Source organism: Amycolatopsis orientalis DSM 43388, from assembly GCF_000411975.1.
GTDB lineage: Bacteria > Actinomycetota > Actinomycetes > Mycobacteriales > Pseudonocardiaceae > Amycolatopsis > Amycolatopsis orientalis_D.
Window position 1 is genome coordinate 1 of sequence record NZ_ASXG01000094.1, and the last position, 56999, is coordinate 56999.

The 56999-nt window shown below is 70.4% G+C and carries 50 protein-coding genes; 22 read left to right on the plus strand and 28 right to left on the minus strand.

All coding sequences use genetic code 11. From position 1 onward, the window contains the following. Nucleotides 1-1468: 1468 nt before the first annotated feature. From L942_RS18440 to L942_RS18450, 3 genes are all read left to right on the plus strand, one after another. Nucleotides 1469-2584, plus strand: coding sequence for an FAD-dependent oxidoreductase (locus L942_RS18440; protein WP_037361973.1), 1116 nt, complete (start codon nucleotides 1469-1471; stop codon nucleotides 2582-2584). 106 nt (nucleotides 2585-2690) lie between these two features. Beyond that, on the plus strand, nucleotides 2691-2933 hold the full coding sequence (locus tag L942_RS18445; protein WP_037361975.1) for a PLD nuclease N-terminal domain-containing protein: 243 nt from the start codon (nucleotides 2691-2693) through the stop codon (nucleotides 2931-2933). Between the two features lie 37 nt (nucleotides 2934-2970). Beyond that, entirely contained in the window at nucleotides 2971-3768 is a 798-nt protein-coding gene (locus L942_RS18450; protein ID WP_235079238.1) for a nuclear transport factor 2 family protein, read from the plus strand. A 55-nt stretch (nucleotides 3769-3823) separates the two neighbouring features. Here the strand turns inward: L942_RS18450 and L942_RS18455 are convergent, their stop codons facing one another. Continuing rightward, complete coding sequence (locus L942_RS18455) at nucleotides 3824-4339, minus strand: lytic polysaccharide monooxygenase auxiliary activity family 9 protein (RefSeq protein WP_037361976.1); 516 nt, start codon at nucleotides 4337-4339, stop codon at nucleotides 3824-3826. A gap of 236 nt (nucleotides 4340-4575) precedes the next feature. Between L942_RS18455 and L942_RS18460 the strand changes: the two genes are divergently transcribed. Beyond that, nucleotides 4576-5931 (plus strand): NAD-dependent succinate-semialdehyde dehydrogenase, encoded by a 1356-nt coding sequence (locus tag L942_RS18460; protein ID WP_037361978.1) that lies wholly within the window; start codon nucleotides 4576-4578, stop codon nucleotides 5929-5931. Here L942_RS18460 and L942_RS18465 read toward each other — a convergent pair. From L942_RS18465 to L942_RS18475, 3 genes are all read right to left on the minus strand, one after another. After that, nucleotides 5928-6521, minus strand: a complete 594-nt coding sequence (locus tag L942_RS18465; RefSeq protein ID WP_037361979.1) for a TetR/AcrR family transcriptional regulator — start codon at nucleotides 6519-6521, stop codon at nucleotides 5928-5930. The two genes, L942_RS18460 and L942_RS18465, sit on opposite strands and share 4 nt — an antisense overlap. Nucleotides 6522-6525: 4 nt before the next feature. Then, nucleotides 6526-7386: an alpha/beta fold hydrolase gene (locus L942_RS18470; protein ID WP_037361981.1), complete on the minus strand. Its 861-nt coding sequence runs from the start codon at nucleotides 7384-7386 to the stop codon at nucleotides 6526-6528. 115 nt (nucleotides 7387-7501) lie between these two features. Beyond that, nucleotides 7502-7891 carry a Fur family transcriptional regulator gene (locus L942_RS18475; protein WP_037361982.1) on the minus strand — a complete coding sequence of 130 codons (390 nt, stop codon included), beginning with the start codon at nucleotides 7889-7891 and terminating at the stop codon, nucleotides 7502-7504. Nucleotides 7892-8009: 118 nt separating this feature from the next. On the opposite strand from L942_RS18475, the gene L942_RS18480 reads away from it, so the two are divergent. Further along, complete coding sequence (locus L942_RS18480) at nucleotides 8010-8432, plus strand: Fur family transcriptional regulator (protein WP_037361984.1); 423 nt, start codon at nucleotides 8010-8012, stop codon at nucleotides 8430-8432. Here L942_RS18480 and L942_RS18485 read toward each other — a convergent pair. From L942_RS18485 to L942_RS18495, 3 genes are all read right to left on the minus strand, one after another. Next, nucleotides 8429-10030, minus strand: a complete 1602-nt coding sequence (locus L942_RS18485) for a DUF885 domain-containing protein (protein ID WP_037361986.1) — start codon at nucleotides 10028-10030, stop codon at nucleotides 8429-8431. The two genes, L942_RS18480 and L942_RS18485, sit on opposite strands and share 4 nt — an antisense overlap. Nucleotides 10031-10149: 119 nt before the next feature. Next, on the minus strand, nucleotides 10150-11598 hold the full coding sequence (argG, locus tag L942_RS18490; protein ID WP_037361988.1) for an argininosuccinate synthase: 1449 nt from the start codon (nucleotides 11596-11598) through the stop codon (nucleotides 10150-10152). A gap of 65 nt (nucleotides 11599-11663) precedes the next feature. After that, nucleotides 11664-12752, minus strand: a complete 1089-nt coding sequence (locus tag L942_RS18495; protein WP_037361989.1) for a glycosyltransferase — start codon at nucleotides 12750-12752, stop codon at nucleotides 11664-11666. Nucleotides 12753-12856: 104 nt separating this feature from the next. Here L942_RS18495 and L942_RS18500 point away from each other — a divergent pair, with 104 nt between their 5' ends. Genes L942_RS18500 through L942_RS18520 form a run of 5 tightly spaced genes read left to right on the plus strand, consistent with a single transcriptional unit; the run spans nucleotide 12857 to nucleotide 15940 of the window. Further along, the gene (locus L942_RS18500; protein ID WP_037361991.1) at nucleotides 12857-13144 is read left to right on the plus strand and encodes a hypothetical protein; all 288 of its coding nucleotides are present in this window, start codon (nucleotides 12857-12859) and stop codon (nucleotides 13142-13144) included. After that, complete coding sequence (locus L942_RS18505) at nucleotides 13141-14067, plus strand: FAD:protein FMN transferase (protein WP_037361993.1); 927 nt, start codon at nucleotides 13141-13143, stop codon at nucleotides 14065-14067. The genes L942_RS18500 and L942_RS18505 overlap by 4 nt, the downstream gene beginning before the upstream one ends. Beyond that, nucleotides 14064-14627: a ferric reductase-like transmembrane domain-containing protein gene (locus L942_RS18510; RefSeq protein WP_037361994.1), complete on the plus strand. Its 564-nt coding sequence runs from the start codon at nucleotides 14064-14066 to the stop codon at nucleotides 14625-14627. The genes L942_RS18505 and L942_RS18510 overlap by 4 nt, the downstream gene beginning before the upstream one ends. 3 nt (nucleotides 14628-14630) lie before the next feature. Next, entirely contained in the window at nucleotides 14631-15743 is a 1113-nt protein-coding gene (locus tag L942_RS18515) for an NADH-ubiquinone oxidoreductase-F iron-sulfur binding region domain-containing protein (protein ID WP_037361996.1), read from the plus strand. Then, nucleotides 15740-15940: a ferredoxin gene (locus L942_RS18520; RefSeq protein ID WP_037361998.1), complete on the plus strand. Its 201-nt coding sequence runs from the start codon at nucleotides 15740-15742 to the stop codon at nucleotides 15938-15940. The genes L942_RS18515 and L942_RS18520 overlap by 4 nt, the downstream gene beginning before the upstream one ends. A gap of 450 nt (nucleotides 15941-16390) precedes the next feature. On the opposite strand, the gene L942_RS18525 is transcribed toward L942_RS18520, so the two are convergent. From L942_RS18525 to L942_RS18570, 10 genes are all read right to left on the minus strand, one after another. Then, nucleotides 16391-16762, minus strand: a complete 372-nt coding sequence (locus L942_RS18525) for a helix-turn-helix domain-containing protein (protein ID WP_037362000.1) — start codon at nucleotides 16760-16762, stop codon at nucleotides 16391-16393. Nucleotides 16763-16984: 222 nt separating this feature from the next. Beyond that, a complete protein-coding gene (locus L942_RS18530; protein ID WP_037362001.1) occupies nucleotides 16985-18253 on the minus strand; it encodes a sensor histidine kinase in 1269 nt (422 codons plus the stop codon). 64 nt (nucleotides 18254-18317) lie between these two features. Beyond that, nucleotides 18318-19418, minus strand: a complete 1101-nt coding sequence (locus L942_RS18535; protein ID WP_037362003.1) for a methyltransferase — start codon at nucleotides 19416-19418, stop codon at nucleotides 18318-18320. Nucleotides 19419-19593: 175 nt separating this feature from the next. Then, nucleotides 19594-20727: a hypothetical protein gene (locus tag L942_RS18540; RefSeq protein WP_037362005.1), complete on the minus strand. Its 1134-nt coding sequence runs from the start codon at nucleotides 20725-20727 to the stop codon at nucleotides 19594-19596. A gap of 25 nt (nucleotides 20728-20752) precedes the next feature. Continuing rightward, nucleotides 20753-21931: an SPFH domain-containing protein gene (locus tag L942_RS18545; protein WP_037362007.1), complete on the minus strand. Its 1179-nt coding sequence runs from the start codon at nucleotides 21929-21931 to the stop codon at nucleotides 20753-20755. A gap of 65 nt (nucleotides 21932-21996) precedes the next feature. Next, nucleotides 21997-23124, minus strand: a complete 1128-nt coding sequence (locus tag L942_RS18550; RefSeq protein ID WP_037362009.1) for a serine hydrolase domain-containing protein — start codon at nucleotides 23122-23124, stop codon at nucleotides 21997-21999. Nucleotides 23125-23203: 79 nt separating this feature from the next. Further along, nucleotides 23204-24820, minus strand: coding sequence for an ABC-F family ATP-binding cassette domain-containing protein (locus L942_RS18555; RefSeq protein ID WP_037362011.1), 1617 nt, complete (start codon nucleotides 24818-24820; stop codon nucleotides 23204-23206). After that, nucleotides 24817-26439, minus strand: coding sequence for an ABC-F family ATP-binding cassette domain-containing protein (locus L942_RS18560; protein ID WP_037362013.1), 1623 nt, complete (start codon nucleotides 26437-26439; stop codon nucleotides 24817-24819). The genes L942_RS18555 and L942_RS18560 overlap by 4 nt, the downstream gene beginning before the upstream one ends. Nucleotides 26440-26802: 363 nt before the next feature. Next, nucleotides 26803-27231: a MarR family winged helix-turn-helix transcriptional regulator gene (locus tag L942_RS18565; protein ID WP_037362015.1), complete on the minus strand. Its 429-nt coding sequence runs from the start codon at nucleotides 27229-27231 to the stop codon at nucleotides 26803-26805. Between the two features lie 9 nt (nucleotides 27232-27240). Further along, a complete protein-coding gene (locus L942_RS18570) occupies nucleotides 27241-28707 on the minus strand; it encodes an FAD-dependent oxidoreductase (protein WP_037362017.1) in 1467 nt (488 codons plus the stop codon). 86 nt (nucleotides 28708-28793) lie between these two features. On the opposite strand from L942_RS18570, the gene L942_RS44935 reads away from it, so the two are divergent. Beyond that, on the plus strand, nucleotides 28794-29825 hold the full coding sequence (locus L942_RS44935; protein ID WP_063695789.1) for a TetR/AcrR family transcriptional regulator C-terminal ligand-binding domain-containing protein: 1032 nt from the start codon (nucleotides 28794-28796) through the stop codon (nucleotides 29823-29825). Between the two features lie 488 nt (nucleotides 29826-30313). Here L942_RS44935 and L942_RS18580 read toward each other — a convergent pair whose 3' ends face one another. Then, nucleotides 30314-30883, minus strand: coding sequence for a YdcF family protein (locus L942_RS18580; RefSeq protein WP_200862860.1), 570 nt, complete (start codon nucleotides 30881-30883; stop codon nucleotides 30314-30316). Between the two features lie 129 nt (nucleotides 30884-31012). Between L942_RS18580 and L942_RS18585 the strand changes: the two genes are divergently transcribed. The 5 genes from L942_RS18585 (at nucleotide 31013) to L942_RS18605 (ending at nucleotide 37245) form a co-directional block, all read left to right on the plus strand. After that, nucleotides 31013-32659, plus strand: a complete 1647-nt coding sequence (locus tag L942_RS18585; protein ID WP_051166076.1) for a sigma-54-dependent Fis family transcriptional regulator — start codon at nucleotides 31013-31015, stop codon at nucleotides 32657-32659. Nucleotides 32660-32722: 63 nt separating this feature from the next. Further along, a complete protein-coding gene (locus tag L942_RS18590) occupies nucleotides 32723-34222 on the plus strand; it encodes an aldehyde dehydrogenase family protein (protein ID WP_037362019.1) in 1500 nt (499 codons plus the stop codon). 28 nt (nucleotides 34223-34250) lie between these two features. Further along, nucleotides 34251-35372 carry an NDMA-dependent alcohol dehydrogenase gene (locus L942_RS18595; protein ID WP_037362021.1) on the plus strand — a complete coding sequence of 374 codons (1122 nt, stop codon included), beginning with the start codon at nucleotides 34251-34253 and terminating at the stop codon, nucleotides 35370-35372. Next, nucleotides 35369-36307, plus strand: a complete 939-nt coding sequence (locus L942_RS18600; RefSeq protein ID WP_037362023.1) for an AAA family ATPase — start codon at nucleotides 35369-35371, stop codon at nucleotides 36305-36307. Before L942_RS18595 ends, L942_RS18600 begins: the two co-directional genes overlap by 4 nt. A 128-nt stretch (nucleotides 36308-36435) precedes the next feature. Next, nucleotides 36436-37245 carry a vWA domain-containing protein gene (locus L942_RS18605; RefSeq protein WP_235079240.1) on the plus strand — a complete coding sequence of 270 codons (810 nt, stop codon included), beginning with the start codon at nucleotides 36436-36438 and terminating at the stop codon, nucleotides 37243-37245. 374 nt (nucleotides 37246-37619) lie between these two features. Here L942_RS18605 and mftR read toward each other — a convergent pair whose 3' ends face one another. Then, nucleotides 37620-38294 carry a mycofactocin system transcriptional regulator gene (mftR, locus tag L942_RS18610; protein WP_235079243.1) on the minus strand — a complete coding sequence of 225 codons (675 nt, stop codon included), beginning with the start codon at nucleotides 38292-38294 and terminating at the stop codon, nucleotides 37620-37622. A gap of 241 nt (nucleotides 38295-38535) precedes the next feature. Next, nucleotides 38536-38994, minus strand: coding sequence for an Lrp/AsnC family transcriptional regulator (locus tag L942_RS18615; RefSeq protein ID WP_037362027.1), 459 nt, complete (start codon nucleotides 38992-38994; stop codon nucleotides 38536-38538). 173 nt (nucleotides 38995-39167) lie between these two features. Between L942_RS18615 and L942_RS18620 the strand changes: the two genes are divergently transcribed. Together L942_RS18620 and L942_RS18625 are read left to right on the plus strand one after the other, a co-directional pair. Continuing rightward, a complete protein-coding gene (locus tag L942_RS18620) occupies nucleotides 39168-42611 on the plus strand; it encodes an indolepyruvate ferredoxin oxidoreductase family protein (RefSeq protein WP_037362029.1) in 3444 nt (1147 codons plus the stop codon). 790 nt (nucleotides 42612-43401) lie between these two features. Then, nucleotides 43402-44694 carry an IniB N-terminal domain-containing protein gene (locus L942_RS18625; RefSeq protein ID WP_200862861.1) on the plus strand — a complete coding sequence of 431 codons (1293 nt, stop codon included), beginning with the start codon at nucleotides 43402-43404 and terminating at the stop codon, nucleotides 44692-44694. Nucleotides 44695-44938: 244 nt separating this feature from the next. On the opposite strand, the gene L942_RS18630 is transcribed toward L942_RS18625, so the two are convergent. The 5 genes from L942_RS18630 to L942_RS18650 all read right to left on the minus strand — a co-directional run bounded on the left by L942_RS18630 (nucleotide 44939) and on the right by L942_RS18650 (nucleotide 48097). After that, complete coding sequence (locus tag L942_RS18630) at nucleotides 44939-45736, minus strand: sigma-70 family RNA polymerase sigma factor (protein WP_106964938.1); 798 nt, start codon at nucleotides 45734-45736, stop codon at nucleotides 44939-44941. Between the two features lie 212 nt (nucleotides 45737-45948). Further along, complete coding sequence (locus L942_RS18635) at nucleotides 45949-46452, minus strand: SRPBCC family protein (RefSeq protein WP_037362032.1); 504 nt, start codon at nucleotides 46450-46452, stop codon at nucleotides 45949-45951. Next, nucleotides 46449-46805, minus strand: a complete 357-nt coding sequence (locus L942_RS18640) for a metalloregulator ArsR/SmtB family transcription factor (RefSeq protein ID WP_037362034.1) — start codon at nucleotides 46803-46805, stop codon at nucleotides 46449-46451. Before L942_RS18640 ends, L942_RS18635 begins: the two co-directional genes overlap by 4 nt. A 42-nt stretch (nucleotides 46806-46847) precedes the next feature. Next, nucleotides 46848-47210 (minus strand): DUF5313 family protein, encoded by a 363-nt coding sequence (locus tag L942_RS18645; RefSeq protein WP_037362036.1) that lies wholly within the window; start codon nucleotides 47208-47210, stop codon nucleotides 46848-46850. Between the two features lie 20 nt (nucleotides 47211-47230). Continuing rightward, nucleotides 47231-48097: an RNA polymerase sigma-70 factor gene (locus L942_RS18650; RefSeq protein ID WP_037362038.1), complete on the minus strand. Its 867-nt coding sequence runs from the start codon at nucleotides 48095-48097 to the stop codon at nucleotides 47231-47233. Between the two features lie 134 nt (nucleotides 48098-48231). On the opposite strand from L942_RS18650, the gene L942_RS18655 reads away from it, so the two are divergent. Next, on the plus strand, nucleotides 48232-48966 hold the full coding sequence (locus tag L942_RS18655) for an SDR family oxidoreductase (RefSeq protein WP_037362040.1): 735 nt from the start codon (nucleotides 48232-48234) through the stop codon (nucleotides 48964-48966). Nucleotides 48967-49005: 39 nt separating this feature from the next. Here L942_RS18655 and L942_RS18660 read toward each other — a convergent pair whose 3' ends face one another. Then, the gene (locus L942_RS18660; RefSeq protein WP_063695790.1) at nucleotides 49006-49557 is read right to left on the minus strand and encodes an HAD family acid phosphatase; all 552 of its coding nucleotides are present in this window, start codon (nucleotides 49555-49557) and stop codon (nucleotides 49006-49008) included. Between the two features lie 201 nt (nucleotides 49558-49758). Beyond that, on the minus strand, nucleotides 49759-50628 hold the full coding sequence (locus tag L942_RS18665; protein ID WP_037362043.1) for an oxidoreductase: 870 nt from the start codon (nucleotides 50626-50628) through the stop codon (nucleotides 49759-49761). 153 nt (nucleotides 50629-50781) lie between these two features. Between L942_RS18665 and L942_RS18670 the strand changes: the two genes are divergently transcribed. After that, the gene (locus L942_RS18670) at nucleotides 50782-51969 is read left to right on the plus strand and encodes an amidohydrolase (protein WP_037362045.1); all 1188 of its coding nucleotides are present in this window, start codon (nucleotides 50782-50784) and stop codon (nucleotides 51967-51969) included. 87 nt (nucleotides 51970-52056) lie between these two features. Then, entirely contained in the window at nucleotides 52057-53412 is a 1356-nt protein-coding gene (locus tag L942_RS18675; RefSeq protein ID WP_037362201.1) for a serine hydrolase domain-containing protein, read from the plus strand. Between the two features lie 140 nt (nucleotides 53413-53552). Here the strand turns inward: L942_RS18675 and L942_RS18680 are convergent, their stop codons facing one another. Further along, a complete protein-coding gene (locus tag L942_RS18680; protein ID WP_037362047.1) occupies nucleotides 53553-54989 on the minus strand; it encodes an aldehyde dehydrogenase family protein in 1437 nt (478 codons plus the stop codon). Nucleotides 54990-55130: 141 nt separating this feature from the next. On the opposite strand from L942_RS18680, the gene L942_RS18685 reads away from it, so the two are divergent. Next, nucleotides 55131-56570: a GMC family oxidoreductase gene (locus tag L942_RS18685; protein ID WP_037362049.1), complete on the plus strand. Its 1440-nt coding sequence runs from the start codon at nucleotides 55131-55133 to the stop codon at nucleotides 56568-56570. Nucleotides 56571-56999 lie beyond the last annotated feature (429 nt).

The following is a 56999-nucleotide window of genomic DNA, read 5'->3' on the forward strand; positions in this document are numbered from 1 at the left end:
ACCACCGCAGCAGCGGCCTGAGAAACAGTCAGCTCCGGTGTCAACCGAAGCCTGGGCAGACCCGGGCTGACTGCGTCGGTGGTTAGTCCCCGGCAAGGGCACCTGTGCGGTGGAGCGGTCGTTTGCGATTGCGTGGATGGTGGGGTGCGGGTCGGCTGAGCCGCGGGCGGAAGTCAATGCCTGCTTGTGGTCCTCGCTCAGCGGGTGGATCGGTTGTGCCGTGGGCCTAGCGATGAACGTGTGCGCCTGTGGCTGCCCGGGACGGAGCCGGGTGTACTGGCAGCGCGATTAACCACCCCGCGCATTGCCGTTGCGTGTGCACAGCTGCGCGGTGGTTGGCCGCAGTGCGGGCGGACGGGCAGAGCGTCGGGTGGCGGCCGCGTATGTCTGCGTGGCTGTGCGGTCGGCTGCGAGTGCACAGCGCGGCTCAGCGGCGCGTTGCCGATCGGTGCGTACGGCTACGCGGTGTTTCGGAGCTGTGCGAGTTGACCGGCTGAGCCGTGCGTTGGGAGACGGTAGTGCGGGAATGCGCAAGGAGCCCGGCAACGGACGGCGAATCCGCGCGTTCCTGAACAGGTGCGCATGCAGCGCTGCGGAAGTGGACCGGCTCGGCCGCGCATTCGACGACGGCCACACACGCCCGCGCCGCATCAGCTTGGCGCGATGAGGGATGCCCACCCGGCCGATCCGGTCGGGATCCGGTGGCCGGGCGGGCACATGTCCCCGCTCGCGCGACCGTGGGGGAGGGGTGGCGCGGCGAGCGAGGTGGTTTGGGCGCCCCGCGCGTCCGGCTTGCGGGAACCGGAGCGGGGGCGCGGGATCCCCGTCCGCGCGGAGCACTCGGGGAGACGCCGCAGCGGACGGGGTGGCTGAGAAAAGACTTGTCGGAGCAGAACCGCTAACAGGGGCAGAACGCATCCGGCAGAAACATGCCGTTGTTCGGGAGAAACTCTGTTCAGTACAACTCGTTGCGGGCCAAGAACATTCCCGCGGCCGGGGGTGTGCTCCCGCTCCGTCCGGACCGGCTGGGGGTTACCGGCCGGCGGGAGCAGGAGCACCGGATCCCGTTCCGCGTCTGGGGGGAGCAGTCGCGCGGAGCGGGTGGTCTGCGCCGGTACGGGGGCCGCCTCGCGGCGAGTGGCACGACCAGGCTCCGGCCGAACCGGTATTCCTGGAAGGCAGAAGGTGAGGCCCGGGGGCACCTCCGTACCGACACCCAGTACAACGCGTGAACCGCACGAATGTTCCGGCCCCATAAGGTGATCTGGATCGCCGCCAATCGAGTGACGTCGGCTCGGGTAGCTGACGACGCCCGATCACGCCAAGCGAAAGCAGCCGCGGGGCTGAAGTGATCGGCTCCCGGTCGAAGCAAGGGCCAGCGAGCGGCGGGCAAGCAACCCAAGAACGAACTTGTTCGTAACGAACACGTTCGTTACCCTGAAACCGACACCAAGAGAAGGAGCAACCCATGACCATCACCATCGTCGGCGCCGGCCTCGGCGGTCTCACCCTCGCCCGCGTCCTGCACGTCCACGGCATCGAAGCCACGGTCCTCGACCTCGACGCCTCCCCGTCCGCTCGCGCGCAGGGCGGCATGCTCGACATCCACGACGACTCCGGCCAGGTCGCCCTCCGCGCCGCTGGCCTGCACACCGAATTCCAGGCCCTGATCCACCCCGGCGGCCAGGAAACCCGCGTCTACGACCGCACCGCCGCCCTCCTCTTCTCCGAGGCGGACGACGGCGAAGGCGGGCGTCCGGAGGTCGACCGCGGAGCTCTGCGCGACCTCCTCCTCAACTCCCTGCCGGAGGGCGCCGTCCGCTGGGGCGCGAAGGTCACCGCCGCGGAACCGCTGTCCGGCGGGCGACATCGCCTCACCCTCGCCGACGGCACGTCCCTCACCACGGACGTACTCGTCGGAGCCGACGGTGCCTGGTCGCGAATCCGTCCCCTGGTCTCGCCGGAAAAACCGGCCTACACCGGGATCTCCTTCGTCGAGATCGACCTCCTCGACGCGGACACCCGGCACCCGGACGCGGCAGCTCTCCTCGGCGGCGGCATGAGTTTCGCGCTCGGCGAGGACAAAGGGTTTCTCGCGCACCGCGAACCGGACGGCAGCCTGCACGTCTACGTCGCCGCGCGCGTCCCGGAGACCTGGACCGCGTCCGTCGACTTCGCCGACCACGCGGCCGCCAAGGCCGCCGTGCTGAGCCACTTCGACGGCTGGTCCGACCGGCTCCGCGCCCTCGTCGCGGACGCGGACGGCGAGCTGGTCCCGCGGCTGATCCACGCGCTCCCGGTCGAGCATTCGTGGCCGCGGGTGCCCGGCGTCACGCTGCTCGGGGACGCGGCGCACCTGATGTCGCCGTTCGCCGGAGAGGGCGCGAACCTCGCCATGCTCGATGGCGCTGAACTGGGGCTCGCGTTGGCGCGGCACCCAGCAGACGTCGAACGCGCGCTCGCCGAGTACGAGGCCGCGTTGTTCCCGCGCAGCGCGAAATCGGCGGCGGAGTCGGCGCAAAGTCTCGAGAGCTGTTTCCGCGCGGACGCGCCGGCGGCTTTGCTCGAGCTGTTCGGAGCCTGACGCGTACGACTTAAGCGTTACCCGGATCGAGCCGCCAAGCCGATCCGGGCCAAGCCATTCCGCTCGCACAATGGGCGCCAACCCGCTGTGAGAGAGGAATTTTCCGATGACCGCCGTCCTGGCCGACACCGTCCATCAAGGCCTGCAGTTCGCCGCCGTCGCCGGCATTGCGGTGCTGGTGGCGTTCCCGGTCTTGCTGTTCCTCGGGGCACTGGTGAGCGTGCTCGGCAGTCCGCTCGGGTCTGGGATGAAATTCGTGTGGGTGGTCTTCGCGTTCTGCGCGCCGTTCCTCGGGCCGATCCTGTGGTTCCTGGTCGGCAAGCGGAGCGCGGAAACCTCTCTTCGCTGACACAAGATGTCAGGGGAGCCTGGCTAGCGTCCCGGGCATGGATCAGGAGATGGAGGCCGGCGAGTTCGCCGACCGTTATGTCGCAGTGTGGAACGAACCCGACCCGGCCGCCCGGCGCGCGGCGATCGCCTCGTTGTGGGCCGAGGACGGAGTGCAGTTCATCGAGTCCGCGGAATATCGGGGACATCAGGAGCTGGAGAGCCGGGTCGGCGACGCGTTCGAGGAATTCGTCGCGCGCGGAGGATACGTATTCCGGTCCGCCGGTGACGCGGTGGGCCACCACGGCATGGTCCGGTTCAGCACCCTGATGGTTCCCGCGGCGGGCGGGGACGTCGCCTGGACCGGCTTCATCGTGGCCGAACTCGGCGAGGACGGCCGCATTCGCCGCGACCACCAGTTCGCCGAACCGCCGCGTCCGGCCTTCGCGGACACCCGGGCGGTGGCGGACGAATTCCTGCGCCGGCTCGAACTGGGCGACCCGGACCGGATCGCGGAGCTTTTCGCCGAACCGGTGGACTGGCGGGTGAGCTGGCCGGAACCGGAACATCCCGTCGTGCCGTGGATCCGTCCCCGTTCCTCCCGGACGGACGTCGCGGACCACTTCCGGACGCTTCGCAACGCTTGTCTTCCCGAGGAAAGCGAGGTCCGGGTCGACCGGATCCTGGTCGACGGCGCGGACGCGGTGCTCGTCGGGACGAGCGCTCAAACGGTCCGGCTGACCGGCAAACGGTTCGCGACGACGTTCGCGGTGCGGTTGACCGTCGGCGGCGGATCGATCACCCGGTACCACGTTCACGAAGACAGCCTCGCCGTCGCCGAGGCGTTCGCCGGATGAGCCGCGGGGCAGCCGGAGCGGAAATTCCGCCTGGCTGCCCGGCGTTTTCGCGCGGTCAGGAAACGTTCAGGTCGATGCAGGCGTAGAACGCGTTGCCGGTGTCGGCGATGTTCCACACCGCGAGGACCTTTTGCTGTCCTGGGTAACCGCTCAGGTCGACCTGGTGCGACACGGTTTCCGGCGGGGCCTGGTCGTTGCCGCTGAAGCTCGCGACCTGGGTGCCGCCGATGAAGTACTCGTAGTCGAGGGTGCGGTGGCGCGCGGTGAACACCCAGGTGAAGGTGACCTGGGAGCCGACCGGGGTGACCTTCCAGCCCTTGCTGTCGTCGTCGAGGTCGGCGAACCGCTCGTTGCCGCCGCTGCAGCTCTGCAGGCCCTTGGGTCCCTCGACGCTCTGCGGTTCCCATTTGATGTCGCCGCACGACACCGTTCCGTCCGCGCACTGGGCCTGCCTGCTCGGCGGCGAGTTGACGTAGCCGTGCGCGCTGGCGATGCCGGGGCCGATCAGCATCAGCACCGGGGCGAGGATCGCGCCGCCGAGCGCGGCGAGCATCGTGCGTTTGCGGGGCATGGTGGCTCCTTCGAAGCCGGGCCCGCTCCCGCGCCGGAGGGCGGCCGGCCGAGCCACGGCACGACCGACGAGCCCGCGGCGGGGTGGTGCGCGGGCGGAGGGGTGGGGAGATTTGTGGTCTAGACCATACTCGGCTGCCCGCTCTCGGTCAAGAACTCGCTACCCTGTGTTACCTATACACGGGATACTGTATGCAATAGGATGTCCGCGAGGATGCCGACCGCAGGGAGACCGCGATGTACACGGTGACCGACCCAGTCACGGGCCAGCTGATCGAGGAAATCGAGAACGCGACCGACGAGGAGGTGCGCGCGGCGATCGAGCGCGTCGGAAGCGGATATCGCAGCTGGCGCGACCGCCCGGTGGCGGAACGAGCGGCGATCGTCGCCCGGGCCGCGGACCTTTTCGCGGACCGCGCCGACGAACTGGCCGCCGTCATGACCTTGGAAATGGGCAAGCGGATCAACGAGGGCCGCGGCGAGGTCGGGATCGTCGTGGACATCTTCCGCTACTACGCGGAGCGCGGCCCGGACCTGATCGCCGATCAGCCGCTCCCGATCCGCGGCGGGTCCGCGGTGATCCGCAAGGAACCGATCGGCGCGCTGCTCGGCGTGATGCCGTGGAACTTCCCGTGCTACCAGGTGGCCCGGTTCGTCGCGCCGAATCTGGTGCTGGGCAACACCATCCTGCTCAAGCACGCCTCGATCTGCCCGCGTTCAGCGCTGGCGATCGAGAAGATCCTGTACGAAGCGGGCGTACCGGACGACGCGTACGTGAACATCTTCGCGTCCAGCCGGCAGGTGCCGATGATTCTCGCTGATCCGCGCATTCAAGGCGTTTCCCTGACCGGCAGCGAACAAGCCGGAATCTCCGTGGCCGCAGAGGCGGGCCGGAACCTGAAGCGATGCGTTCTGGAGTTAGGCGGCTCGGATCCGTTGCTGGTCTTCGACGCCGCGGATCTGGACGAAACGGTGAATGCTGTCGCGACCGCGCGGATGCGCAACTGCGGGCAATCCTGTAACGCGCCGAAGCGGATTATCGTCCAGTCCGACCTTTACGCGGAATTCGTGGACCGGTTCACGAAGCGGGTCGCGGACTATTACGTTCCCGGCGACCCCTCGGATCCGTCGGTGAAGCTGCCTCCGCTGGCTTCCGTCGCGGCCGCGGACGAGGTCGCCGCCCAGGTGGCCCGCGCGGTCGAGCAGGGCGCTACCTTGCGAACCGGCGGCCGTCGCGGCGAAGGTGCGTATCTGGAGGCGACTGTCCTGACTGACGTCACGCCGGAGATGGACGCTTACCGCGAGGAGATTTTCGGACCGGTCGCGATCTTGTTCCGGGCGGAATCGGACGACCACGCGATCGAGATCGCGAACGACTCGCCGTTCGGTTTGGGCGCGGCGGTGTTCGGCACCGACCCGGCCCGATTGCGCCGCGCGGCGGATCGGCTGGAGGCGGGAATGGTGTATTTCAACAAATCCGGCGGGTCGCAGGCGGATTTGCCGTTCGGCGGGATCAAGCGCTCGGGAATGGGGCGGGAGCTGGGGCCGTCCGGGATCGAGGCATTCATGAACCAGAAATCGATCCGGCTCTAAGCGGTCCGCAGCAACCCGCTCAACCACCCCGCGAACACCTGCTGCACATCCTCTCGCACCCGGTCCGGGTCGTCGGCGTTGGCGATCATCCGTGCCGCCTCCATCACCGCCGCCAAGACCAGCTGCGCCAACGCGTCCACCGGCGTGTCCACGAGCAATCCGGCTTCCCGCGCGGCCGCCAGGTTCTCCGCGACCAGCCCCAAGCCGTACTCGGCTTCCAGGTCGCGCCAGGCGTCCCAGCCCAGCACGGCCGGGGCGTCGGTCAAAGAGATCCGCCGGACGTCCGGGCGCAGGCATGCGTCGAGGAAGACCTGCAGCGCGGACGAAAGGCCCGAGAGCGGATCCGGTGCGCCGTCGAGAACCTCCGAGACCTCGGCGGTCAGCTCGCGTTCCAGCACTTCGACGACGGCTCGGAACAGGCCCTGTTTGTCGCCGAAGTGGTGGTACAGCGCGCCTCGCGTGACGCCCGCGGTGCGAGTGATTTCTTCGGCGGGCACGTCGTGGTAGCCGCGCGCGCCGAAGAGGTCGCGGGCGGCCTTGATCAGTGCGGCTCGCGTCGCGTCGGAGCGTTCTTGCTGGGTACGTCGCACGCACCTAATCTGCCATGGCGGCCGCGAAGCGAGTGATGTGCCCGGCCAGTGCGTCCGGCTGGTCCTCCGAGACGAAGGTGTACGAGTCCGGGACCTCGACCAGTTCCGCGTCCGGCACAACCTCGGCCAGCCGGTGCGCGAGGCGGATCGGGAACAGTTTGTCTTCCGGCGGCCACACGAGCAGCACCGGGCGCTTGAACTGGCGCAGCTTTTCCGCGGCGGCCAAGGTATGGCTCGAGTCGACGGTGCGCAGGAACTTGCGCAAATCCCGTCGCAGGCCAGGGGATTTCCGCAGCTTGCCCAGGTACTCCTCGGCGATGTCCGGCGGCAGCGGGCGCTTCGTGACCCAGCCGAACAGCAGCGGCAGCCGGTAGAGCGGCTTGATCCGCAGCAGCTGGCCGAGCAGCGCCATCGAACCGGGGACGCGGGCGATCGCCGGCAGCGGCCGGAAAATCGGCGGGAAGAAGTACTCGAAGCTGTCCGACGGCGTCAGCACGACCCGCCCGACCCGCTCCGGATACCGCGCGAGCAGCAGTTGCGTGATGGCGCCGCCGGTGTCGTTGGCGACCAGGATGACGTCTTCCAGGTCCAGTGCGGCGAGGAAATCGCCCAGCAGGGTGGCGAGGCCGGGCGCGCTGAGGTCGGCGTCCGAGCGCATCGGGACCGGATGCGCGCCCAGCGGAAGATCCGGGGCCAGGCAACGGAATCCGGCGTCCGCGACGGTCGGGACGACCTTGCGCCACAGCAGGGCGTTGGTGAGCACGCCGTGCACGAAAACGACCGGGCGGCCGCGTCCGCGCTCGAAGTACCGGAGTTCGCCTTGGGGGAGGTTGACGTGCCGGGCAGTGCCGAGTTCTTCGTTCATGCTGGCGAAGATACATACATGCAGTCTGTATGTAAATTACCTCTGCGGTAATGACTGCTCTGACCAGGGTGAATGGACGCGCGAGCGGTGCGTTAGCCCGAGGCGATCGCTGCGCTTACTCGGCCGGTTCGCAGCGCGAGCACAGGCCGGACACCACGTCCTCCGTCGGAGCGGTGGGGAGTGCCTCCAGTCGACCGCACTGGCGGCACAGCAGGTGTCCGTGGTCGAAACCGGACAGCTCGTAGCGCTGCGCGACGCCGACGTGGTCGAAGCGGTGGACGAGGCCGGCGGTGACGCCGGTGGTCAGCACGTCGTGCACGCCCCTCGTGGACGCCATCGACAGCCGGGTGCGGACCAGCGGCAGCAGTTCCGCGACGGTCACGTGCGGATTTTCGGCCAGCACTTCCAGCACGACCTGCCGGGCGGTCGTCACGCGCAGGCCGGCGCGCCGGAGCCGGGTTCCGGCGTCGGCGCTGGACGGGAGGGGTGCGGAGGTCGTGAGCACGCCTCCTTTGTAGTCCGCACACTTGATCCAGTCAAATGTAAGAACGGGTCAACTCTGGGACTGTGAGCCACTGCACGCCAGAATTGATTCGGTCAAGTCTGCGGGTACGATCCGGGCCATGGACGAGTTCGGGGCGCGCTTGCGCGACAAAGGTCTGCGCAACACGCCGCAGCGGCGTGCGGTGCTGGCCGCGGTCGCGCGGACCCCGCACGTCACGGCCGCGGAAATCGCGACGGTGCTCGACGCGGACGGCGCGGTCGGCGCGCTGTCCCGGCAGGGTCTCTACAACGTGCTCGACGACCTCGTCGGCGCCCGCCTGCTGCGCCCGCTCGAACCGGCCGGCTCGCCCGCGCGGTTCGAACTCGAAACGCACGACAACCACCACCACCTGGTCTGCCGCGGCTGCGGCCGGATCCAGGACGTGCCGTGCGCGGTCGGCGCCGCGCCGTGCCTCGAACCCGGTCCGGTGCCCGGTTTCCGGGTGGACCAGGCCGAGGTCACGTGGTGGGGCATGTGCGCGGAATGCGAGGCCAAGGCCTAACTCAGCGCATCCCGCAGCGCCGCGAGTCCGACCGGGCCGACGCCCAGCACGTCGCGGTGCCACTGGCGCAGCGTGAACCCCGGCTTGGCGGCCGCTTCGGCGCGCGCCCGCAGCCACGCGCGCTCGCCGATCTTGTACGAGATCGCCTGCCCCGGCCAGCCGAGATAGCGCACGATTTCGGCGTGCACCCGGTGCTTCCCGGCCAGTCCGCGTTCGTGCAGGAAGCGGCACGCGGCGTCGAAGTCCCAGCGGGAACCGTCCGGCAGCGGCAGGTCGAGGTGCGCCCCGAGATCGATCACGACGCGCGCGGCCCGCAGCGCGGAGCCGGCGAGCATGCCGAGCCGGGTACCGCGTTCGGAGAACCAGCCGAGTTCGTCGGCGAGACGTTCGGCGTACAGCGCCCAGCCTTCCGCGTGCCCGCTCACCGAATGGACGCGTGCGTAGCGGCTGACCGAGTCCCCGGCCAGACCGGCGACGCCGATCTGCAGATGGTGCCCGGGAACGCCTTCGTGGAACACCGTCGTCAGCTCGGACCAGGTCGCGAAGCGCTCCCGCCCGCCCAGCGGCCACCACGTGCGGCCGGGACGGGTGCCGTCTTCCGCGGGTCCGGTGTAGTACGGCGAGCCCGACGCGGAGCCGTGGGCGAGGACAACATCCAAGGCGCGCAACGGTTCCGGGATGTCGAAGTGCTCGCTCGCCGCCTCCAGCGCGTGGTCGTGCGCGGTCCGCAGCCAGTCCAAATAGGACTCTTCGCCGGTGACAAAGCACTCGTCGTCAAGCAGCGCGAGGACTTCCGCGACGCTCGCGCCCGGCTGGATTTTCTCGACCTCGGCGGCGATTTCCGTTTCGATGCGCTGAAGTTCCGCCCAGCCCCAATCGTAGGCTTCGGCGAGATCGAGGTCCGCGCCAAGGGAAAGCCGGGCGGCGACGGCGTAGCGTTCCGCGCCGACGCCGTCGGTTTCCGTGGCGTGCGGGGCGTAATCCTCCCGCAGGAACCGGGCGAGGGCGGCGTAACCGCGATGGGCGGCGTCGGCGCCAGCGCGCAACTCGGCGGCCCGAGGTCCGTCGCCGTACTCCTCGACGAGTGCATTGTGGACACCGGCGTACCGCTCGGCCTGGGCGGCCGTTTCGAGCGCCTGCCGGCGGGCGGCGCGCAGACCGCGGTCGAGACCGGCCCGCAGCGTCTTCTGCCAGCCCTCCAGCATCGTTTCGACGCCGGCCAGCCGGACCGCGAGGACGTGCCAGTCGTCCGCGTCGCGGCGCGGCAGCAGCCGGACCGAATCGGCGATGGTGTTCAGCGTGCCGAAATGGGCCTGGACCTGGCGGAACGGCTCGTCCAGCTCGTGCCAGGCCAGCTCGGCTTCGAGGCTGTTCCGCAGATGCGTGGCCGCGATCCGGTCCGCGCGGGACTCGGGGGACAGCTTCGCGAGAGCGGCGAGCGTGCGCCGCGCCAGGTCGGCGCGGGCCGCGAAACCGTCCGGGGTGAGGTCGGTGAGCGCGGTCGCGTCGGTGGTCACGCCGTCCAGGGTCGCGGCGATCGGGTCGAGCGCCGCCTCGGCCGTGACGTGGTCGGCGGACAGCTGGAAAATCGGGGTCACGCCGCCACGTTAGCCGGGCGCCGCCGCCGGAATATAGAGACGTTAGCGGGGTGCGGTCGCTGGTATAGAGGGAATGCCCGCGCCGGTACGCCGACGCGGGCATTCGCGGGAGAAAAGCCTCAGTCCGTGCCGGATTCCATCGCGGCGCGGTCGAGCAGCTCGACGTCGTCGGCCCGGCCGCGGGACGCGATCGTCTCGGCCCCGCCCTCGGGCATCGCGCCGATCAGGCCGGTCGCGGCCGCCTGCGCGGCGCCGATCAGCTTCGGGTGCGAGGTGCCGCCGACCATGCCGAGGCTGGCGTACTGCTCCAGCTTGGCGCGCGAGTCGGCGATGTCGAGGTTCCGCATGGTCAGCTGGCCGATCCGGTCGACCGGGCCGAACGCGGAGTCCTCGGTGCGCTCCATCGACAGCTTGTCCGGGTGGTAGCTGAACGCCGGGCCGGACGTGTCGAGGATCGAGTAGTCCTCGCCGCGCCGCAGCCGCAGCGTGACCTCGCCGGTGATCGCGGTGCCGACCCAGCGCTGCAGCGATTCGCGCAGCATCATCGCCTGCGGGTCGAGCCAGCGGCCCTCGTACATCAGCCTGCCGAGCCGGCGGCCCTCGTTGTGGTAGCTGGCGATGGTGTCCTCGTTGTGCACCGCGTTGACCAGCCGCTCGTACGCCGCGTGCAGCAGCGCCATGCCCGGGGCCTCGTAGATGCCGCGGCTCTTGGCCTCGATGATCCGGTTCTCGATCTGGTCGGACATGCCGAGGCCGTGCCGCCCGCCGATCGCGTTGGCCTCCAGGACCAGCTCGACCGAGGTGCCGAACTCCTTGCCGTTGATCGTCACCGGACGGCCCTGCTCGAAGCCGATCGTGACGTCCTCGGGCGCGATCTCGACCTCGGGGTCCCAGAACCGCACGCCCATGATCGGCTCGACGATCTCGATGCCGGTGTCCAGGTGCTCGAGGGATTTCGCCTCGTGCGTGGCGCCCCAGATGTTGGCGTCGGTGGAGTAGGCCTTCTCGGTGCTGTCGCGGTAGGGCAGGTCGTGCGCCTGCAGCCACTCCGACATCTCCTTGCGGCCGCCCAGCTCGCCGACGAACGCCGCGTCGAGCCACGGCTTGTAGATCCGCAGGCCCGGGTTGGCGAGCAGGCCGTAGCGGTAGAACCGCTCGATGTCGTTGCCCTTGTAGGTGGAGCCGTCGCCCCAGATCTGGACGTCGTCCTCCAGCATCGCGCGGACCAGCAGGGTGCCGGTGACCGCGCGGCCGAGCGGGGTGGTGTTGAAGTAGGCCCGTCCGCCGGTGCGGATGTGGAACGCCCCGCAGGTCAGCGCGGCGAGCCCCTCCTCGACGAGGGCTTCCTTGCAGTCGACCAGCCGCGCGAGCTCCGCCCCGTAGGCGTGCGCACGGCCGGGGACGGACGCGATGTCGGGTTCGTCGTACTGGCCGATGTCGGCGGTGTAGGTGCACGGAACCGCACCCTTGTCGCGCATCCACGCCACCGCCACGGACGTGTCGAGGCCGCCGGAGAACGCGATGCCGACCCGCTCGCCGACGGGAAGGGAAGTGAGCACCTTGGACATAGGAATGATTATGCATGACGATGTATGAACGTGCATCCCCGGGTGGTGTGAACTCGCTCTCCCGGTCAGTACGTGCGGCCCTTCCAGCCGGTCCGGCGGCGAGCGGAGTCGATCGTCATGAGGGTGTAGAGGGCCGCGGTGAACGGCAGCGCCAGGCCCGCGACCAGGGGCTGGCGGTAATACCGGGCGACCGGGACGAAGGTCGCCGCCATCAGCAGCCACGCGACGGCGGCCTGCCACGAGCCGGTCAGGGCGAGGGCCGGCGGGGCGAGGAAAACGGCGATCATGCCGGCGACGGTCCCGGCCAGCAGCAGCGGAGAGTGCCGCAGCTGGGTGTAGGCGCTGCGGGCCACCATCCGCCACAGGTCCGCGAGCCGGGGATACGGCCGGACGCTCCGGACCTTCGACGCGTAGCCCAGCCAGATCCGGCCGCCGGCGGAGGAGACGGCGCGGGCGAGCGCGACGTCGTCGATGACCGCACCGCGGATCGCGGCGATTCCTCCCGCGGCTTCGAGCGCGGTGCGGCGGACGAGGACGCAACCGCCGGCTGCGGCGGCGGTGCGCCAGCGCGCGGAGTTCACGCGGCGGAAGGGGTAGAGCATCGCGAAGAAGTAGACGAAAGCGGGCACGATCAGCCGCTCCCAGAACGTCGCGGTCCGCAGGACGGCCATCTGGGACACCAGGTCCCGGCCGTTGGTGGCCGCCGCGACGAGGGTTTCCAGCGAGTCGGCGGCGTGTGCGATGTCAGCGTCGGTGAGCAGGAGAAACTCGACGTCTCCCGCCTCGCGGACGCCGTGTGCGACGGCCCAGAGCTTCCCGGTCCAGCCGTCCGGCGGTTCTCCGGGGGTCGTCACGGTGAGCGGGAGTCCATTCGGGACAGTCAGGGAGCGGGCGACCTCCGCGGTGCCGTCGCTGCTGCCGTCGTCCACGAGAATGACTCGCGCGTCGCCCGGGTAGGTCTGGCGGAGCAGCGTGGGCAGGGTGTCCGGAAGCAGTTCGGCCTCGTCGCGGGCGGGTACCACGACGGCGACGGACGGCCAGCGCTCCGGCCGGACCAGCTCGGGCAGCCGTTGGTCGGTGCGCCAGAACCAGCTGTGGCACAACGCGAGCCCGGCCCACACCGCCAGCGTCGCCCACGCGAGGACCGTGCTCATGCGCGGAGTGTAGTGACTGGCAGCAAACTGACAGGTCGTTCCCAGCGGACTCATAGATTCGCGGCTGAGACTGGGTGTTCCCACGACCGGAGAGGACACCCGCCATGGACCCGGACATCAGGAGAAAGCAAGAGGAACGGGCTCGCGTCCGGCACCGCACGGCGCTCGTCACGGCGGTCGCGGCGGTGCTCGGAGTGGCGGCGGCCGGCGGCATCGGATACGGGCTGACGGCGGCCGCTACTCCGTCCACCAGCGGGACGGGCTCGTCGTCGACCAGCGGGACGGATTCGTCCACCGGCTCGAGCACCTCCGGCCAGGACCAGTTGCAGCCGCCCGCGCAGGATCCCGGCTCCGGTTCCGGGCAGGCACACACCGGATCGGGTGCGTCGTGACCGGGCCGTACTCGCGCGAGTTCCCCGCGCTCGGCACCACCGCGCGGGTGCTCGTCACCGAGGAGGCCGCGCTCGGCCCGGCGACCGAGTTGCTGCGGACACGGCTCGCCGAACTCGATCGGGCCTGCAGCCGATTCCGGACTGATTCGGAGATTTCGGCACTCCACCGGGCCGCGGGACGCGAGGTGGAAGTGAGCCCGCTGCTGGCCGACGCGCTGTCGGCCGCGTTGCGAGCGTCGTGGCTGAGCGGCGGATTGGTCGATCCGACGGTCGGCGGGTCGATGGCCGCGCTCGGTTACGACCGGGATTTCGCCGAGATCGCCGACGGCCCCGCCTCCGCGCCCGTTCCCGCGCCCGGTTCGCACTGGGTGTTGTTCGAACCCGCCCGGCGGATTGTCGTGCTGCCGCGCGGGGTCCTGCTGGACTTGGGGGCGACCGCGAAAGCGCTTGCCGCGGACCGGACCGCTGCCGAAATCGCCCGCCGCACCGGCTGCGGCGTGCTGGTGAACCTCGGCGGAGACCTCGCGATGGCAGGCCCGGCTCCGGCCGGAGGCTGGCAGATCGCGATCGGCGACGACCACACCGACTCGGCCGACCGCCCGGATACGACGATCACCCTCACCAGCGGCGGCCTGGCGACCTCTGGCGTAGCCCGGCGAACCTGGCGGCGCGGCGGTCGGGTGGTGCACCACATCGTCGACCCGCGCACCGGCGAACCAGCGGACCCGTGCTGGCGGACGGTGTCGGTGGCGGCTCAGTCCTGTGTAGACGCCAACACGGCGAGCACGGCCGCGGTCGTTTTGGGCGTAGCCGCGTTGGATTGGCTGGGGTCGCGGGAATTGCCCGCACGGCTGGTGAGTGCGCGCGGAGCGGTCCGGACGACTGCGGGTTGGCCCGCGGACTGCCGGGAGCGTGCGTCGTGAGTTCCGCGCTCTGGTATTTCAGCCGTGCCACCGGAATCGTCTCGCTCGTGTTCTCGACGGCGGTTGTCGTGCTCGGCTTCCTCAACTCCGGCCGGTTCGCGACCCGGCGGTGGCCGCGCTTCGCTCTCGCGGACCTGCACCGGAATCTCGCTTTGGCCAGCCTCCTCTTTTTGGGGGCACACATTGTGTTCGCCGTCGTCGACGGTTACGTGGACCTCAGCTGGCTCTCCGTTGTCGTTCCATTCGTCTCGGGCTATCAGCCGTTCTGGATCGGTCTCGGCGCGGTGGCGGTGGATTTGCTGCTAGCCATCGTGGTGACGAGCCTGCTGCGCACCCGGATCCCGCCGCGATTGTGGCGTGCGGTGCATTGGCTCGCCTACCTGTGCTGGCCGGTCGCGTTCGCGCACAGCGTCGGTCTTATCGCGTCCGACAGCGCACGCCCGCTGCTGATCGCGCTCGACATCGCCTGCCTGCTCGCGGTTTTGGCCGCCGCGAGCGTTCGGTTCGGCAGCACCAGCCCCGACACCGAGGCGCGCCGCCTCTCTCCACTTCGGAGGTGACCCTTGCTTCCATCGCATCGCAACAATCTCGCTGCCCACCTTGCCGTCCACGGTGGACTCAACCTTGTCCGCCGGGAAACACTGATCTACGAAATCGACACCGCCGGTATCCGCGGCCGCGGAGGCGCTGGCTTCCCCGCTGCGGCGAAACTGCGCTCTGTCGCACCCGGACGGTCCATTGTGGTCGCCAACGGTTGTGAAAGCGATCCCTTTAGCCGCAAGGATCGCGCGCTGTTGGAACTCGCGCCACACTTAGTGCTGGACGGTATCCAGGTCGCCGCTCACGCCGTCGGCGCTACCGAAGCTTATCTCTGCCTGCACGAGGGGTACCGAAGCGTCATGGCCGCTTTGGCCGAACGCCGCGACGCCGTCCCGGTCAAGGTCGTTATGGTCCCGCAACGGTACGTCGCCAGCGAGGAAACCGCGCTAGTGCATTTCCTGGGCACCGGCGACGCCCGCCCGACCGGCAAATTCCCGCGCCCTGCCGAACGCGGCCTGCGCGGACGCCCGACGCTGGTCCAGAATGTCGAAACCCTGGCCCAATTCGCGATCATCGTCCGAACCGGCGCGGATCGTTATCGCTCCGTCCACACTGATCTGGTCACCGTCACCGGAGCCGTCTCGCGGCCTGGGGTGCTGGAAGTCCCGGCGGACACCCCGGTCTCGGCGATCCTCGCTCGCGCGGGCGGATCCGTTACCGCGGAAGCAGTACTGATCGGCGGCTACGGCGGCACCTGGATGCCCCGTTCTCTGGCCGACCCCTTGCCGCTCGGCCGCGAACCGGGCTTGTCCTCGCTCTACCTGCTCCCGGAGCCGCACTGCGGCCTCGAGCTGACCCGGGACATTCTCTTTACCCTGGCGGGGGAATCGGCCCGCCAATGCGGACCGTGCATGTTCGGACTCCCGGCCATCGCCGCGGATTTCGCTGACCTGCTGGCCGGCCGGGACGCCACCGGCCGCCTGGCCCGCCGCCTCCCGCTCCTCAGCGGACGGGGCGCGTGCGCACACCCGGACGGCGCCGTCCGCCTGGCCGCAAGCGCCCTCCGAGTCTTCGCGGCTGACGTCCGAGCCCACCTGACCGCAGGTTCGTGCCGGATCACGGCAGGTGCGGCATGAACCGCCTGACAGTCGACCCGATCGCCTGCCGAGCACACGGTTTGTGCGCGGAGATCCTGCCGGAACTGATTACGGTGGACGAATGGGGTTACCCAGTGATCCGCGGAGGAACGGTCCCCGATCCGCTGCTGGCAGAGGCTCGGCGCGCGGCCGCGGCTTGCCCGGCGCTGGCGTTGCGACTCCGCAAAGCGGATTGACCGCAACGCCAGCCCCGGTATTGCGCGGCTGTTCACCAACATCACTCGTGCTGGACGGCGCGGGCGGGAAGGCCCAGTGCGGCAAGAAAACTTGTGCAGTACCGCGCTCGCGGGCTTCGTGGTTTCGGTTCCCTCGGCGGAAAACCTCGTGCCGAGGATGCGGTGGGTGCGCAGCCAATGCAGGGGCGAGGGCCGTTTTGCCGACTCCGGTGAGCACCGCGACGGCCGGTGCGGGGCGGAGCGGTGCCTGATTTCGTCCAGCCAGGTCAGTTCCTCGGTGCGGCCGAGCAGCACGGACGGCGCGGGCGGGAGCTGGACCGGCACCCGCACTGGTCTGTCGGACGCCGCCGCCCCTCAGCCATTTCCGCACCCCCGATTATTCTTCTCTACCGGCTCCGGCGCGCAAAAGAAACCGGAACGAGTCGGGAACCACCCACCCCGGGGTGATGGTCAGTGACCCGGGGCGCCGGGCTTGCGCCGATCGAGAGCGTTCTGGCCGCCGTGCGGGCGGATGGTCACTTGTTCCCGCAGCAGCAAGCGACGGACAGTGCCATAGGACGCTTGATGCGCGTCCGCGATGCTCTGAATAGTCGAGCCCGACTCGTACTCGCGGACTATTCGCGCGACGTCGAGTCGCCGGCGCACGCCCTGGCGGATTTCCGGCAGCACCGCGCCTTCCTGCCGCAGCAGCCGGCCGGTCCAGCTCAGGGACAGCCCGTGTTCCCGGGCGATTTCCGTGATCGACGCGCCTGCCCGCCAGGATTCGAGCATGCGGCGATTCCGCTCGATCCGATTCGTGCGTGCCTCGTCCGGCGTGTCCATGCGAGCGCTCCCGCTGCGGGGCCTGAAGGTGACGGACCTTCCATTATCGGCGTCGCGGAGCCGGGGTGTGAACCTGCGAACGGGGTGCATGCGCGGGATGTTCGCTGTTCACAATTGGTGACACCAAACCGGCGCGCTGAAGTGAATATTCGGCACCGCGAGCAGACAGCTCCGGAAACGCAGCGATTCCCTCGATCCGGGGAAAAATCCGCGACCGGCCGGTCAGTGCGGCACCCACAGTGTCACCCGGGTCCCGTTCCCCGGCGTCGATTCCACCTGTCCGGTGCCTCCGACCTCCGCCAACCGGGCCTCGATCGACTGCTGGATGCCGAACCCCGGCCCGCGTTCGCGCACGTCGAAACCGCGGCCCTGGTCCCGGGCGACCACCGCCGTCCCGCCGTCGCGTTCCTCCACCCGGAGCACGACGCGGCTCGTCCCGGCGTGTTTCACCGTGTTGCGCAGTGCTTCCCGCACCGCCTCGCACAGCGCGGTGCGCCGCTCGGCGGAAAGGCGGTCGTCGTCGGCGAAGTCGGCGGCCACGAGCTGGGTGCGCAGGCCTTCCCGGGCCATTTCGGCGGCGACGTCGGCCAGTTCGACCACGAAGCTGCGTTTATCGCGCGGTTCGAGCGGTTCGGTGATGCTCCGGCGGAGTTCGGCCGCCTCGGCGTGCGCGACCGAACGGAGCTGGGCGAGTCGTTCGGCGGCGTGGTCGGCGTCGTCGGACGGGGAGATCGCGAGTGCTTCCAGCGTCTGGAGCACGCTGTCGTGCAGCAGCCGCCGGGTGCGCCTGCGTTCGGCCTCCTGGCCGCGGCGCAGGCCGATGTCGAGCGCGAACCGCGTGCCGACGCCCAGCAGTACCAGGATCCCGCACGCCACCACGATCGACACGGCCAGCGCGACCAAGCAGCCGATCGACCGGCTGACCGCGAGCGGGTGGTCCGGCCGCAGCCCGCCGGCCACGGTCAGCAGGACGCGCACCGGGACCGCGGCGGCGAGCAGCAGCAGCGCCGCGGGCAGCCCGGACGTCCCGGCCCACATCGCGACCGAGCCGACGAACCACGTCCAGGTGACGTCGATCGCGAACGGCTGCACCGCGTCCGGGGCGAGCACCGCGGTCAGCAGGTTCAGCACCAGCCCCGCGGCGAGGTCCGCGGTGAGCACCCGCCGCGTGCGCCGCGCGGGCAGGCCGCCGGAGCGCAGCAGCCACCACAGGAATCCGGCGTTCGCCGCGACGCCCAGCGCGGCCGCGGGCAGCACCGGGAACAATCCGGTGCTGCCGTTGGCCGCGGTGAACCCGATGAACACCTTCACGAACGCGGCGATCCGGTAGGCGACCGGCACGACGACCCAGTACCGCGCGGCGCGTGCGAGCGTCGCCTCGCCGACCGCGGCGAGGTCCCCGCCGGAGTCCGGACGCTCCGGCGGGGACCCGCGATGCAGCAGCGTCCGCACGAATTCCCGGCGTGGTACGGCAAAACCCGGTCCGGGCATCGTCCCTCCCCGTGTCCTTCGGCGAGGGTATTCGATTGGTGCAGTCCAGTGTGGAAACGCCGGGTCACGCTCTGGACCTGGTCAGCCGCCACAGGGTCGTGCGTTCCCGGGAACGGGCCGCGTGCAGCGGATCGCCACTGTCCGTGGCGCGTCGGTGCCGAGGCATGGTCTCGCGCCGTCCGGCCACCTGGAGACCGGCCGCGGAGATCCGGTCGAGCAGTTCGGCGCGGGTCCGCAGGCCGAGATGTTCGGCGAGGTCCGACAGGATCAGCCAGCCTTCGCCGTGCGGCGTCAGGTGGCCGGGCAGGCCGTCGAGAAACCGGTTCAGCATCGCGGACGAGGCGTCGTAGATCCCGAGTTCCAGCGCCGAGGCCGGCTTTCCGGGCAGCCAGGGCGGATTGCAGACAACCAGGTCAGCGCGCCGGGCGGAGGGCCACAAGTCGGTTTCGAGGACTTGGACCCGACCGGACAGGCCGAGTTGGCGCAGGTTGTCCCGCGCGCACTGCACCGCGCGCGGGTTGAGGTCGGTGGCCAGCACTTCGGCTGCGCCGCGTCGGGCGAGAATGGCGGCCAGTACTCCGGTTCCGGTGCCGAGATCGAAGGCAGTTGGAGACCCGTTGCCGGGCAACGGTTCCTGCGCGACGAGTTCGAGGTATTCGCTCCGGGTCGGCGCGAACACGCTGTACGACGGATAGATCCGCGCATTCAACGCCTGGAGATAGATGCCTTTCTGGTGCCATTGGTAAGCGCTCAGAGCGCCGAGCAGCTCACGCAACGAGAGCAGCGTGCCGGGCAAACCGCCGAACGCGTGCTCGCAGGCGGCTCGAATGTCAGGTGCTCGGCGGAGCTGAAGCGAATGGTCAGCTTCCACCGAGACCAGGACTTTCCCCAGCAGCGTCGCGCGTTCTGCCCGAGCTGAGCGCACCTCGGCGAAAGAGCCCGGGCGTTGCGGGAGCCGGCGATCCATGGCGCGCACGAGCTGTCGTGCGTTGGGAAAATCGCCGCGCCACAGCATTCCGGTGCCGGCTCGCGCGAAACGCAGTGCGGCGGCTGCGGTCAGCCGGTCATCGGCGACGACAATGCGGCGCGGCGGCGGAGTTCCGTTTTCGGAATGCCAACGGGCGGAGTGGGTGGTTCCGTTTTCGGTCCACTGGACGGTGGACATAAATGCTCCCGAGAAGGGTCGAAGGGCCAGTCAGCCGTCGACGCCTCGCGGTGAGCAGGCAGGGATTCCCGCCGGTCAAGACAGCGGCGAACCCGCGTGCTCCCGCGAAACGCGGGAGCAGCGGTCGCCGAGCACCATGCCCATCAGCACGGCATTTCACATCCTTCGAAAAAACTCAGTGGCGCGTAACGGAATGGTGCGTCGTGCCGGTGCTGTGGCCCTTCGTCGCGATGAAGTAGACGATCGCCGCGAGCACGATCAGCGCGAGCACCACCGCGACCGCGATCTTGGCCTTGCTCCACGGACGCTGGCCGTGGATCTCGCCGGTGACGCCGTTGACCAGGATCTGCCAGGTCTTCCCGGCGTACACGTAGGTCGCGACCCACACAGGCAGCAGCATCAGCTTGAAGGTCACGTTGTTGTGCTGCGTGTCGACCGAGTTCAGCCGCTGGGTGTCGCCGCCGATGTCGTTCTTGCAGTCGTCGGCGATGACCGGGGCCATCCGGTTCTTCGCCTCTTCGAAGCCGGTCTCCGGCTCGATGTCGTACCGCAGCGCGAAGTGCCCGGAGAGGTACTGCGGCTGGTACGGCGCGGAGTCGAGCAGCGGCCACGGCGCGAGTTTGTCCAGCTCCGGCAGCGGCAGCTGGGTGCTCGCCGGGACCAGCACGTCGTCGAAGTTCCGCGCGACCCGCCCGCGCGCCGGGTACCAGCGGGTGTGGCGCACCTGGCGGGTCCGCTGCTCGCCGTTCTCGTAGTAGGTCTCGGTGACGTAGTAGTACTCGCCGCGGGCGCCGGTGTACACCGAAACGGTCTGCGAGTCGTACGTCCAGTGCGGGATGTAGGTGCTCTTCGTGGACTCGGCGGTGGTGACCTTCTTCAGCGCGGTCGGCGCGAACCAGCGCGAGGACGTCCACTTCTTCAGATGCGTGCTCACCGCGGGCCGGTCGAACGCGAACGGCAGCACGCCCTCGGGCACCAGCTGGCCGGACGCGTCCGGGTCGATCACCAGCGGCGCGCCGCAGAACTGGCACATGCTGGCGGTCTCGTTGGTCTCCGTCCGCGCCGCACAGCGCTGGCACACGAAGACGTACTTGCCGATCGACCCCACCGGCTTGCGCGCCAGGTTCGCCAGCTCGGCGAACGGGATCTCGCGGATCTGCTTCTCTCCGGCGGCGATCTCCTGCCGGAACCCGCAGTACGGGCACTGCAGAGCCGTCGTGCCCGGCGCGAACTCCAGCCGCGCGCCGCAGCCGCCGCACGGATAGGTCGTGTTGGCCACGCCGCTCTGCTGGGAACGTGGATCGGTCATGGGTCCCCCAGAAGGTCGACGCGGCTCAGGACGGCGGCAGCGGCGGCGGGGCCGCGCCGAACAGCGCCGACACCTCCGGCACCTGCGCGGCCGGGGTCCACTGCGCCATGCCCGCCTTCCACACCAGGGTGTCCTGGGCGAGCGTGCCGGAGGAGATCTGCTGCTGCAGGCCCGCGCGGTCGAACGGGCCGAGCTGCTGGCCGTTGGCGCCGACGAACCACTGCTCGCTCTGCGGCAGCGGCGGCGGCATCTGCGGCGGGGCCTGCTGCTGGTACTGCGCTTGCGGCGGGGCCTGCTGGTACTGCGGCTGCTGGTACTGCTGGGGAGCCTGCTGGTACTGCTGCGGGGCGGGCTGCTGCTGCGGTCCGGCCGCGCGCTGGCCGAGCGCCATGCCGAGGCCGATGCCGAGCCCCTCGCCCGCGCCGCCCTGGTTGTTCGCCGCCGCCTCGATCGCGTTCGCGGACTGGAACTTCGTGTACTGGTCGAGGTCGCCGACCACGCCCATCTGGGTCCGCTTGTCCATCGCGGCCTCGACCTCGGGCGGCACCGAGATGTTCTCGATCAGGAACTTCGAGATCTCGATGCCGACCTCGCGCAGTTCGAGGTTCAGCGCGTTCGCGATCTTGCCGGAGATCTGCTCCTGCTGGGTGACCAGGTCGAGCATCGGCACCTGGGCGGCCGCGATCGCGGGCCCGAGCTTGCTGATGACCATGCTGCGCAGGTAGTCCGACACCTCTTCGGTGCGGAACTGCGGGTCGGTGCCCGCCAGCTCCTTCAGCAGCGCGACCGGCTCGACCACCCGGACCGCGTAGCCGCCGAACGCGCGCAGCCGGACCATGCCGAACTCGGCGTCGCGCAGGATGACCGGGTTCTGCGTGCCCCATTTGAGGTCGGTGAACTGCCGGGTGTTGACGAAGTACACCTCGGCCTTGAACGGCGAGTTGAAGCCGTACTTCCAGCCCTTGAGGGTGGACATGATCGGCATGTTCTGCGTCTGCAGCGTGTACATGCCGGGCGGGTAGGCGTCGGCGACCTGGCCCTCGTTGACGAACACCGCGGCCTGCGATTCGCGGACGGTGAGCTTGGCGCCCATCTTGATCTCGTTGTCGTAGCGCGGGAAGCGCCACACGATGGTGTCCCGGCTGTCGTCGGTCCACTCGATGATGTCGATGAACTCGCCGCGGATCTTGTCGAAGATGCCCACGTCTGACCCCTCGTCGCGTTGCCTCGTGCCCGCGGGCCACAGTACCTTGCGCGGCCCCGGGCGGATCACTCCGGCGCGGCCGCCGCCCGCCAAAAGTCCTGCATCTGCGGGATGCCGCCCGGTCCGTCCACCCCGCGCTGGGTGAGAAGAATCGCCACCGAACCCGTCGAAGGCGTCAAGTAGGCGCTGGTTCCGGTGCCGCCGACCCAGCCGTAGCGGCCCGGGACCTGCCACGGCCGCGTCGGCGCGACGTCGACCGAACCGCCGAATCCCCAGCCCTGTCCTTCGAGGAAGACCGGGTTGGCCGCGATCTGTTCCGGGGTCAGGTGGTTGGCGGTCATCTGCCGGACGGATTCGCGCGAGAGAAGCGGGTTTCCCCCGGAAAGGAGCATCCGGGCAAAGCGGAACCAATCGTCGGCGGTGCCGGCCAGCCCGCCGGATCCGGCCGGGAACGGCGGCACCTCGCGCCACTGGCCGTCCGGCGCGTCGGCCAGTTCGAGGCCGTTGTCGCCGCCGCGGTAGTAGCTGGCGAACCGGTGCCGCTTGGCGGCGGGGACCTCGAACGCGGTGTCGACCATGCCGAGCGGCTCGAACACCCGCTCGGCGAGGAAGTCCGGCAGCGACTGGCCGGACGCACGGGCGATCAGGATGCCCTGCAGGTCGGAGCAGGTGTCATACAGCCAGGCCTCGCCGGGCTGGTGCAGCAGCGGGATGCGGGCCAGGCGGGCGAGCCACTCGTCGGGCTCCGGGCGCAGCCGGACCTCGCGGCCGTCGGTCTGCACCGTGGACAGCGCCTGGACCTGCGGCAAGGAGAAGTCCGAGGGGAAGCCGTACCCCGCCCCGGAGGTCAGCAGGTCGCGGACGGTGATCTGGCGTTGGGCGGGCACGACGTCGTCGACCGGGCTTTCCGGCGTCCGCACCACCTTCGGGTCGGCCAGTTCGGGAAGCCATTCGGCGACCGGGCTGTCCAGGGCGAACCGGCCGTCCTCGACCAGCATCAGGACGGCCGCCGCGGTGATCGGCTTGGTGATGGAGGCGAGCCGGAAGAGGGAGTCGCGGGCCATCGGCGCGGTGCCCTCGACGTCGAGGTGTCCCACGGCGGTCACCTGGACGTCGTCGCCGTGCGCGACCAGCGCTACCGCGCCCGGGACGAATCCGGAGTCGACGTGGCGGCGCAGGACTTCGTGCATCATCGGTCGTTCCCTTCGCGAGCGGATGTTTCGCGGGGTGGTCGCTGCCCAGGCCTTCCGCCGGACGTCCGCCCGGCGTGGATCACTCTAACGGCGTAACGCGGTGGTCGGGACCGATGCGGAGGACGTGCCCGGTCCAGTTTTCGCGCAGCCGCCGGTCGTGCGTGGCGGCGACGATCGCGCCCGGGCTGGTGCCGAGAGCGTCCTCCAGTTCGTCGCACAGCGTGGGGGAGAGGTGGTTGGTCGGTTCGTCGAGCAGCAGCAGGTGCGGCGGATCGGCGATGAGGAGCGCGAGCGCGAGACGGCGGCGCTGTCCGACGGACAGCTCGCCGACCGGCCGGGACGCTTCCCGATTTGTCAGCAGTCCCAACGAGTTGAGCGGGACGGCAGCGGTGCGTTCCGGGCCCAGGGTCGCGAGATAGGTGGCGCGGGCGGTGCGTTGCGGGCGGGCGAAAGTGGTGTCCTGGCGGAGCATTCCGGTGATGATGCCGGCTTGCCGGGTCACGCCTTCCGCATCGAGTTCTCCGGCGAGGAGAAGCAGCAGCGTCGACTTTCCCGCGCCGTTCGGGCCGGTGACCAGCAGCCGCGAGTCGGCCCGGACCTCCAGGCTGGCTGCCGAAAGCCTGGCCGGAAGATGCACCTTCTCCAGCGTGACAAGGGTTTCCTGCGGATTTTCGACGGCCAGCGCTCGCGGCCGGAACCGGAGCGGCGGCGGAGGCGCGGGAAGCTGGGTGCGTTCGCGCTCGTCCAGCCGGCGCGTAGTGGCCCGGACCCGGCGCGAGATCTGGCTCTGCACCCGGCCGGATCTGCGGCCGAGGCCCATTTTCTCGTTGTCCGGCGCGAGGCGGCCCGGCGCGACCCGGTGCGCGGTGCCGCCGAGCGCGTCGCGCAGTTCCTCCAGCTCCTCCTGCTCCTCGAGGTACTGCCGTTCCCAGCGCTCGCGTTCGGCGCGTTTCCAGCCGAGGTACCCGGTGTAGGAGCCGCCGTACCGGACCGGGCCGTCCGGGGCCGGGTCGAGGTCGAGGATGTCGGTGCACACCGCGTCGAGGAACGCCCGGTCGTGACTGGCGAACACCACGGTGCCCGGCAGTTCGCGCAGCTGGGCTTCGAGGAACGCGGCGGCTTCGGCGTCGAGGTGGTTGGTCGGTTCGTCGAGCAGCATCGCGGACGGACGGCGGACCAGCAGCCCGGCGAGCGCGAGCCGTCCGCGCTGGCCTCCGGAGAGGGAACCGAGCGTGCGCTCGTGCTCGATCTCGGCGAGCCCCAGGCCGGCGAGCACGATCTCCGCCCGCCGGTCCGCGTCCCACGCCTCGTGTCGCTGCGCCTGGTCGAGCAATTCGGCGTACTCGGCCAGCAATGCGGCGTCTTCCGGCGCTTCGGCGAGCAGCGCGGCGACCCGGTCGAGTTGAGCCAGCACCTGGCGGGCCGCGGCAAGGGCCTGATCGAGGAAATCGGCGACCGGCTGTGCCGGGTCGAACGGCATTTCCTGGTGCAGGAACCCCAGCTCCGGCGGTCGCTCGACCTCGCCGCGATCCGGCGCGTCCACGCCCGCGAGCACCTTCAGCAGCGTCGATTTCCCGGTGCCGTTCTCGCCGATCACCCCGATCCGGCGGCCGGGGGCGGCGGTGACCGACACTCCGTCGAGCACGCGCCGTTCCCCGAGCACCCGCACGATCTCGTGCGCGCGCAGGGCGGTCATCCGGTGATCCCGGCCGTTTCCCGCAGCTGCCCGTTTTCCAGCCGCAGCCAGCGGTCCACGCCGATTTCGGCCAGGAACCGTTCGTCGTGGCTGACCACCACGAACGCGCCCCGGTAGGCGTTCAGCGCGCTTTCCAGCTGGCCGGCGCTGACCAGGTCGAGGTTGTTCGTCGGCTCGTCGAGCAGCAGCAGTTGCGGAGCCGGCTCGGCGAACAGGACGCACGCGAGCGTCGCGCGCAGCCGTTCCCCGCCGGACAGCACGCCGACCGGCAGATGCGCCCGCCCGCCGCGGAACAGGAAGCGCGCCAGCAGATTCATCCGGTCCGCGGGCAGCATTTCCGGGGCGGCGTCGGCGAGATTCTCCGCGACCGTGCGTTCCGCGTCCAGCACATCAAGTCGCTGCGACAAATACGCGATCCGCCCGTCCGCACGGCTGATCTCGCCCGCGTCCGGGGTGAGCGTGCCGTGCATGAGCCGCAGCAACGTCGACTTGCCGACGCCGTTCGGTCCGGTGAGCGCGATCCTTTCCGGACCCCGGATCGACAGCTCCGCACCTTCGCCCGCGAACAGGCCGCGCACCCGAAGATGCTTGCCGGCGAACAAGGTCCGCCCGGCCGGAACCGCGGTTTTGGGCAGCTCCAGGCTGATCTTCTGCTCGCCGCGCAACGACCGTTCGGCCTGGTCGAGCTTGGCCTTCGCCGCACTGACCCGCGCCGCGTGCGTGCCGTCCGCCTTCGCCGCGGACTCCTGCGCGTTGCGTTTCATCGTGCCCGCGAAGATCTTCGGCAGACCGGCGCTGGACAGGTTCCGCTGCGCGTTGCTGGCCCGTTTCGCCGCGCGTTCCCGGGCTTGCTGCATTTCGCGCTTCTCGCGTTTGACCTCTTGCTCGGCGTTGCGGATGTTCTTCTCCGCGACCTCCCGCTCGGCCTGCACCGCTTGTTCGTATTCGGTGAAATTGCCGCCGTAGAACCGGATTTCGTCCGCGCCGAGTTCGGCGATCCGGTCCATCCGGTCGAGCAGCGCGCGGTCGTGGCTGACCACGAGCAGGCAGCCGGACCAGTCGGAAAGCACCGAGTAGAGCTGCTGGCGGGCGGTGTGGTCGAGGTTGTTGGTGGGCTCGTCGAGCAGCAGGACGTCCGGACCGCGCAGCAGCTGCGCGGCGAGGCCCAGGGACACGACCTGGCCGCCGCTGAGCGTGCCGAGCAGCCGGTCGAGCGCGAGATCGCCGAGCCCGAGCCGGTCCAGCTGCGCCCGGGTGCGGTCCTCGATGTCCCAGTCCGCGCCGATGGTCGTGAAGTGCTCCTCGGCCGCGTCGCCGCCCTCGACGGCCGTGATGGCCTTGAGGATCGCGTCGATGCCGAGCACCTCCGCGACCGTGCGGTCCGCGGTGAGCGGCAGGTCTTGCGGGAGATACCCGAGCACGCCGTCGACGGTGACACTGCCCGCGGACGGTTTCAGCTGCCCGGCGATCAGCTTCAGGAGCGTGGACTTCCCGGCCCCGTTGGGCGCGACGAGCCCGGTCCGGCCTGCCGGGAAGGTGGCGGAGAGCTGGTCGAAGACGACGGTGTCGTCCGGCCAGGAGAAGGAGATTCCGGACAGGACGATGCGGAGATCGGACATGTGAGGCCTCGTGGTGGATCGGCAGGGGGGTGCCCCTGCTGGAGGTGACGTGGACGACGTGGATGGGGCCTGCCGCGACCGCGCCCGACCTGGATCGAAGGCGTGCTCACGCCTGCCTGAGGTCGACTGCCTCGCCGCCCGCGGGTCTTTGACCCGGACGGGAACTTTCCGCGCGCGGCCTGGTGCCGCGCGGGGATCAGCGAGGGGCCGGCGCCGTGCTGGCCCGTGCCCCGGGCTCACCCGGAGATGTCGTCTTCACCTGCCACGATGGAAATCCTCTTGATCAACTCTGCGGTCCGCTGGCCAGGATACCAGGACGCGGGGGAAACGCATCCGAGTTCCACAATGGACGGACCGCGGCGGTCAGAAGGTCTGCCCCAGCCGCTCCAGCAACGGCGCCGCCTCCGCCAGCACCTTCAGCTCCTCCGGCGAGAAGCCCGAACTGAGCGAATCCGCGAACTGCCGCATCCGGGCGTCGCGGCGAGCGCGCAGCACCTCGCTCCCCTCGGGGGTCAGCGAGACGATCATCTGCCGTCCGTCGGCGGGATCGGGGTCGCGGGTGACGAAGCCGCGTGCGGACAGTCCGCTGAGGGTCGCGCTCATCGCTTGCGGGGTGATCTGCTCGGCGCGGGCCAGCGCGGCGGTGGTGGCCGGGCCGTCGCGGTCCAGGCGGGACAGGGCCGAGCGTTCCGGCAGGGACAGTTCGGCCGTGATCTGGTTCTGCCGCAGCCTGCGGGCGATCAGGCTGACCGCGCCGTACAGCGTCGCGGCCAGTTCGTCGGGGGCGGACATGGGAAGAGGCTAAAGCAGGTACTCCTGGACAGCGGGGAAGTCGCCCGCGTCGGAGATCAGGCCGACATAGCCGTCGGGGCGGAGCAGGATCAGGCTGCGGCCGGTCGGGGAGTAGGCGCGGGCAAGGTGACCGGCGGAGTCGGCGATCTCGTCGTCGGCGGCGGGCCGGGCGACGACGTGGAACGTGCGGACCGGCGCCTCGACCCGGGGGCCGAAGTTCAGCAGGGTGAACTGGCCGCCGCGGGTGAGGTCGAACAGGCGGCAGGTGCCGGTCGTGGTGGTGAGGCCGGGGGCGTCCGGGGCGCGGTCGCCCGCGCGGAGCTGGGCGGATTCGCCGCGATCGTCGCGCGCCAGGACGGAGCCGCGGTAGTTGACGCTGAGCTGGGTCGTGGCCCGGTCGCTGCGGATGGGGATGCTTTTCTGCTTGGCGGCTTCGGCCAGCCGCGCGGTCGACAGTTGCAGTACGCCGGCGGCGATCGGGCGGCGTTCGGATTCGTAGGTGTCCAGCAGGGCGGGCGAACCGGCGGCGAGTTTCCAGCCCAGGTTGTGTGCGTCTTGGATGCCGGTGTTCATGCCCTGGCCGCCCGCGGGGGAGTGCACGTGCGCGGCGTCGCCGGCGAGGAAGACGCGGCCCTCGCGATACCGGTCGGCCAGGCGCGTGTTGGAGCGCCACACCGACGTCCATTTCGGGGTGTGCAGGCGGAGGTCGGTGCGGCCGCTTCGCCGGGCGAAGATCGTTTGCAGGGTGGACAAGTCGAGGTCGGGTTCGCCGCCGATGGGCGCTTGGTACTGGAACAGCTCGGTGGACGGCAGCGGGCAGAGGCTGACGAAACCCTCGGCGCAGCGCCACATGTGCCAGGCGTCGCGGTCGAGGCCGTCGACGGCCAGGTCGGCGACGATCATCCGGATCCGCTCGTCCGTCTCGCCCTCGAAGGCGATCCCGGCTTGTTTGCGGACGACGCCGCGGCCGCCGTCGCAGCCGACCAGCCATTGCGCGCGGACGGTTTCGGTCTGGTCGCCGGTGCGCAGCAGTGCCGTCACCGCGTCGGAGGACTGGGTGAAACTCTCGAGCGCGGTGCCGAACTCGACCGCGCCGCCGAGTTCGGCCAGGCGCAGGCCGAGAGTTTCTTCGACGCGCCATTGCGGAGTGATGACCGTTGCGGGATAAGGAACATCCGGACGCTCTTCGTAGGTCGGGCCGCCGCTCGTGCGGCCGTCGGGGTCGATGAGCCGGATGGGCATCGCGGACCGGCCGTTGGCGAGGATGCGGTCGATGACGCCGAGGTCGTCGAACACCTCGAGGCTGCGTGGCTGCAGCCCCTTGCCGCGCGAGCCCGGGCGCGGGCCGGGCGACGCTTCGACCAGCCGGAACGCGACGCCGCGCCGCGCGAGTTCGCAGGCCAGCGTGAGCCCGGTCGGGCCCGCGCCGACGATCAGCACCGGCGATTCGGACGTGGACGGGTGTGCGTGCGACATTTCGATCCCCCTGGCTCCGAAGAACTCCCTGTCCGCCACAGTAGAGAAAGTTGCTAAGAAAGACAAACCTTTCTATCGTGGGTTGCGTGGCCCCGGAAACCGTCCGCCGCCGACGCGGCGAGCAGCTGGAGTCCGCGTTGCTGGCCGCCGGATGGGAGGAGCTGGTCGAAGCCGGGTACGCGCGGCTGACCATGGAATCGGTCGCCGTCCGCGCCCGCACGAGCGAGGCCGTGCTCTACCGGCGGTGGGCCAACAAGGACGAACTGGTGCTGGCCGCGATGCGGCGGCACCGAGCCCTCAACCCGATCGCCGTTCCCGACACCGGGAGCCTGCGCGGCGATCTGCTCGCGTACCTGACCGCGGCGAGCGAGGCGCTCGCCGGATTCTTCGCGATCGCGGTCGCTGCCTCCTATGCCGGGCTCTTGGCCAGCACCGGTGCCACGCCCGCCCAGATCCGCGACGAGATCATCGGCGACCGGCTGCTTCCCCGGGACATCTACCAGCGCGCCCACGACCGCGGCGAGATCGACCTGACCCGCCTGTCCGGCACGGTGCTCGAAATGCCGTTCCAGCTGGCGCGCCACGACCTCCTGCTGGACCTCGCCCCGCTCCGGCCCGCGCGGATCCGGGCGATCGTCGACGAGCTGTTCCTTCCGCTGGTCCAACCATTGGTTAAAGACTTAACTTCGCCTGTGGAAAAGCCGCCGGAACCGATGCCGGGAGACATTTTCCGCACGATTCGCTGGGTGCGGCGCAAGCGGATCGAGGAATGGAGCCGCACGCGCGACCTCACCTTCGAACAGGCCATCGTGCTTGGCTACCTGGGGTGGCGGCCCGGCATGATCCAGCGAGACGTCGCGGAGATGACCAGCACGACGCCCGCGAACGTCTCCCTGCTCCTCAAGGGCCTCGAACGCCGGGGACTGATCGAACGGCGCACGGAGGGCGGGCGCAAACGGGTCTACGCCACCGACGCCGGGATCGCCCTGGTCACCGGCCTCGACGAGGTGCTGGCCGAGGCGGACGAACTGGTCTTCGCCCCGCTCGCCCCCGACGAGCGGGGCGCGCTGGCGGCGACGCTGGGGAAGATCAACGCGCACCTGACTGGCGCGTCGTGAGTGGTGCTGCCGGTTCTAGCCGGGATTGACCTCGCCCGGCTTGGGTGCGGACCTCTTCGGCGGCGCTGGGGCCGGGCCGGGCCATCGCTCGTCCAGCCAGCGTCGGTGCCTCGCGCCGGTCGCCTGGCCGGTGTTCGGCTGGCCGCCTGTGCCTCGTATCGCTCGGCCGACCCGCGTTCGGCTGGGTGTGTGCGTCTTGGATCGGTCGCCTGGCCGGTGTTCGGCTGGGTGTGTGCGTCTCGGGTCGGTCGCCTGGCCGGTGTTCGGCTGGGTGTGTGCGTCTCGGGTCGGTCGCCCGGCTGGTGTTCGGCTGGGTGTGCGCGTCTCGGGTCGGTCGCCTGGCCGGTGTTCGGCTGGCCGTCCGCGTCTCGGATCGGTCGCCCGGCTGGTGTTCGGCTGGTCGTCCGTCCCCGCCTCGCATCGCTCGCCCGGCCATTGTCCGGCTGGCCGGTCCCGCCGCGCAGCGTGCCCCCATGCCGGATCCACGCTCATCGCTGCAGCCGTCGCAGATTCCGTTTTCCCAGTACCGCCATCAACGGCTTCACCGCCAGCAGCTCGCCGAACCGGTAGTCCTTCGCCGGCACCAGTCGCTCCGCGAGGTCCGGGCGGTGGCGGCGCAGGTAATGCCGGGCCTTCTCCGCGTGCAGGGAATTCGAGACGATCTTGATCCGGTCCGCGTCCTCGATCAGCGGCACCGCGCGGAGCACGTTCTCCCACGTCGACCGGCTCTCCGTCTCCAGCGCCAGCGGACCGCGGTAGCCGCGCTCCCGTGCGTACCGGGCCATCAGCGCGGCCTCGGTCTCCGAGCCGCCGACCGCGCCGCCGCACAGCACCAGGCGCGACGGTCCTGGCGCCTGCGAACGTACTGCCGCCCGCACTCGCCAGCGGTTCACGAAATTGGCTCGCGACCCGCGGTTGCGGTAGCCGAGCACGACCACTGCCTCGCCGGTGCCCGACGTCCCGGGGCGGCCGCCCAATCCGCGCCGCGAGGAGCGCCAGTGCTCCCATTCGGCCCAGCCGAACAACGCGACGAAAAGCAGCAGAAAACGACGCAGCACCCACCCGACCTTACCATTGTCCACAAAGGACACACTGGGTCCCGGGAAGACGCGCGTCTGGAACTTGTCGATCCGCGAAGGTACTGTCACACAAACCGCTACGTCGCCGTCCGGTAGTCGGGAGGAGCAGTGTCGCTCGGAGGGATACCGTCGCAGGGCTCCGCCGTCCTGCGGCCGCCGATCGCCGATTCGTGGCGCCGGTCCCGGCTGTTCGGCGTGGCGCCGGAGCTGGACCAGTCCGCGATTTCGATCGGCGAGGTCGATCCGCGCAGCAGGCTGATGACCGCCGCCCGCCCGGTGCTGGAGCAGCTCGTCGAGCAGCTGACCGGCACCCGGTTCTCCATCCTGCTCGCCGACCGCGACTGCCGGCTCGTCTTCCGCTGGTTCGGCGACCGCGGCCTGCAGCGCCAGCTGGAGGAGATCGGCGTGCTGCACGGATCGCAGCTCAGCGAGGGCCGCGTCGGCACGAACGCGCTGGGCACGCCGCACGAATCGCGCCAGGCGGTGGAAATCCACGGCCAGGAGCACTACGTCGACGCGTTGAAGCGGTTCAGCTGCTACGGCCATCCGATCCGGCATCCGCTCACCGGGCGGATCGAGGGCGTCCTCGACATCACCGGCGAAAGCGACAGCAGCAATCCGCTGTTCGGGCCGCTCGTGCAACGCGTCGTCGGCGACATCGAACAGCTCGTGCTGGAGAGCGCCCGCGCCTGCGAACGGCGGCTGTTCCTGGCGTTCCAGCAGGCCACGCACCACCGCAGCGTGCCGGTCGCGGTGCTCGGCGGGGACCTGGTGTTCGCCAACGAAACCTGCATCGAGCACCTGCGCCCCGCCGATCCGACCCTCCTGCGCACGTTGCTGCCGCAAGTGCCGGAACGCGGAGTGTTCGACACTCGCCTCGAAGTGGGTGACGGAATCAGTCTTTCGGTCGTAGCCGAACGCGTCGAGGGTTCGACGGACGGTGCCGTCTTCCGCATCGCGAGGAGCACCAGCAGCAGTCGGAAACCGGCCACCGCCGGGAAAAAGCCGGCCCGCTCGGTCCTCGTCGCGGGAGAACCGGGCACGGGCCGGACCACCGAGGCCCGTGCGCGAGCCGGCGTGGACGATCCGGTCGTCCTGCACGGCGCCGCCGCGCTGCGCGAGGAACCCCGAGCCTGGGCGACAAGATTCGCCGACCTGATCGCACAGCCGCGCGCCGCCGTCGTCCTGGACGACGTTCACCTGCTCCCGGAGAGCCTGCTCCCCTTGGTCGGCGAGGCGCTCGACAACCCGGGATCGGCCCGGCTCCTGCTCACCTCCGTCCCTTCGGACGCGATGTCCCCGGCCGTCGCGGCAATCGCGGCGAGGTGCGCCGAAACCGTCGCCCTCGCCCCGTTGCGCGAGCGTCTCGACGACCTGCCGGCGATCGCCGAGTCTATGCTCCGCGACGAGTATCCGGATCGAAAACCGCGCTTCACCGGTACCGCACTGGCCGCGCTGCGGACGCATCCGTGGCCGGGCAACCTGCACGAACTGCGCGCGGTGATGCGCGAGGTCTCCCGTCTTCCGTACACGGGGGTGATCGACCTCGCCCAGCTGCCGCCCGCGTACCGCGGCAGTTCGCGCACGCGGCAGCTCGGCGGGCGGGAACTCGCCGAACGGAACGCGATCGTCACGGCGTTGCGCGCCAGCGAAGGCAACAAGCTGCGCGCGGCCCGCGAACTCGGCATCAGCCGCACCACGCTCTACCGGCGCATGCAGGCGCTGGGCGTGACCGACGACTGTCCACTTCTGTAACACTTCGCCCCCGGTCCGCCGGGTGACGATGACCTCCGTCACAACGAAGTGAGGAGGCGCCAGGTGACCGCAACGGTGGAATTCCCCCTGCACACCCAGGTCCGGGAGTTCGTGTCCGGCCCGCTGGAGCTCTTGATCGGCGGGCGCTGGGTCCCGGCCGCGTCGGGCCGGACCTTCCCGACCTACGACCCGGCCACCGGGGAAAAGATCGCCGAGGTCGCGCACGCCGAGGCCGAGGATGTCAACCGCGCCGTCGCCGCCGCGCGCAAGGCGTTCGACGAGGGCCCGTGGCCGGCGATGAAGCCGAACGAGCGCGAACGGCTGATCTGGCGCATCGGCGATCTGCTGTCCGAGCGGGCGGAGATCTTCGGCCAGCTGGAAGCGCTCGACAACGGCAAGTCCGCGGCGATCGCGACGGCGGTGGACACCGGCTGGGCCGCCGACGTCTTCCGCTACTACGCGGGCTGGGCGACCAAGATCGAAGGCAGCACGGTGAACGTGTCGATGCCGTTCGCTCCGGACGCGCAGTTCCACGCCTACACGCTGCGCGAGCCGGTCGGCGTGTGCGGGCAGATCATCCCGTGGAACTTCCCGCTGCTGATGGCCGCGTGGAAGATCGCGCCGGCGCTCGCCGCGGGCAACACCGTGGTGCTCAAGCCCGCCGAGCAGACGCCGCTGACCGCGCTGCTGCTGGGCAGGCTGTTCGAGGAGGCCGGATTCCCGCCCGGCGTGGTCAACATCGTCACCGGCTTCGGCGACGCCGGGGCCGCGCTGGCCGCGCACGACGGCGTGGACAAGGTCGCGTTCACCGGCTCGACCGAGGTGGGCAAGAAGATCGTCCAGGCGGCGAGCGGGAACCTGAAGAAGGTTTCCCTTGAACTGGGCGGGAAGAGCCCGAACGTGGTCTTCGCCGACGCCGATCTCGACCTCGCGGTGCCCGGTTCGGTCAACGCGTGGATGTTCAACCACGGCCAGTGCTGCGTCGCCGGAACGCGGCTGTACGTGGAGGACACGATCTTCGAGGAGTTCACCCAGGCGGTCGCGGAGGCGGCGAGCCAGGTGAAGATCGGGCCGGGTCTCGACCCGGAAACCCAGCTGGGTCCGATGGTGTCCCAAGAGCAGTTCGACCGCGTCTCGCGCTATCTGGGCGAGGGGCTCGCCGACGGCGCCCGCGCGCTCACCGGCGGAAAACGCTGGGGCGACACCGGATACTTCATCGAGCCGACCGTTTTCGTCGACGTGAAACCGGAATTCAGCATCGTCCGGGAAGAGATCTTCGGCCCGGTCGTGGCGGCCATGCCGTTCAACGCCGAAGCCGGCGTGGCCGCCGCGGCCAACAACAGCGAGTACGGCCTGGCCGCCGGGGTCTGGACACGCGACGTCGCGAAGGCGCACCGTACTGCGAAGGAACTGAAGGCAGGCTCGGTGTGGGTCAACCAGTACAACGGCTTCGACACGGCGATGCCGTTCGGCGGCTACAAGCAGTCCGGCTGGGGCCGGGAACTGGGCGCGGCCGCGCTCGACCTCTACACGCAGACCAAGTCCGTGAACATCGCGCTGTGATCCGCCCGCTCGAACAAAGGAGTTCCCGATGAAGACGAAAGCAGCGGTCGTCTACGAGGTGGGCAAGCCGATCGAGGTGGTCGAACTCGACCTCGAAGGCCCCGGCCAGGGCGAAGTGCTGATCCGGTACACCCACGCCGGGCTGTGCCATTCGGACGTGCACATCGCGCACGGCGACCTGGAGGCCCGGCTGCCGATGGTGCTCGGCCACGAGGGCGCGGGCATCATCGAGGACGTCGGCCCCGGCGTCACCCGGGTCAAGCCGGGCGACCACGTCGTGTGCTCGTTCATCCCGAACTGCGGCGTGTGCCGCTGGTGCGCCACCGGGCAGCAGGCGATCTGCGACATGGGCGCCACGATCCTCGAGGGCTACCTGCCCGGCGAGCGGTTCCCGTTCAGCGGTCCCGGCCCGGTCAAGGAATACGGCGCGATGTGCATGCTCGGCACGTTCAGCCAGTACTCGACCATCCACCAGAACTCGGTGGTGAAGGTCGACGACGACCTCCCGCTCGACAAGGCGGTGCTCGTCGGCTGCGGCGTCCCGACCGGATGGGGTTCGGCGGTCAACGCGGCCAACGTCCGGCCGGGCGAGACGGTGATCGTGTCCGGCGTCGGCGGCATCGGCATCAACGCGGTGCAGGGCGCGCGCTATGCCGGCGCGAAGAACGTGATCGCGCTGGACCCGCTGGAGAACAAGCGCGAAAAGGCGATGGAACTGGGCGCGACGCACGCGGTCGCGACGCCGGAGGAAGCCGCGGAGCTGGCGCAGTCGTTCACCAACGGCAACGGCGCGGACAAGACGATCGTCACCGCGGGCATCGTCACCGAGGAGATCGTCACCGGCGCGTTCAACGCCACCGGCAAGGGCGGCACGATCGTGCTGACCGGGCTGAACAAACTGTCGGTCAACAACGTCAACCTCCCCGGTTCGATCCTGACGCTGTTCAAGAAGACGGTGAAGGGCAGCCTGTTCGGCGACTGCAACCCGACCACGGACATCCCGAAGATCCTCGGGCTGTACCAGAGCGGCGACCTGAAGCTGGACGAGATCATCACCCGCACATACCGCCTGGAAGAGGTCAACCAGGGGTACGACGATCTCCTGGAGGGCCGGAACGTGCGCGGCGTGCTGGTCCACGACGCGCCGTGACGGCTTTGTCGGCGGACTGCGGGCCGGTTTCCGGTCCGCGGTCCGCGGTTCCCCTCCTGGCCGCGGACGTGGTCGGCCGCCGCCGCGAAATCGAGCTGCTGCTGGCCGGTCTCGACTGCGGTGCGCACGTCGTGCTCGAAGGCCCGCCCGGCACCGGCAAGACCACGCTGCTGCGCGCGGTCGCGGAAGCCGGCGGTTCACCGTTCGTGTTCGTGGAAGGCAATGCCGAGCTGACGCCCGCCCGCTTGGTCGGCCAGTTCGACCCTTCGCGGGTGCTGGCCGAGGGCTACGTGCCAGAGACCTTTGTGGACGGTCCGCTCATCGAGGCACTGCGCACCGGCGGCCTGCTGTACGTCGAGGAAGTCAACCGGATCCCGGAGGAGACGCTCAACGTCCTGATCACCGTCATGTCCGAGGCCGAACTGCACGTCCCGCGCCTGGGCCGGGTGCGCGCCGCGGACGGGTTTCGGTTGGTGGCCGCGATGAACCCGTTCGACGCGGTCGGCACCGCCCGCATCTCGTCGGCCATCTACGACCGGGTGTGCCGGATTGTGATGGGCTACCAAAGCCACGAGGAGGAGAGCGACATCGTCGCCCGCCGCGGCCCGTCCGTGCCCGCGGAATGGCGGGACAAAGTCGTGGACCTGGTCCGCCGCACGCGCGAGCACGCCGACGTCCGGGTCGGTTCGTCCGTGCGCGGCGCGATCGACGTAGTCCGGCTGGCGGTTTCGCTGGCCCGCATCCGCGGTGCCTCGGCCACCGAGTGGCGCATCGGCTACGACGCCGCCCTGGCAGCGTTGTCCGGTCGAATCGGTTTGCACGAATCCAGCGGCCGTACCGCGGAATCGGTGATCGACGAACTGTACGTCGCGGTCTTCGGCGAGGAAGACCCGCCACCGGACTCGGCAGGCGGTGCCCCGCCGGGGGAAGCCTGAGCCCGCCGCCGGCGGGCCCCCAACAGCATCAGCGACCGCCCCGCCCGGGTTCAGCGCGCAGCAGCACCACGCCCCGCTCCGAACTGTCCCGCAACAGCCGCTTCGCGGAAATCTCGCCCGAGGTGGGCATGCTGGACGAGGAAGCGTTCAGCACGGTCTTCCGCGAGGACGCGGACGAGGCGATGGCCTTGCTGGTCGAGATGAGCAAGGCGACCGACGAGTCCCTGCGCGCTGCCGCCCGAGGCCTGGCCCGCCGCCTGATGATCGACGTCGCCCGCCAAGGCGTCGCACGCGGACGAGGCGTAGGAAAGCTGCGCCGAGACCGCGCCGACCGAGGCGGCGAACTAGACCTGGACCGATCCCTGCCCGCACTGGTCGACGCGGCAGCCGTCGGCGGAGTTCCAGCCCTGGACGACCTGGTAGCCCGCCGATGGGCCCGCCCGGAACTGGCCCTGTGCCTGGTAATAGACACCAGCGGCTCAATGACGGGCGCACGACTGGCCGCGGCCGCACTCACCGCCGCCGCATGCTCGTGGCGGGCCCCAGTGGAACACGCAGTGGTGTCCTTCGCCCGGACGGCGGAGGTAATCCGCCCGCTGCGGTCCTCCAGGTCGAAGGCCGCGGTAGTGGATTCGGTGTTGTCGTTGCGCGGACACGGCGTCACCGCATTGGCAGCAGCTCTGCACAAGGCGAACGAACAACTGGCTTCCTCAAGAGCAGCCCGGAAAACGGTCCTGCTGCTGTCGGATTGCCGCGCCACCGACGATCAAGACCCACTACCCGCGGCGCGCGCGTGCGAAGAACTGTTGATCCTGGCCCCCGCAGAAGACTGCGAGGAAGCCGAACGCTTCGCCCGAGATGCAGGCGCACGCTGGCACCCGCTCACCGGTGCCGCCTCGGCCCCCGCCGCCCTGGCCACCCTGCTGGACCGCCCGTGAGGGCCACCTTCACGGACGCTGATTCCGTCAGGGTTCCCCTCACGACCCGCCGCCGTCCGTGGGGGGCTCCTTCACGGGCTTAGATTCCCTCGAGGAGCCCTTCACGCCCCGCCGCTACCGACACCGGCCCGCAGGCCACATCGGGTCGCCAGCCCCGGCCCCCGCGATCCGCAACCGCTGCACCCACCGATCGAGGCACCCAGCCCTGGCCCTGCACCCCGATACGAAGCCTCCCTGCGGTCTTGGGGTGCTTGTCAAGGCACGCTTTCCCGCCTTGACAACCACCCTCAGACCGTCAGCACAATCAAGCTTCGGGGTGCCCCACGCCAACTCACCCGCCTGCAATGTCGCCGCCAGGCGACGAGCAGCCGCCCCTAACCCCCACCAGGCTCCCCAACCAACACCTCATCAGCGAACCCAGCCGCCAACGCCCGCAACCCGGCATCCAGATACAACGTCAAATCCGCATCGGCCCGAGCCGACCACCGCTCGTAAGCCGCCCGGCACGTAGCCAGCACCGCCCGCCCGACCGCCAGCGGATACAGCGAATCCTCGTCCTGCCCGGTCCGCCGCGCCACGAAACTGATCACCGCCCGTTCCCAGGCGTCATAATGCCGGGTCGCGCTGGCCGCCAGCTCCGCGACGGTGCTGAGCAAATTCATCCGCATCCGCAGTTCGGGCACATCCTCGGCCCGGTAATGATTGGCCGCCAGCACCGCCCGCCGGACGGCTTCCAGCACCGGGACGTCCTCCGGCGCCTCGGCGAGCAGCTCCTGGATCGTGTCCACCTCGGAGTCGAACTCGTTCCAGAGCACGTCCGACTTGGCGTCGTAATACCGGAAGAACGTCCGCCGGCTGACCCCGGCCGCGGCCGCGATCTGATCGACCGTGGTCTCGTGGAATCCCTGCTCGGTGAACAGCCGCAGCGCGATCTCCTCGAGCTGCCGCGCGCTGGTCCCGCGCGGACGCCCCCGCCGAGGCCGCGCCTCGCCGGACTCGCCGACCGGATCAGCAGGCATGCCTTCCCCTCCCGCGAACGCTTCTGTCACCGGGTGACACTACTCGGTCACGGCACCCGCGGCCGCCCCGAGACCTGTCGATAGCACTCCACAATGGACTGTCGAATTCCCGCGGAAGGCGAAATCGGCGGCCTCAGGCCCGAAGCAGCCCCCATTTCCCGATTGCTGCTCGAAAGCGAGAAATGGCGGATGGCGGTCCCGCTCCCGTGCCCAGCGCGGGTGCGGCGAGCGAAATCGAGCACTGCCGGACCGTGCCGCCGCCGCCCGAAGGTCACTCCGGCCGATCCTCGCCACGCACCCACGAATCGAGCACGATCAGCGTCCGCGTGCTGGTGATCCGGTGGCTGCGCCGCAGTTCGTCGATCGTGCTCTGCAGGTGCGCCATGTCGCGGCTGCGCAGCCACACCACCGCGTCCGGGTCGCCGGCGATGGTGAACACCGCCTGCGCCTCCGGGATCCGTGTGGTCGTCTCCACGATCTCCGCGACGTTCGTGCTGCCGAAGAACCGCAGCTGCGCGAACGCCTCGATGCCCCAGCCGAGTTTCGCGTGGTCGACCTGCACGGTGAACCCGGTGATCACGCCCTTCTCCCGGAGCCGGTCGACGCGCCGCTTCACCGCCGCGGTCGAGAGCGACACCCGCCCGGCGATGTCCGAGAACGTGCGCCGGGCGTCCTCGCGGAGCAACGCGATGATCTCGTGGTCGGTCGCGTCCAGCAGTTCTTCGGTCATAAGCGGCATCGTACGCAACAGATCTGCCCGATCGGCCCTCTCGCGCGTCATCCTTTGCGTCCTTGCCACTACAGTGGCCGGGCGCGTTGCGCCGGTCCCAGGTGTCGGGTGAGGTGGCTCACGTCCCAACGGCGGGTGCCCGCCGGCTGATGGCGTGCGGAAGGGAAGTGCGGATGAACGCCTTCACGTTGGAAGACCGGTACGTGCGCGAAGCGGGCACCGTCTACCTGACCGGGGTGCAGGCGCTGGTCCGCGTCCTGCTCGACCGGATCCGGCTGGACCGGCGGAACGGCGCGGACTCGGCGGCCTTCGTGTCCGGATACCAGGGTTCGCCGCTCGGCGGGTTCGACCTGGAGCTGGCGCGGCGGTCCGCCTTGCTGGCCGAGCACCGGATCGTGCACCAGCCGGGCCTCAACGAGGAACTCGGCGCGACCGCGGTCATGGGCAGCCAGCTCGCCGCCCGGGCGGGCACGATGCGGCCGGACGGCGTGGTCGGCATGTGGTACGGCAAGGCGCCCGGCCTGGACCGGGCCACCGACGCGCTGCGGCACGCGAACCTCGCCGGCACCGATCCGCGCGGGGGCGCGGTCGCGCTGGTCGGCGACGATCCCAACGCGAAATCCTCGACCATCCCGTGTGCGTCCGAGCACGCGCTCGCCGACCTCGCGATGCCGGTGTTCTTCCCGGCCGACTCGCAGGACGTGCTGGAGCACGGCAGGCACGCGGTCGAACTTTCCCGCGCGAGCGGGCTGTGGTCCTCGATGAAGATCGTCGCGAACGTCGCCGACTCCGGCGGCACCGCAGTGGTCGATTCGGACTGGACCGCGCCGGAGATGCCCGAAGGCGCGTACAAGCACCAGCCGAACAGCCGCCTGCTCGGACCGGAACTGAGCACGCTCGAGCACAGCCTGCACCGCGTGCGGCTGCCGCTCGCGATGGAATACGTGCGCGCCAGCGGAATCAACCGCATCGTCCGATCCGGACCGGACGACCGAGTCGGCATCGTCACGGCCGGGAAGTCCTATTTGGACCTTCGGCAGGCGCTGCGGATGCTGGGCCTCGGCGAAGCCGAACTGTCCCGCTACGGGATCCGGCTGCTGAAGCTCGGCGTCGTGTACCCGGTCGAACCGGGCATCATCCGGGAATTCGCCGAGGGCCTGGACGAAATCCTGGTGGTCGAGGAGAAGCGCGCGCTGGTCGAACCGGCGATCAAGGAGATCCTCTACGGCCGCACCGGCGCCCCGCGCGTGTACGGCAAGTCCGATCCGCGCGGCCAGGTGCTGTTCACCGAACTCGGCGAACTGGACCCGGACCGCATCGCGAGCGGCCTGGCCAAACGCCTGCCCGACGCGGAACCCGTCGCGGCATGGAAACAACGGCGGCGGCGCGAGCGTATTTCGGTGCCGCTGCTGGCCCGCACGCCGTACTTCTGTTCCGGCTGCCCGCACAACTCGTCCACCAAGGTCCCGGACGGGACGCTCGTCGGCGCCGGAATCGGTTGCCACACCATGGCTTTGTTCATGGAGCCGGAGCAGGTCGGCGAGGTAGTCGGGCTGACCCAGATGGGCGGCGAAGGCGCGCAGTGGATCGGCATGGCCCCGTTCGTCGAGACGCCGCACCTGATCCAGAACATCGGCGACGGCACGTTCATGCACTCCGGCAGTCTCGCCGTCCGCGCCGCGGTGGCGGCGGGCGTCGACATCACCTACAAGCTGCTTTACAACTCCGCGGTCGCGATGACCGGCGGTCAGGACGCCGTCGGCGGGCTGTCCGTGGAGAAGGTCGCCGCGCTGCTGCTGACCGAGGGCGCTGCCAAGGTCGTGATCACTTCGGACGCTCCGCGCCGGCTGCGCAAGCGCAAGCTGCCGCGCGGGGTCGAGGTGCGCGACCGGTCGGAACTCCTTCGCACGCAAGAAGAACTGGCCGCGCACCGCGGGGTCACAGTGCTGATTCACGAGCAGGAGTGCGCGGCGGAGAAGCGACGCAAGCGTCGCCGGGGAAAGCAGGAAACGCCTGCCCGCAAGGTGTTCATCAACGAACGCGTCTGCGAAGGCTGCGGCGACTGCGGGGTGAAGTCGAATTGCCTTTCGGTGCAGCCGGTCGAGACGGAGTTCGGTCGTAAAACGCAGATCCACCAGGCTTCGTGCAACGTCGACTACTCCTGTTTGGACGGGGACTGCCCGTCGTTCCTGACCGTCGTCCCGACCGGCGAGGTCAAGCGCCGCCATCTCGCCCCGATCAGCGCGGACGTGCTGCCGGAACCGGCGGAAACCCGGTCCGACGTCGCGGTGCGGATCACCGGGATCGGCGGCACCGGCGTGGTCACCATCGCGCAAATCCTCGGCGTCGCCGGGGTTCTCGACGGCAAGCACGTGCGCACCCTCGACCAGACCGGCCTCGCGCAGAAGGGCGGCGCGGTCGTGTCGGACGTGAAGATCTCCGCTGACGCGGTCGAGCAGGCTCCCAAACTCGCGAACGGGGAGTGCGACCTCTACCTCGCGTGCGACGCGCTGGTCGCCGCCGACCCGGCGTACCTCGGGGTCGCCGACGCCTCGCGGACGGTCGCCGTAGTGTCCACTTCGGAGGTTCCGACCGGCCGGATGGTGGTGGACAAGGAAGTTTCCTACCCGGACCAGTCCAGCATCCGCGGCGCGCTCGGCGACGCGACCGCCGCCGGGCACTACCTCGACGCGCGCGGCCTCGCCGAGCAGATCTTCGGCGACGACCAGTTCGCCAACATCCTCCAGCTCGGCGCGGCTTACCAGACCGGGGCGCTGGCAGTGACCGCGGAAAGCCTCGAACAGGCCATCACGATCAACGGGACCGCGGTGGAGACGAACCTGCAGGCGTTCCGGCGCGGCAGGCAGCTGGTCGCCGACCCGGACACGCTCACCGCGGAACTCTCCCCGTCTTCGGACGCCCCGGCTCCGGCGACGGTCGACGCGGAAGCGGTCCGCCGCGTGCGCGCTCTGGTGCGAGCGGACGGCGAACTCGCCCGGGTGCTCGACCTGCGCATCCCGGACCTCATCGCCTACCAGGACGAGCGTTACGCGCGGGAATACGCGGAGTTCGTCGAGCGCGTCCGCACGCGGGCCAATGCTTCGGTGACCGAGGCGGTCGCGCGGAATCTCTACAAGCTGATGGCCTACAAGGACGAGTACGAGGTCGCGCGCCTTTCGCTGGACCCGCAGCTGACCGCGGAAATCGAAGCCCAGTTCGGCGTCGGCACGCGATTCGCGCACCGGCTGCACCCGCCGGTGCTGCGCGCGCTGGGCATGAACCGTAAAATCAGCCTCGGCGGCCGCAGCTTCCGGCCCGCGTTCGCCGCGCTGCGGGCCATGCGCAAGCTCCGCGGGACGAAACTGGACCCGTTCGGCCGCGCGGAGGTCCGGCGGGTCGAGCGAGCGCTGATCGGGGAGTACCGGCAGGCGCTGGAACGCGCGCTCGAGGTAGCCGACCGCGGCGACACGCGGCTGGTCGAGCTGGCGGCGCTGCCGGACTCGGTGCGCGGATACGAGGAAATCAAGCTGGCCAACGTGGCCTCCTACCGGCGGCGGCAGGAGGAACTGCTGCGGGAGTTGGAGACGCCGGATTCGGTGCGGGTCGCCACTGCCTGACGGTGTGGGATCGGTTTGATTCGGGTGGCCTCGGCGGGCTGGTGCTGGCGGGGAGCTGGGTACGGGTGCGGGTTGCCGCGGGCCGGGTTTGGTCCTGTGGCGACGGCTGGCTTCGGGTCAGCCGTCGCTAGCGGGAGCAGGGATCCGGGCAAGCAGCGGCCGGGCGAGACTGTCCGCATCGCTTGCCGACTTCGTGCTGCCGGATCGCTGCTGCGGGCGGCCGGTGCCCAGCGCGCGGCCTTCAGGCGGTCCGGTCCACGCTGGCCGCCCCTCACCGCCGATCGCGTCGCCCGGCGGATTCCGCGAAGAATCCCCTTAATCGCACCGTGATCAACCTCCGCAAACAACATCCAGCACGGATTCCGCGCCAAACGTCGGCGAAGTCTCCGAAACGGCGGACGGCTGGGCAAACTCGGTCGGCGCGCCGTTTCGGCTTTCCCGCCGCGCCCGGTTCGGCGGGAAAAGCCCTGTAGGTGTCACACCAATGGGTGGTCCTGGCGAACCTCTCCGGGCGACCCGCGTCCGTCGCCCGATCGGTGGGGTGGGCGGCGCTCGGCGGGGTGGGTCGGCGGCAACGCTGTGACCAGCGCTGACGCGCCGAATCCCCTAATGCCCCTAATCGGGGGAGCGGCGAAGTCCCTAGTGGGTACTCCGGCTAACCCGGGTGACCCCCCGATGGCGGGCATTCGGCGGAGTCCTATGTTCGGAAAAGGAGCCGGCTCTGGGGCCGGCTCGTCCGTTTCTCGGACACCCCACCCCGATCCGTTGTCACCACAGGAGAATACGAACTATGGGCCCGGTGCAGACGCTGCACGAATTCGCGCTGAACCTGCTGAACGACCCGCAGTCGCTGGCGGAGTACAAGGCCGACCCGCAGGGGGTGCTCAACAGCGCCGGCCTGGGCGAGCTGAACCCGTCGGACGTGCAGGACATCATGCCGCTCGTCATGGACAGCGCCCCGCTTCCGGCCGCTCCCGCCGTCCCGGCCGCCCCGAGCGTCCCGGGCGTGCCCGCCGCCCCGAGCGTGCCGTCGCCTGACCTGGCCGGCGCGTTCGACAAGGCCAACGCCGCCGCCGAGCCGGTGGCGCACGAGGCCGGCCAGGGCCTCGGCGGCGTCCTCGGCGGGCTGCCGAACCTCAGCCCGGTCTTCGAGGACGTCAGCCACGTCGCCGAGGCGACCGGCCTGAACACCGTCACCCACGGCGCCCTGGGCGCGGTCTCCGGCGTGCTGGACCACGTCGCCGACGCGACCCACTCGGTCCCGGTCGTCGGCCCGATCCTCGACGCCGCCGCGATCGACACCCAGAACACCGTCAACGCGGTGGGCGAGCACGTCTTCGACGGCAAGCTCGTCGGCTCCGCGGTGGACGCGACCACCAACCACCTCGGCGACGCGCTGACCTGGAAGGCCGTCGTGGCCGAGTCCGGCAAGCTCCCGGTCGTCGGCGGCCCGGTCAGCGGCATCGTCGAGGACGTCCGCCAGGGCGGCTCGCACCTGCTGGGCACCGTCAACGAGGCGATCGGCTCGACCCCGGTCGGCGTCCACGGCGACGACGTCCGCGCCGACCTGACCCAGGCGGCCGGCGACCTGACCTCGGCCGGCGACCTGTCCGGCACGCTGGACCACGTGACCGGCGCGCTTCCGGCCGCTCCGGGCCTCCCGGCGGTTCCGGGCGTGGGCTCGCTGCCGCAGGTTGGCTCGCTGCCGCAGGTCCCGGGCGCGGGCGAACTGCCGCAGGTCCCGGGTGTCGGCGCGCTGCCGCAGGCCCCGTCGGTCCCGGGCGTCGGCGAGCTGCCGCACGCTCCGGCGCTGCCAGCCGCCCCGAACGCGGGTTCGCTGACCCACGCCATCGAGGGCGCCACCGCGCACGCCCCGGCCGTCAACGCGGCTGCTCAGCACGTCACGAGCACCGTCCAGGACGCGGTCGAGACCGGCACCCAGCACGTGACGACCGGCGAGCTGCCGGAAGCCGCGCACGCCGCGCCGCTCAACGAGGTCCAGAACCACCTGCACGACGTGGCGGGCGGCCTCGAGTCGCACGCGAGCAACGTGCACCTGGACAGCCTGCACCTGGGACACTGATCCCGGCGCACTGAGGGTTTTCCCGCCGCGGGCTCGGACCGGTCACGGTCCGGGCCCGCGGTTTTCTTTGCCGGGCAACAGGGACAGCGGCGTCGCCGGCCTCGCACATCGGCAGACTCTGGTCGTCGCCGGGCGGATCCGCGACCAGTGTCCGACGAACCGGCCGCTGCGGAGCTGTTGCTTTCCAGGCGGGCTGCCCACTTCTGGAGCAAAGAGCGCGGGGCCGGGCACGACGCTGACCCGGCTAGCGGGGCTCCGGGATCGCCGGGTCGCCGCAGCCGGTCATCCGCGGCAGTTCGCGGTTGACCTCGGCCAGTTCGGCGGCGACAGCGTGGCACGGTTCGCATGCCGCGAGGTGTTCGGCGAGGATCCCGGCCCGGCGGGCGGGCAGGGTGCCGCGCAGCCACGCGCCCATTCGGCGGCGGACTTCTTGGCACTGCGGCAATTCCGCGTCCGGCACCTGGACTTGCAGGTAGGCCTGCCGCAGTCCCTCGCGGGCGCGGCGGGCGAGCACGGCGACGCCGTTCGGGGACACGCCGAGCACCGGTGCGAGTTCCGCTGGCGTGTCGCCTTCGGCCGACAGGCGCCACAGCACGGTTCGCCAGCGGCCGGGCAGCGTCCGGTAGGCCGACCACACCAGGCGGTCTTCCGAGCGCATGACCGCGAGTTCGTCGGCGCCGCCGTCGAGCGTCACCGGTTCTGGGACTGTCGCGTAGAGATCGATGCGATTTTCGTGGCGGCTCCAGCGGGCGAAGAGATTTCGCATGGTGGCCACGAGATACGCCGGCGCGTTCGACTCCGGGCCGCCGCCTGCCGCGACTGTGCTGAGCACGCGCGCGAAGGCTTCGGCGACCAGGTCGTCGCGTTCGGCTTGCTGGCGCACCAATCCGGCGGCGACGCGGCGCATCAGCGTGACATGCCGCCGGAACAATTCGCCGCCGGCTTGGCAGTCTCCGGCGCGTACGGCGGCGAGGAGTTCGGCGTCGGTGCGCTCGTCCTCGTCCGCCTCGGTGACCAGAGTGCTGCCCAGTGTCGTGTCCACCGTGCACCTCCCACCGGACCGGCCCACACCTCGTCACGCGGGACTACTGAAAGTAACTGGTACAGCAGTGTACTCCATATGCCGCCGGGGATCGGCCAGTCGGCGGCGTGTTTCCGTGCCGGTCGCGGCTGTCAGCCGAACGGGGAAGTCGGGGCCGGCCAAGGACAATTCGTTCGGCTGCCGACTGTCCGAAGTGGACTATTGACGGCCGGTCAGGAGAACTTTCCGGCCAATTCGGTGAAATAGGGCGTCATTGCCGGGTGGTAGTCGGCGAAGTCCGGCTTCGGCGTGCCCTTGAAGGCGGCGACGAGCAGGTCCAGGTAGTACTCCCAGCCCGGACCGGCCTCCGGGATCTTGTCCGCGGATCCGAGGTGGTGCACCAGCCGGAGTTCCGTCGCCGCGGCAAGGGACTCAAGCTGCAGTTCCATCCGCCAGGCACCGGATTCATCGGTGGACGAAACAGCCAGCCGCCGCGGGGGCTCGCAGGCGTCGATGCGAAGGTCCATCCAGGGCTGCTCGTCCTCGAACACCATCTGGACGCGGACCAGCCGACCGGGTGCCCCGTCTCCCTTCCAGGGGCCGAACCAGCGCGCGGTGCGTTCGGGTTCGGTGATCGCGGCCCACACGTCGTCGATCGGGGCGCGGAACGTGCGCGGCAGAACCAGGTCGATGGCCTCGGCGACGCGGTGCGCGCTCGCGGTGGGCACGGGTTTCATGCGGTGTGTTCCTCTCCGGAAGAGGCGTCCCGGCGGCGTTCGCGCCGGGTGCGGTGGACCTCGGTCTCCAGCGCGTCGAGCCGCTGCTGCCAGGCCGGCGGGGCGAGGAGCTGGGTGAGCCAGGCGGTGAGTTCGGCGAAGCCGCGCGGGTCGAGCGAGTAAAACCGTTGCCTGCCTGCGAGTTCGTCGCGCACCAGCCCGCTTTCCCGCAGCACGCGCAGATGCCGCGACACCGCGGGCCGGCTGATGGCGAAGCGCGCGGCGATCTGCCCGGCGGGCAGGCACTGGTGGCGAAGGAGCGCCAGGATGTCCCGCCGCACGGGGTCGGCGATGGCGCTGGCGGCCAGGTCCACGGTGGAAGCGTAACCCAGTGGTTACGCTTCCGGCAAGGCCCGTCACGGCCAGGTCGACGCTCCACCGCGGCGTTTGCGGACTTCCTTTCCGGTGCCGGGCGGGAAACCGTGCTTGGTGAGCCGGACCTCGGCGAGTTCGTCGGCGCTGGTGACGGTGAGGAACAGGCTGAGCAGCAGGCTGATCAGCAGCGCGGCGACGATCATCCCGGCGGGCATCGGCGTGACCAGCCTGAGCACGACGTAGCCCGCGATCAGCCAGGGCAGCGCCTCGACGAAGATCCGGAACGCGAAGCGCAGCACCCAGGTTTTCGCGGTCGCGTCGTACAGCACCCACTCGCGGTACTCCTCGGGGAGCACCCCGCCGTAGACGTAGTGCAGCCAGCGCACCGGGCCGGGTCGCTTCATCCCCGCCGGGTACCCCGCGCTCAGCCGGGATACGCCCCGAGCTTGGCCGGATTCATCAGCCAGAACACCCGGTGGATGCCCTCGGCCGCCGCCGCCACGGTCAGCACCGCGGTGACGGTTCCGCCGTGGCTCACCACCGCCGCGGGCTGGCCGTTCGCGTCGCTCCAGCGCACCTCGGCGCCGGTCCAGAACCGGTTGGCGAACGCGCGGACGTACTTCGCCACGGTGCGCGCGCCGACCACCGGGATCCGCGTCGCGCGGACCGCGCCGCCGCCGTCGGAGTAGCTGACGACGTCCTCGGCGAGCAGTTTCTCCAGCGTCGCGAGGTCGCCGGAGCGCGCGGCATCCACGAACGCCGCGAGCAGCCGACGCTGTTCCGCCGGTTCGACCGGCGTCCGGCGTTCCGCGGCGAGGTGTTTGCGCGCTCGGCTGACCAGCTGGCGCGCGTTCACCTCGGTGGTCTGCACGATGTCAGCGATCTGCGGATACGGATAGTCGAACGCTTCGCGCAGCACGTACGCCGCCCGTTCCGTCGGCGGCAGCTTCTCCAGCAGGAACAGCACGGCCACCTCGAGCGCGGCGGCTCGTTCGGCGCCGAGCTGCGGGTCGGCGGACGTGTCGACCGGTTCGGGCAGCCACGGGCCGACGTAGGTTTCGTGCCGGGCGCGGGCGGTCTGGCTCGCGGTGATGGCCAGCCGGGTCGTGGTGGTGGCGAGGAACGCACCCGGGTCGCGGACGGCCGAACGGTCGCAGGTCTGCCAGCGCAGCCAGACGTCCTGCAAGAGGTCTTCGGCGTCGGCGACGCTGCCGAGCATCCGGTAGGCGATCCCGAACAGCCGCGGCCGGACCTGTGCGAACACCGAGGCGGCCTCGGCGAGTTCCTCCATCAGCGGCGCGTTCCTTCCTGCTGCGGCGGGCCTTCGCGAGCTTAGCGGGCAGGGGTGTCACAAATCGGCGTGCTGTCCGGTCCTGACTGGCGACGCGCGCGGCGACCGCCGCGGCGGAACAGGAGGGAACGAGCATGAAGATCGTCGTCATCGGCGGAACCGGGCGGATCGGTTCGCAGGTCGTGCGCCTGCTCGACGGGCACGAGGCGGTGGCGGCCGCGCCGAGCACCGGCGTGAACGCCCTGACCGGTGAAGGGCTGTCCGAGGTGCTGCGAGGCGTCGACGTGCTGGTGGACGTGTCGAATTCGCCGTCGTTCGCGGACGACGACGTCATGGACTTCTTCCAGCGCTCCACCGGGAATCTGGTGCGGGCGGCGCGCGAAGCCGGGGTGCGGCAGTTCGTCGCGCTGTCCGTCGTGGGCGCCGACGAGCTGCCGGATTCCGGGTACCTGCGGGCGAAGGTCGCGCAGGAGAAGCTGATCCAGGCGAGCGGCCTGCCCTACACGATCGTGCGGGCGACGCAGTTCCTGGAGTTCGCGGACGCGATCGCGGACACGTCGACGGTCGACGGCGTGGTGCGGCTTTCCGACGGCGGCGCGCAGCCGATCGCGGCGGAGGATGTCGCGGTGGCGGTCGCGCGGGCCGCGGGCGAGCCGCCGGTCGGCGGGATCGTCGAGATCGGCGGGCCGGAGGTGCTGCCGATGGACGAGTGGATCCGGCGGGTGCTGACCGCGCGGGAAGACCCGCGCGAGGTGGTGACCGATCCGGAGGCGAAGTACTTCGGGGCGGTGCTGGGCAAGGAAAGCCTGGTGCCCGCAGAAGGGGCGGGGCGGGGGAAAATCGGGCTGACGGAATGGCTGAACTCGTGAGCGGCGTCGCCGTCGAGAACCGGCGACGCCGCTCACGAGTCAGGAAAGCTGGCCGTCGTAGTCGGGCAGTTTGAAGCCCTTTTCGTAGTCCCCGCCTTCGAGATCGGTGGACCGGTTGCCGATGTTCGCCGTGATCGTGTAGCCCTGCTCGGTCAGGTCCGCGCGGCAGCGCTGCTTGCCCGCCGCGGTGCCCTCGCCGGATTTGCGGGTGCAGATCGCGTCGATCGGGTAGCCCGCGTTGCTCAGCTGGATGCGCGCGGAGGAGGAACTGGTGCGCGCCGTCACGAAAAGGACGGACACGTGGTGCTGGCTTGCCCATTGGGCGACCGCGAGCACCGGCCGGTTCGGTTCGCCGGGGTGGTATTCGGTTTCCAGCGAGGTGTTGTCGATGTCCAGCACGATCGCCAGCCCGGACCCGCCGCGGGCGACCCGGTCGGTCAGCCACGGAATGGCCGGGTCGACGGCTTCGCGCACGTCGGCCTGCCATTGGTCGTAGCTGGGCAACTCGGACGCCGAGGCCGACGCGGTGGCCGGGGCGGCGATCAGCCCGGCGACGGCGAGAATCGCGGCGCAGGCGCTTTTGACGTTCATCGGCGCGTTTTTCTCCTTAGCGTGGCGGGAACTGCCGCCGCTCACGCTAATCGCGCCGGGACTTTCGCTGCACCGTCGTTAGTCGGTTAATCGGAACAACGGAATTCGCGCGCTGTTCACCGGAAACTCTCGCCGGGTTTTCCGTGGTGCGGCGGGGTGCGGACCGGCCGCGCGCCGGACGGTCCGCACCCCGGTCCGCCGTCATCCGGCGATGGTGTCCAATTCGGCCAGCGCGTCCGCGGGCAGTTCCAGATCGGCCGCCGCCACGTTCTCCCGCAGATGCGCGACCGACGACGTGCCGGGGATCAGCAGGATGTTCGGCGACTGGTGCAGCAGCCAGGCCAGCGCGACCGCCTTCGGGCTGGCGCCGAGCCGGGCGGCGACGTCGTCCAGCGTCGAGGACTGCAGCGGGCTGAACCCGCCGAGCGGCCAGAACGGGACGTAGGAAATTCCTTGCCCGGCAAGGGATTCGATCAGCTTCTCGTCGCCGCGGTGCGCCACGTTGTACCAGTTCTGCACGGTGACCACCGGCGCGATCGACTGCGCCTCGGCCACCTGCTCGGCGTCGACCACGCTCACGCCGAGCTCCTTGATCTTGCCTTCCTGGCGCAGTTCGGCGAGCGCGCCGAACGGTTCGGCCAGCGAGCCCGGCACCGGCGAGTGTCCGTCCGGTCCGCCGCCGACGCGCAGGTTCACCACGTCGAGCGCCTCGACGCCGAGGTTGCGCAGGTTCGATTCCACCTGTTGGCGCAGCTGCTCGGGGGAACGCTCGTGGATCCAGCCGCCCTGGTCGTCGCGCACCGCGCCGACCTTGGTGACGATCTGCAGCCCGTCGTAGGGCGCGAGCGCTTCGCGGAGCAGCTCGTTCGTCACGTACGGACCGTAGAAGTCGGCGGTGTCGATGTGGTTCACGCCCAGCTCGACGGCCGTGCGCAGGACCGCGATCGCCTCGTCGCGGTCGTTCGGCGGCCCGAAGACGCCGGGGCCGGCCAGCTGCATCGCGCCGTATCCCAGGCGGGCGACGGTGCGCCCGGCCAACGGGTACGTCCCGCCGGGGGAGTTGTCGGTCAATGTTCCGCCCTTCTTTCGTCGCCGCGCCGGTGCCGTCGCGGCTGCCGTCCATGGTGCGGCCGGCGGCGCGGCGCGGCCAGTACCCCTCGGTCCTGGGAGTGTCAGGGCCAGGCTCGCGGGATCGTCTGCGGGGTAATTTGGTATACCATTGACATGGCTTCTCTCACTGTGACCGGTGTGCGCCCGTGGGGCGGCGACCCGGCTGACCTCGTCCTCGACGGCGACCGCATCTCCGACGTCCGGCCCGCGGGTTCCGCCCCGGTCGAGGGCGAGCGGATCGACGGCGCGGGCCTGCTCGCGCTGCCCGGATTCGTCAATTCGCACGCGCACGTCGACAAGAGCTGGTGGGGCAAGCCGTGGGTGTCCTACGGCGGCGTCGCGACCACCGAGGGCCGCATCGCGCACGAGCGCGCCGAGCGGGACGCGCTGGGCATCCCGAGCGTCGAGACCGCGGAGACGGTGCTGCGCGAATTCCTGCGGCACGGCACCACCGCGGCGCGCAGCCACGTGGACGTCGACCTGGGCCTTGGCCTGAGTGGCATCGACATCGTGCGGGAAGCCGCGGAACGGCTGGGCGGCGCGGTGGAGGTCGAGATCGTCGCCTTCCCGCAGGACGGCGTGCTGCGGCGACCGGGGGTGCTGAAACTCCTCGACGAAGCCGCGGCGGAGGGCGCGAACTGGATCGGCGGACTCGACCCGGCGGGCATCGACCGGGACCCGGTCGGCCAGCTCGACGGGTTGTTCGACATCGCCGAGCGGCGCGGCGTGGGCCTCGACATCCACCTGCACGACGGCGGCGAGCTGGGCGCGTTCCAGTACGAGCTGATCGCGGACCGGACCGTGCGCGCCGGGCTGCAGGGCAAAGTCACCGTGTCGCACGGCTTCGCGCTCGGCGAGGTCCCTCCGGCACGGCAGGCGGCGCTGCTCGACCGGATCGCCGAAGCGGGCATCTCGCTGGCGACCGTCGCCCCGGTGCGGACGGCTCCGCTGCCGTGGCCCGAGCTGTCCGCACGCGAGGTGCCGGTCGGCCTCGGCACGGACGGGATCCGCGACCTGTGGTCCCCTTACGGCGACGGCGACCTCCTGCGGATCGCGCTCGGTTTCGCCCGGTTGCACGGGCTGCGGAAGGACGAGGACCTGACGGCGGCGGTGGAGCTGGCGACGCGGCGGGCGGCGTCGTTCGTGGCCCGGGAGCGGCATGACCTGGCACCGGGATGCCGGGCGGACGTGGTGCTGGTGGCGGCGGAGAACGTGCCGGACGCGTTGACGCGGGCGCCGGCGCGCTCGCTGGTGCTCGCGGGCGGCCGGGTGGTGGCGCGGGACGGCGAGGTGCTCGTCTGAGGAGTTCGTCCGGTGCTCCAGCCGGCCGCGGAATTTTCCGTAGGCCGCGACGAACTTTCGGTCCCGGCGCGGCGCTACCTTCCCGGGATGGACAAGCTCGACGCTCTCCGCAGGCGGCTGGAGCACGATCTTCCCGCACTGCTGGAACACCACCGGGTCCCCGCCGCCGTGCTCGCGGTCGCGGTCGGCGAGGACACCGCCACCGCGGCCGCCGGGGTGCTGAACCTCGGCACCGGCGTCACCACCACCGCCGATTCGGTATTCCAAATCGGCTCGATCGCCAAAGTGTGGACCGCCACCCTCGTCCTGCAGCTCGTGGACGAGGGCCGGGTCGATCTCGACGCCCCGATCCGGAAGTACCTCCCCGACCTCAAACTGGGCGAGGCGGCCATCACCGTGCGCCAGCTGCTCAGCCACACCGCCGGGTTCGAGGGCGACCTCTTCACCGACACCGGCCCCGGCGACGACGCGGTGGAGAAGTTCGTCGCGACCCTCGACGGCGTCGCCCAGCTCTTCCCGCCCGGAGAGTTGTTCTCCTACAACAACGCCGGGTACGTCGTCCTCGGACGGCTGGTGGAAGTGCTGCGCGGCAAGCATTACGAGGACTGCCTTCGCGAATACCTCGCCGCACCGCTCGGGCTGCGGCAGTTTTGCCCGAACGCCCTCGACGCCCTCCGTTTCCGCGCCGCGATCGGGCACCTCGAACCCGAACCAGGCGCGGACCTCGTGCCCGCGCCGTTCTGGTCGATGCTGCGGTCCAACGGCCCGGCCGGGTCGTCGCTAGCGATGTCCGCGGCGGATTTGGTCGCCTTCGGCCGTATGCACCTCGCGGGCGGGGCCGGAGTGCTGAGCGCGGAAAGCGCCGCGGCCATGGTGCGGCGGCAGATCAGCCTTCCGCCGCTGGGCATCATGGGCGACGCGTGGGGCCTCGGCTGGGAGCTGTTCGACACCCCGACCGGGCAGGTTTACGGCCACGACGGCAACACCATCGGCCAATCGGCGTTCTTGCGGCTGGCGCCGGAACGCGATCTCGTGGTGGCGTTGCTGACCAACGGCGGCGACGCGATGAGCCTCTACGCCGACCTCGTTCCCGCGCTGCTCAAGGAATTCGGGGGCGTCGAGGTGTCGCTGCCGCCGCGTCCGCCTGCCGAACCGCAGCCGTTCGCCGCGGACCGGTATCTCGGCACGTACGCCAGCACGGTCGCCGATCTCGTGGTTTCCCAAGACGACGACGGCCGGGTCTGGCTGGAGCAACGTCCTAAAGGGACAGCGGCGGAACTGAGCGCCGCCAGCAAATCGGAACTGGTCTTGCTCGAGGGCGACACGTTGATCCTTCGCGAGGCGCAGGCCGGAATCCATCTGCCGCTGGTGTTCCTCGGCGACGACGGCTCCGGTCGTGCGCGGTACGTCCATTCGGGGAGGGCGACCCGTCGCGCCGAGTGACCGGGCGGCTTTCCCAGGTCCGGACCGAGCCGGTGCGGCACGGCGGCCTGCTTCGGCGACAACCCGCCGCACCAGATGGACGGGGTCGAACGGGACCGGAGCCCGGCAGTCCGCAATGGACTGCCGGGCCCCGGGAGCGTTCAGTAGCCGTAGTGCAGCCAAACCGCCTTCGTTTCGGTGTAGGCGTCCAGCGCCCACGGACCCATCTCGCGGCCCCAGCCCGACGCCTTGTACCCGCCCCACGGAGCGGCCATGTCCGGGATCGGCGGCATGTTCACGAACACCGCGCCCGCCCGGATTCCGTCCGCATAGCGTTGCGCGGTGCGGATGTCGCGAGTCCACACGGTCGCGGCGAGCCCGTACTGGGTGTCGTTCGCGCGCGCGACCAGCTCGTCCGGGTCGTCGTACGGCGTCACCGCGAGCACCGGGCCGAAGATTTCCTCGCGCATGATCGTCATGGTGTCGGTGACGCCCGCGAACAGCGTCGGCTGGTAGAAGTAGCCGTCGCGGTCGACTTCCGAGCCGCCGGTGACCAGGTCCGCGCCCTCGGAACGGCCGGCGGCCACGAGGTTCGCCACGTGCTTGCGGTGTTTGTCCGACACGAGCGGGCCGACCTGGGTCGTCTCGTCCAGACCGGGGCCTACCCGCAGTCCGTCGAGCCCGGCGGCCATTTTCTCCACGAACTCCTGCTCGCGTTTGCGGTCGACGTAGAACCGCGTGTACGCCGCGCAGACCTGCCCGGTGTTCAGCGTCGCGCCCGCGAGGTTGCCCGCGACGGCGGCGTCCAGATCGGCGTCCGCGGCGATGATGCTCGGGGCCTTGCCGCCGAGTTCGAGCGTCAGCCGCTTGAGGTTGGACTCCGCGCTCGCCGCGGTGATCAGCTTCCCGACCGCGGTGGAGCCGGTGTAGGAGACGTGGTCGACGTCGTGGTGCGAGCTGAGCATCGCGCCCACCGGGCCGTCGCCGGTCACCAGGTTGACCACGCCAGCTGGGATACCGGCCTGCTCGGTCAGCTGAACCAGCCGGATGCTGGTGAGCGGGGTGACTTCGCTCGGCTTGATCACCACGGTGTTGCCGGTGGCGAGCGCGGGCGCGAGCTTCCACACGAGGATCATCAGCGGGAAGTTCCACGGCGTGATCAGCGCGTTCACCCCGACCGGCTCGCGGCGCGTGTAATGCAGGGTGTCCGGGAACGAAACCGGGTTCGTGGTGCCCTGGATTTTCGTGACCCAGCCGGCGAAATACCGCAGGTGCTCGGCCGCGCCGGTGACGCTGACCTGGCGGGAGATGCCGATCGGCTGGCCCTGGTCGCGGGTTTCGAGAGCGGCGAGTTCCTCGTGGTGCTCCTCGACGAGATCCGCGAGGCGGAACAGCAGTTTCGCCCGCTGCGCGGGGGCGAGCCCGGCCCACTCCGGCGAGGTCAGCGCGCGGCGCGCGGCGGCGACCGCGGCGTCGACGTCGGCCTGTGTCGCCGTCCCGACGTCTTCGAGAACCGTGCCGGTGGCCGGATCGCGCGTCGGGATGGGCTCCCCACCGGCCTCGGTCCACTGACCGTCGATGAACAGGCGTGTCGGCATGGCGCTCCCTCGTCGCAAGCTTCTGGTCGCATCCGAGTATCGGCGCGCGGGGTGCGGGCGGTCTTGTCCGCGAGGGCACGCCCGTTGTCGGCGAGTGAAGACAATCCCGGGCCTGGCCGGGGAAGCGGTCAGGATCAGGGCATGGACGTGATCGTGGTAGGTGCGGGTTCGGCGGGCTCGGTGGTGTGCCGGCGGCTGGTCGACGCGGGGGCGAAGGTGACGCTGCTGGAAGCGGGCGGGCCGGACACGAACGCGGCGATCCACGACCCGTCGCGCGCGGCGGAACTGTGGCACGCCGCGGAGGACTGGGACTACTACACGGTGCCGCAGCCGCACGCCGGGAACCGCAGGCTGCACCTGCCGCGCGGCAAGGTGCTCGGCGGCTCGCACGCGCTGAACGCGATGATCTGGGTCCGCGGCGCGGCGGCGGACTACGACGGCTGGGGTCTGCCCGGCTGGACCTGGGACGACGTGCGGCCGGTCTACGAACGGATCGAACGCGACCTGCTCGACCTGGAACAGCACGATCCGCTGCAGCCGATCCAGCAGTCCATTGTGGATGCCGCACAGGAGATCGGGTTGCCGTTCAACGACAATTACCACAGCGGCACCCTCGACGGCATCTCCGTGCAGCAGGTCACCATGACCGGCGGGCGGCGACGCAACACCTGGCTCTGCTACGCACAGCCGGTCGCCGACCAGATGACCGTGCACACTGGCGCGCTGGTGCACCGCGTGCTCTTCGACGGCGACCGCTGCATCGGCGTGCTGGCGGAAATCGACGGCGACGTGCAGCCGTTGTTCGCCGACCAGGTCGTGCTCGCGGCCGGTGCGCTGGCGTCCCCGGCGATCCTGCTGCGCAGCGGAATCGGCCCGGCCGCCGACGTCGCCGCGCTGGGCGTGGAGGTCGTCGCGGACCTGCCGGGCGTCGGCGAGAACCTGCACGACCACTTGCTGTCGCCGGTCATCTTCGCCACCGACCGGCGCGAGGTCGCGCCGCCGCAGACTGGGCTTTCGGTGACGCAGACGCACCTGTTCTGGCGCAGCCGCCCGGGCCTGGCGGTGCCGGACACTCAGCCGATTCACTTCAGCGTGCCGATGTACGAGCCGTGGATGACCGGGCCGCCGACCGGGTTTTCGCTGATGGCGGGCATGATCACGCCGCGGAGCCGGGGAACGCTGCGGTTGCGCAGCACAGACCCGGCCGCGATGCCGCTGATCGACCTGGCCGCGCTCGCCCACCCGGCGGACTTCGAGAGCCTGGTGGCGTCGGTGGAGCAATGCCGGTTGATCGGCCGCGCTTCGGCGTTGGCCGAGGAGTGGGGTGCGCGAGAGCTGTACCCGGGACCGGCGGACGTGCGAGAGTACGTGCGGCGCACCGCGATCACGTACCACCACCAGGTCGGCACCTGCCGGATGGGAACGGACGAGCTGGCGGTGACGGACCCGACGCTCGCGGTGCGCGGGGTGTCCGGCCTGCGGGTCGCGGACGCCTCGGTGCTGCCGCGGGTGATCAGCGGGAACACGAACGCGCCCGCGGTGCTGATGGGGGAGCGGGTGGCGGAGTTCCTGCTCGCGTAGGGGAGTCGTGGCGATCGCGGTTTTCACTGCGATCGCCACGCATGCAAGCCTCGGCGGTGGACGGTCGCAGCGGACAGCGGTTCTGGACGGGCTTCGTCGGCGGGCCGATTGGCCGCTGTGCTGCTGCGGCGCGGCCGCGCTGTCGCGGATTCGTGGTCCTTGCCCATGCCCGGCTGCTTGAACCCAGGCTGCGCGAACTCGGGTGGCGCGAACTCGGGTGGCGCGAACCTGGGTGGCGCGAACTCGGGTGGCGCGAACCTGGGTGGCGCGAACTCGGGTGGCGCAAACCCGGCCGCGCGAACCTGGGTGGCGCGAACTCGGGTGGCGCGAACCCCCGCCGCGCGAACCCCCGCCGCGCAAACCCCCGCCCTCCTCTGGGGGACGGCCCTTGCCCAGTCTATCCGCCCCCACCGACATCCCCGGTCCCGT

Bases quoted from the DNA above. Each gene is read 5' to 3' on its own strand.
- L942_RS18440 (WP_037361973.1), top strand. From the start codon at position 1,469: ATGACCATCACCATCGTCGGCGCCGGCCTCGGCGGTCTCACCCTCGCC.
- L942_RS18445 (WP_037361975.1), top strand. From the start codon at position 2,691: ATGACCGCCGTCCTGGCCGACACCGTCCATCAAGGCCTGCAGTTCGCC.
- L942_RS18450 (WP_235079238.1), top strand. From the start codon at position 2,971: ATGGATCAGGAGATGGAGGCCGGCGAGTTCGCCGACCGTTATGTCGCA.
- L942_RS18455 (WP_037361976.1), bottom strand. From the start codon at position 4,339: ATGCCCCGCAAACGCACGATGCTCGCCGCGCTCGGCGGCGCGATCCTC.
- L942_RS18460 (WP_037361978.1), top strand. From the start codon at position 4,576: ATGTACACGGTGACCGACCCAGTCACGGGCCAGCTGATCGAGGAAATC.
- L942_RS18470 (WP_037361981.1), bottom strand. From the start codon at position 7,386: ATGAACGAAGAACTCGGCACTGCCCGGCACGTCAACCTCCCCCAAGGC.
- L942_RS18480 (WP_037361984.1), top strand. From the start codon at position 8,010: ATGGACGAGTTCGGGGCGCGCTTGCGCGACAAAGGTCTGCGCAACACG.
- argG (WP_037361988.1), bottom strand. From the start codon at position 11,598: ATGTCCAAGGTGCTCACTTCCCTTCCCGTCGGCGAGCGGGTCGGCATC.
- L942_RS18495 (WP_037361989.1), bottom strand. From the start codon at position 12,752: ATGAGCACGGTCCTCGCGTGGGCGACGCTGGCGGTGTGGGCCGGGCTC.
- L942_RS18500 (WP_037361991.1), top strand. From the start codon at position 12,857: ATGGACCCGGACATCAGGAGAAAGCAAGAGGAACGGGCTCGCGTCCGG.
- L942_RS18520 (WP_037361998.1), top strand. From the start codon at position 15,740: ATGAACCGCCTGACAGTCGACCCGATCGCCTGCCGAGCACACGGTTTG.
- L942_RS18525 (WP_037362000.1), bottom strand. From the start codon at position 16,762: ATGGACACGCCGGACGAGGCACGCACGAATCGGATCGAGCGGAATCGC.
- L942_RS18530 (WP_037362001.1), bottom strand. From the start codon at position 18,253: ATGCCCGGACCGGGTTTTGCCGTACCACGCCGGGAATTCGTGCGGACG.
- L942_RS18535 (WP_037362003.1), bottom strand. From the start codon at position 19,418: ATGTCCACCGTCCAGTGGACCGAAAACGGAACCACCCACTCCGCCCGT.
- L942_RS18540 (WP_037362005.1), bottom strand. From the start codon at position 20,727: ATGACCGATCCACGTTCCCAGCAGAGCGGCGTGGCCAACACGACCTAT.
- L942_RS18550 (WP_037362009.1), bottom strand. From the start codon at position 23,124: ATGATGCACGAAGTCCTGCGCCGCCACGTCGACTCCGGATTCGTCCCG.
- L942_RS18555 (WP_037362011.1), bottom strand. From the start codon at position 24,820: ATGACCGCCCTGCGCGCGCACGAGATCGTGCGGGTGCTCGGGGAACGG.
- L942_RS18560 (WP_037362013.1), bottom strand. From the start codon at position 26,439: ATGTCCGATCTCCGCATCGTCCTGTCCGGAATCTCCTTCTCCTGGCCG.
- L942_RS18565 (WP_037362015.1), bottom strand. From the start codon at position 27,231: ATGTCCGCCCCCGACGAACTGGCCGCGACGCTGTACGGCGCGGTCAGC.
- L942_RS18570 (WP_037362017.1), bottom strand. From the start codon at position 28,707: ATGTCGCACGCACACCCGTCCACGTCCGAATCGCCGGTGCTGATCGTC.
- L942_RS18595 (WP_037362021.1), top strand. From the start codon at position 34,251: ATGAAGACGAAAGCAGCGGTCGTCTACGAGGTGGGCAAGCCGATCGAG.
- L942_RS18605 (WP_235079240.1), top strand. From the start codon at position 36,436: ATGCTGGACGAGGAAGCGTTCAGCACGGTCTTCCGCGAGGACGCGGAC.
- L942_RS18615 (WP_037362027.1), bottom strand. From the start codon at position 38,994: ATGACCGAAGAACTGCTGGACGCGACCGACCACGAGATCATCGCGTTG.
- L942_RS18620 (WP_037362029.1), top strand. From the start codon at position 39,168: ATGAACGCCTTCACGTTGGAAGACCGGTACGTGCGCGAAGCGGGCACC.
- L942_RS18625 (WP_200862861.1), top strand. From the start codon at position 43,402: ATGGGCCCGGTGCAGACGCTGCACGAATTCGCGCTGAACCTGCTGAAC.
- L942_RS18635 (WP_037362032.1), bottom strand. From the start codon at position 46,452: ATGAAACCCGTGCCCACCGCGAGCGCGCACCGCGTCGCCGAGGCCATC.
- L942_RS18645 (WP_037362036.1), bottom strand. From the start codon at position 47,210: ATGAAGCGACCCGGCCCGGTGCGCTGGCTGCACTACGTCTACGGCGGG.
- L942_RS18650 (WP_037362038.1), bottom strand. From the start codon at position 48,097: ATGGAGGAACTCGCCGAGGCCGCCTCGGTGTTCGCACAGGTCCGGCCG.
- L942_RS18655 (WP_037362040.1), top strand. From the start codon at position 48,232: ATGAAGATCGTCGTCATCGGCGGAACCGGGCGGATCGGTTCGCAGGTC.
- L942_RS18660 (WP_063695790.1), bottom strand. From the start codon at position 49,557: ATGAACGTCAAAAGCGCCTGCGCCGCGATTCTCGCCGTCGCCGGGCTG.
- L942_RS18670 (WP_037362045.1), top strand. From the start codon at position 50,782: ATGGCTTCTCTCACTGTGACCGGTGTGCGCCCGTGGGGCGGCGACCCG.
- L942_RS18675 (WP_037362201.1), top strand. From the start codon at position 52,057: ATGGACAAGCTCGACGCTCTCCGCAGGCGGCTGGAGCACGATCTTCCC.
- L942_RS18680 (WP_037362047.1), bottom strand. From the start codon at position 54,989: ATGCCGACACGCCTGTTCATCGACGGTCAGTGGACCGAGGCCGGTGGG.
- L942_RS18685 (WP_037362049.1), top strand. From the start codon at position 55,131: ATGGACGTGATCGTGGTAGGTGCGGGTTCGGCGGGCTCGGTGGTGTGC.